The sequence below is a fragment of the Curtobacterium sp. MEB011 genome (assembly GCF_030209655.1).
Classification (GTDB): Bacteria; Actinomycetota; Actinomycetes; order Actinomycetales; family Microbacteriaceae; genus Curtobacterium; species Curtobacterium poinsettiae.
Genome location: NZ_JARVRN010000003.1, coordinates 229395 through 283561 on the forward strand (window position 1 = coordinate 229395; position 54167 = coordinate 283561).

The window sequence follows — 54167 nt, forward strand, 5'->3', positions numbered from 1 at the left end:
CGTGATGCCGTTCGCCGTGTTCGGCGTGTAGACGTCCATCTGCTCGAACTGCCGCACGACGGCGGTGCCGTAGTAGGTGATCGAGTTGCCGATGCGCGGCAGCACGGCGTCGTAGTCGCTCAGCAGCTTGCCGCGGTAGAGCAGGTCCGGGTCGTCACCGGACAGGTCGATCGCGAAGCGCAGCGTGTTGAGCACCTTGACCTCGTGCCCGCGGTCGAGTGCCGCTGCGCGGAGGCGCTGGGTCGAGTACGCCTGGGGCGCACGCGACAGGATGGCGAGTTTCATCGAGGGGTTCTCCGCTGGGTCGGATCGACGGCGACGCTCCATCAAAGCATGCGGACGTGGCCGCGGAGCATGCGACAGGATGGGCACATGGCCCGAGCTCCGAAGTCCTCCGACAGCGGGCTCGTCGTCGCCGGGTGGCGGGAGTGGGCGGGCCTGCCGGACCTCGGCGTGCCGTGGATCAAGGTGAAGCTCGACACCGGCGCCCGGAGCTCCGCGTTGCACGCCTTCGACCTCGAGGAACTGCCCGGCGAGCGGGTCCGGTTCTCGCTGCACCCCTGGCAGGACACCGATGCCGACGCCGCCACGATCGAGTGCGACGTGCACGACCGGCGCGTCGTCCGCAGCTCCACCGGGCACACCCAGGAACGCATCGTGGTGCTGACGCAGATCGCCCTGGCCGGGCGCGTCGTCGAGTCCGAGGTCACGCTGAGCAACCGCGACCAGATGGGCTTCCGGATGCTCGTCGGGCGCGAGGCGCTCCGGCAGGGCTTCCTCGTCGATCCTGCGCGGTCCTTCGTGGCCGGGCGGGCTCCGAAGGAGATCCGGCGCCGCAACCGCGGGCGCGCCTGAGCGGTCCTGGTCACCCGGCACGGGCCGTTGCCGCGACCGGTCGACGGCCTGGAGGCGCGGTGCGGGGCCGCCACGGGCCTCCCGTCCGCCTCGGCGCGCGTCTCGGGCGCTGGTCGGGTCAGTGACCGAGGTGGCGGCCGAGGAAGGCGAGCTGCTGCGGCGCCAGACGGCGCCAGTAGCCGTGCGTGTGGCCGCCGGGTGCGAAGCCCCCGGCCGGCGGCTCGGCGAAGCCGTCGACGTAGGCGTGCACCGCCGGCGCGAACCCGTCGCCGTTGCCGCAGTCGACGCGGACCGCGACGCCGTCGAGCGCACGCTGCCGCCCGAGGACGGTGTTCGCGCGGAAGTCGGCTGCGTCGTCGAAGGCGCCGCGGGCGGTGTCGGCGGCCGACTTCCAGAGCGCGGGGCTGATGGCCGAGACGGCCCGGACGCGCGCGGCGCCGAGGACCCCTGCGAGCCGGAGCGCGCCGAAGCCACCCATCGAGTAGCCGGTCACGGCGAGGCGGTCGGTGTCGTACCCGCGGCGGGCGATCAGGGGCAGGAACTCGTCGACGACCATCGCGGCGGGGTCGTCCCCGTCGGCTCGTGGGTGCCAGTAGCGGTTGCCACCGTCGATCGAGGCGATCGCGAACGGGGCTCCGCCGGCGGCCACGTGCGCCGCGAGGAACCGGTCGTAGCCCAGGCTGCGCCCGAAGAACGAGGTGTGGTCGTCGCCGTACCCGTGCAGCGCGACCGCCACCGGCAAGGGGGTGTCGGACGCCGGTGCCGCGATCGTCCAGCCGACGGTGCGGCCCTTCCGCGCCGCCGACACGAAGGTGCCGGAGGTCGTGGGGACGGGCTCGACGTCGGGGACCGTGCCGTCGGTGCCGTCCAGACCGAGGACCCGGTACATGGTCGAGCGCCCGGGCAGCAGTCCGAGGTTGATCGCCTCGGCCACGGCTCCCGCGGCGACGACGCCCGTCCCGCCGATCAGCAGGGAACGGCGGGTGATCGTGGCAGCACGCGATCGGGTCATGGGGTGGGCGCCGTTCCGTCGGGGGTGGTGTGTTCCCGGATGAGGGACGCGGCGACGGACCGTGCCGTCGTCGTGTCGAGCGCGGGGTCGCGCAACCGCATCGCAAGGGAACCGGAGACGATGAGGAGCAGCTGGTCGGCGAGGGCCTCGGCACGGGGACCGACCACCGGCGCGGCCCGCGACACGAGCCGCTGCCGCAACGTGGTGGTCTCGAGGTCCAGGACCTGCCGGACCTCGGCTGGCGCGTCCGCGTACTCGGCGGCGGTGCCGAGGAAGGCGCACCAGCGGGAGCCCGTGGGCGTCGAGCGGTACTCGTCGAGGGCGTCGAACACGGCCAGCAGCCGGCCCAGGTCGTCCCGTTCGGCGGCGACCGCACGGTCCCAGGTGGCGATCCAGTCGTCGTGGCGACGGGTGAGGGCCGCGGCGACGAGTGCCTCCTTGCTCGCGTAGCCGCGGTAGAGCGTCGCCGTCGAGACCCCGGCCCGTTCGAGGACGGCGTCGATCGGGGTGGCGGCGATCCCCTGCGAGAAGAAGAGCTCCTCGGCGGCGTCGAGCAGCCGTTGCTCGGTTCCTGGGCGCATCACCATGACAGCACCCTAGGGTCTGAAAAGTGAAACGATCGTTTTCGTTGCGACATCGACTGCTCCTCGTGAGCGGACTCGGCCTGATCGCGGCCACCTACGGCCTGGTGCGGCTGGCGTACGGGCTGTTCCTGCCCGACGTGCAACGCGACCTGGGGCTCCGGTCCGACGCCGCCGGATGGGTCTCGTCGGGCGCCTCGGCGCTGTACTGCGTCGGTGCGGTCGCCGGGTTCCTGCTCGCCGCACGGATGCCCCGGGTCCTCGTCGCGGTTGCCACGCTGGTGGCGGGGGTCGGTGCGATCGCCATGGCCACCGCCGACGGTCCGGTGCCGTTCGGTGTCAGCGCAGTGCTCGCGTCGGCGGGCGCCGGGCTCGCGTCCCCCGCACTCGTGCGACTCGTCGCGGAGCAGGTGCCGTCCGCGTTGCTCGGTCGAGCGCAGGCGGTCGTGAACGCCGGCACCGGACCGGGGCTCGTGGGCGCCGGGGTCCTCGCGCTCGTGCTGCTGCCCGACTGGCGGACGGCCTGGGCGGTGTCCGCGGTGTTCGCCCTGGCCGTCGGAACCCTGTTGCTCGTGGTGTCCCGGGGTGGTGCGGCGACATCCCGGCCCCCACTGCCCGGTGCTCCGTGGTTCGCGGCGCACCGAGGGGTCATCGTGCTGGCGCTGCTGTTCGGGGCCGGGTCCGCCGTCGTCTGGACCTACGGTCGTTCGGCCCTGGTGGACGCCGGTGCGTCGGTCGTGGTCTCGGTGTCGGCCTGGATCGCGCTCGGGGTCGGCGGAGCGGCCGTCGTGGTCACTGCGCGGTGGACGAACGGACTGCACGCCCGGACCCTCTGGGCGGTCACGGCGGGCTCGGTCGCCGTCGCCGTCCTCGTGCTGGGGGCCTTGCCGCAGTCGACGGTCGCAGCACTGCTGGCGTGTGCCGTGTTCGGTTGGGGCTACACGGCGGCGACCGGGGCGCTGATCGCGTGGACGACCGAGATCGACTCCGAGCGGTCGTCGGCCGGCACGTCGATGCTGTTCGTCGCACTCGTGCTCGGGCAGGCCGTCGGCGCGGCGGGTGCCGGAGCGCTCGTCGGTGCGATCGGGTTCGTCGCGACGTTCGTGGTCGGGGCCGTCGTGACCGCGGCGAGCGCCGTCCCCGCGGTGGTCCGTCGGCCGGGTGGGGTCCGTGCCGTCAGAGCAGCGGGCGGAGCTCGATCTTCCGGTTGCACGCCTGCGACGCCTGGTGCGCCACCCGGGCCGCCGTCTCGGCGTCCGGGAGCTCCATGACCCAGAAGCCGGCGACGTACTCGTCGGTGGCGGTCGCGGGTCCGGTCGTGGCGCGCCCGGCCGTCGCGGGTCCGGTGGCCGCGTCGCCCGCACCTGCACGGGCGTCGACCAGGGTGGCGTCGGCCGGTGCGGAGACCCCGGCCGCGAACACGATCGCGTCGGCCATCCGGGCGTTGAAGGCGTCGACCGCGGCGGCTTCGGCGTCGGTCGCGGAGTACGTGTTGCCGACGGCGGCGGCCTGGCCGTCGTCGATGACGTTGACGAGGAACTGCATGGCGTCTCCCCTGCTCGTTGGCGGGAGGCTACTCTCGTCGCGCACTGACCGGCCTCTTCGCCCCGAAGCTGCGGTTCCACTGGGACATCCGCAGATGCGGCAGTTTCACGTTTACCCTCTGTGAACATGAATTCGTCCTCTCGAGGAGCTGCAGCCGGGACTCGCCTCAGGCAAGGGCGCGGCTGGCAGACGCCGGTGTTCCTGTGCAGTGCCGCCCTGGTCGCGTCCTTCGTGTTCGTGGCCGAGGGGCTGGGTGCCCCGCGGCTGCCCGTCCTCGCGATTGCCGCTGTCGCCGTCATCGCACTGTGGCTCGTCGCGAGTACCCGGCGGGTCGTCCCCCGCGGAGGCAACCGACTGATGACCGTCGCCTGGGTCGCAACCGGCGTCCTCTACGTCCTCGCCGTTGCTCCGCTCGACGCCGCGGTGCTCCGAGGACTCGACGGGTCGACGTCGCTGATGGCATGGGGAGCGACCTCGCTCGTCGTCGCAGCTCCACTCATCGTGGCGGCAGCGCAGGCTCGGCCGCGGCGCCGATGACGAGCGGCGCCCACCCTCGGCACGAACTCGACGACCGGATCCACTCGCCGGTGCGGTTCTCACTGCTCGCCCTGCTCAGGACGGTGGACGAAGCGGAGTTCGGTGTCGTCCGGGACGCACTCGAGGTCAGCGACTCAACACTGTCCCAAGCAGCGGCGGTTCTGGGCGAGGCGGGGTTCCTCCGCGTCCGCAGGCTTCGCGTGGGGCGGAGCACGAGGAGCTGGCTCGCCCTCACCGACGCAGGACGAGATGCGTTCGAGCGGCACGTCGCCGTCATCCTGGCGATCGCCGAACCCGACGGGTGACCAGAGCACCGTGAAGCGAGCGGACGCCGAGCAGTCCAGCGTGATGGCGACATCGCACCGGGATTCCGCTAGCGTTTCGCGAGTGGGGACGACGGCGGAGTGGTCGCGACTGCCGGTGGGGCGGCACGAGTACCGACAGGACACGGTGCTCGCCGTGGTGCTGGCCGGTGGGCTCGCGCTCACGACGTTCCTGTACGGGTCGGCCGGCACGTACGGCGACGACCAGGCCGTCTGGTGGGTCTCGGCCCTGATGATCGTCGCGAACGCGGCACCGATCGCGTTCCGCCGACGGTTCCCCATGTCGGTGGCGTTGGTGTCGGCGGTGGCGTTCGCCGCGACGCAGCTGCTCCGTGTCCCCGAGGTCTTCCTCGTCAACTTCACGCTCTTCATCGCGCTGTACACGGTCGGAGCGTGGTGCTCGGACCGTGTCCGGTCGGAAGCGGTGCGCTGGGTCGTCATCGGTGGCATGTTCGCGTGGCTGTTCATCGCGATCTCGTTCGGGTGGGCGTCACCGAACTCCCTGCCGAACGACACGGACTCGCCCGTGGCGCCGTACGTGGCGATCTCGCTGCTCAACATCTTCATCAACGTGATCTACTTCGGCGCCGCCTGGTACGCCGGCAACCGCGCCTGGGCCTCCGCCGTCGCGCGGCACCAGCTCGCCGAGCGCACCGCCGAACTCGCCGCGGAGCGGGAACGGTCGGCCGCGCAAGCGGTCACGATCGAGCGGGTGCGGATCGCCCGCGAGCTGCACGACGTCGTCGCCCACCACGTGTCGCTGATGGGTGTGCAGGCGGGTGCGGCACGGCGCGTGCTCGACCGCGACCCGGGGCAGGCGTCCGCATCGCTCGAGGTGGTGGAGGAGAACGCCCGTACCGCGGTGGAGGAGCTGCGGCGGATGCTCGGTACCCTGCGCTCCGACGACGATGCGGCCGGCGGCGGGACGACCGGTGGCGACGGGCCGAGCACCGAGGGCATCACGCGGATTGCCGAACTGGCCGAGTCGGCCCGGGTGGCCGGCCACCCCGCCGAGTACGTCGTCGTGGGTACCGAGCGCCCGGTGCCACCGACGGTGGCCGCCGTGGCGTACCGGATCGTGCAGGAAGCGGTGACGAACATCCTGAAGCACGCCGGACCGACCGCCCGCGCCGACGTCCGGCTGCGGTACCTGGACGACAGCGTCGAGGTCGAGGTCGCGGACGACGGACTCGGTGCCCGTGCAGCCCAGAGCACCTCCGGCAGCGGGCTCGGGCACGTCGGGATGCGGGAACGCGTCGACGCCGTGGACGGACGGATCGAGATCGGGCCACGCGCCCGGGGAGGCTACCTGGTGCGTGCATGGCTGCCGACGACGTGAACGGGACGGCCGACCTGACCATCGTGCTGGCCGACGACCAGGAACTCGTCCGTGCCGGGTTCCGCGTGATCCTGGAGTCCGAGCCGGGCTTCCGGGTGGTCGGAGAGGCGTCGGACGGAGCGCGGGCGGTCGAGGCCGTGCAGGCGCTTCGCCCCGACGTGGTCTGCCTCGACGTGCAGATGCCCGGCGTCGACGGGCTCGAGGCCGCGCGGCGGATCGCGGCGCTGCCGGACCCGCCGGCGGTGCTCATCCTCACGACGTTCGACAGCGACGATGCACTGTTCCAGGCGCTCGAGGCGGGAGCGAGCGGGTTCCTGCTGAAGAACGCCTCCCCCGAGCGGCTGATCGACGCGGTGCGGACCGTCGCCGCCGGGGACGCCCTGCTCGCGCCGGACGTCACGCGGCGGGTGATCAGCCGGGCGACGGCGACGACGCTGCCGGAGACCCGGCCCGAGCCGGCGACCACCGCGACGGCAGCGACGTCCGGCCGGGATGCGCTCACCGCCGCCGGGCTCACCGAGCGGGAGACCGAGGTGCTGCGGCTCCTCGCCCGAGGCCTGAGCAACGCGGAGATCGCCGCCGAGCTCTACGTCGGGGACGCCACCGTGAAGACCCACGTGTCGAACGTGCTGCAGAAGCTCGCACTGCGCGACCGGATCCAGGCGGTCGTCTGGGCGTTCGAGCACGGCGTCGCCGGCTGACCGAGCCCGACCGATCCGGCACCGGCGGGACAAGTCCGCACGGTGCCGAGTTCGCAGACATCTCCGCACCGTGCGCCATCGTTCAACCCGTGCAGCGTTGACCGCACCGTGCCCCGCCAGCACGACGCACCGAGCAACCAAACCCGCACCAGCCCAACAAGCCCGCACCGTGCCCACCACCGCACCCCACGCCCGCACCGTGCGCCATCGTTCAACCCGTGCAGCGTTGACCGCACCGTGCCGCGCCAGCACGACGCACCGAGCAACCGAACCCGCACCAGCCGAACAAGCCCGCACCGTGCCGACTCGACGCACGCGCCCCGTACCCCGCCCGCACCCACCCCGCACGCTCCTCCCCCACGCGGTGGAGCCGGCCCCCGCCCGAATCCCGCCTGGCGGCGGAGGCGGGGCGTGCCTCCCGGCCAATAGCGTCGAGCGCAGCGACGACCAGCGTCGTGACGAAGGGGAACGACATGCTCACCATCGAAGGGGTGACCAAGCACTTCGGTGACCGCCAGGTGCTCGACGACGTGGGGTTCACGGTCGGCAGCGGCCGCCTCACCGGCTTCGTCGGCGGCAACGGCGCCGGCAAGACCACCACCATGCGCATCATGCTCGGCGTGCTCCAGGCCGACGCGGGCACGGTCTCGATCGACGGCACCGCGGTCCGTCCCGCCGACCGCCGCCGCTTCGGCTACATGCCCGAGGAACGCGGCCTGTACCCGAAGATGCCGGTGGCCGAGCAGATCACCTACCTGGCCCGGCTGCACGGCGTCGACAAGCGCACCGCGACGACCCGCACCGGCGAACTGCTCGAACGACTCGAGCTCACGCAGCACGCAGGCGACGCCGTCGAGAAGCTCTCGCTCGGCAACCAGCAGCGCGTGCAGATCGCGGCGGCGCTGGCCCACGACCCCGAGGTGCTCGTGCTCGACGAGCCGTTCTCGGGCCTCGACCCGATGGCCGTCGACACGGTGCTCGGTGTCCTGCGCGAGACCGCCGCCCGTGGCGTCCCGGTGCTGTTCTCGAGCCACCAGCTCGACGTGGTCGAACGGCTGTGCGACGACGTCGTGGTCATCGCCGGTGGCACGATCCGCGCCGCCGGTCCGCAGGAGGAACTCCGCAAGCAGGCCGGCCCCGCCGCGTGGGAGCTGCTGGTCGACGGCGACGTCGCCTGGCTCCGCGACGAGCCGGGTGTGGCCGTGCGGGAGTTCGACGGCGGCTACGCGGTCTTCGAGGCCGACGCCGCCACCGCCCAGCGCGTCCTGCAGCGTGCCGTCCAGCACGGCTCCGTCGGGTCGTTCTCGCCGCGGGTGCCGCGGCTCAGCGAGGTCTTCCGGGAGGTCGTCCGATGAACAGCTCCTTCGTGCAGGCCGTGCGGCTCGTCTCCGCACGCGAGATCCAGGCACGCATCCGCAGCAAGGCCTTCGTGGTCTCGGCACTCATCCTGATCGGCATGGTGGTCGCCTCGATCGTCGTCGGCGGGATCGTGAGCAAGGCCACCGCCGACGACACCACCGCGGTCGCGGTCGTCGACGGTGTCGCGCTGCCGACCACCGGTGGGCTCGACGTCACGAAGTCGGCATCGGTCGACGACGCCGAACGGCTCGTCACGAAGGGCGACGTCGACGCCGCGATCGTGCCGTCGGACGACCCGCTCGGCTACAAGGTCGTCGGGCTCGACGAGGCCCCGTCCGAGGTCGTCTCGGCGTTGAGCGTCACCCCGCGCATCGAGCTGCTCGACCCGGACGCGTTGCCGGGCGGGCTGGTGTACCTCATCGCCATCGCGTTCGGCGTCGTGTACTTCGCGTCGGCGGTGACGTTCGGCCAGTCGATCGCGCAGAGCGTCGTCGAGGAAAAGTCGACGCGGGTGGTCGAGATCCTGATGTCCGCGATCCCGGCCCGGGCGCTGCTCGCCGGCAAGGTGCTCGGCAACAGCATCATGGCCTTCGCGCAGATCGTCGCGGTGGCCGTCGCCGCCATCGTCACGTTGGCGGTGACCGGGCAGGACAACATGTTCGCGATGCTCGGCCCGAGCATCCTGTGGTTCATCGGCTTCTTCGCGATCGGGTTCGTGCTCCTCGCGTCGCTGTTCGCCGCGGCGGCCGTGCTGGTGTCACGTCAAGAGGACGTCGGCAGCGTCACCACCCCGGTGATGATGCTCGTGATGATCCCGTACTTCCTGATCATCGTCGCGTACGACAACCCGACGATCCTCGGCATCATGTCGTACGTGCCGTTCAGCGCCCCGATCGGCATGCCCATGCGGATCTTCCTGGGGACCGCCGAGTGGTGGGAGCCGATCCTGTCGCTCGTCATCGTCGCCGCTTCGGTCGTCGCGGTCGTGGTCATCGGTGCCCGCGTCTACGAGAACGCGCTGCTCCGCACCGGCAGTCGCGTGAAGCTGTCGGAGGCGCTGCGCGGCTGACGCCGCAGGACCGGCAGGCCCAGCGCACCCGGCGCACCCGGCTGCCCCGGACGGGAGGCCCGCCCAGCGTGAGCAGACCTGCTCACGTGGGGCGGGCCTCCCGTCCGTTGCCCGGCGCCGGTCAGGCGGTCAGCGTCGCGAAGGCGGACCGGTGCCAGACCAGCGGATTGTGCGCGAAGTCGGACATGAGTCCGAGCACCCGGAGCACCACGATGTCGTGGTCGCCGGCCGGGTAGGTGTGCTCGACCGAGCACTCCAGCCAGATCGGCGCCCCCTGCAGGAACACCGCGCCCGTCTCGGCGACCGTCGTGTCGACACCGACGAACCGGATCGACTTGTCCCGCGATGCGAGCTGCCGGGTGACCTGCGCGTGCCCCTCACCGAGGATCGAGACCCCGATCGTGCCGGCGTCGCGGAGTACCGGCCACGTAGTCGACGTGTGCTGCACGGCGAACATCACGAGCGGTGGGTCCTGTGAGACGCCGACCGTGAACGAGGACGCGACGAGCACGGTCGGTTCGCCGTCGACGACGGCGGAGAGCGCGGCGACACCGCACGGGAACCCGGAGAACGCCTGCTTGAGCGCGGAGCGGTCCGGGGCCTCGGTGGAGTAGGGGCTGATCATGACGCGGTTCCTTCCTGGTGAGCGGCGGCGGCGAGGACGACGTTCTGCCAGCGGGCGAGCCACACGTCGGTCGATGCGGGGTCCGAGTAGTGCTTGTCGTTCAGGTACAGGGCTGGGGCGACGACGGTCGCGCCAAGTTCGACCAGCACCGGTTTGAGGAAGACCTCCGGAGCGAGGGCGTGCGCCGGACCGGCACCGAGCATGAGCGGCACCGCGACGACGCCGGCGAGTCCGTCGCCGGTGCCGAACTGGTCGAGGAACAGCTTGAGCACGCCGGTGTACGTCGCCTTGAACGTCGGCGACGCGACGACGACGAGGTCGGAGCCGGCGACGGTGCGGACGGCGTCCGAGACGGCGGGGTCGCCCCAGCCGAGCAGTCCGGCTCCGAGGTCGATGACGTCGACGACGTGGTCCGGGGCCCGGCCGGTGAGCCGCTCGAGCACGACCGTCGCGGCGTCGAGTGTCCGTGAGGCCGGCTTGGGGTTGCCGGCGACGACGGTGATGATCATCGGGGTGCTCCTGTCGATGGGCGGGTGGTGGGTGCTTGGTGCAGTCCACCGCTCGTTCGTTTCGCCGCCGTACCGCGTCCGTATCGGCTGGGTTACGCCAGCTGCCCCGGCCCTGCGGCACCCGAATGTCCCGGTCAGCGCGGCTGCGCGTCCGGGCCGCTCCGCCATTCCGCCAGGCGCTGTCCCCACTGACCGCGCCGGATTGTGAGAGCGCCGTTTCCGGAAGTCGCCTCGGATGGGTCCGGCGTGTTTCGCCCCGCCGTCGCCGGCCCGTCACCGCCCGGATCCGCCCCTGCACGCGGGTCGGTGGCGCAGTCGTCCGCCCCGGATCCGTGGGGCGGACGACCCTCCGCGGCGGGCGCCGCAGGTGGCCTAACACCAGCGAAACAAACGCCTAACAGGACCGTTACCGGGCGACCCTCTGTCGGCACGCCCTGGCCGTTACATTCGCATCAGCCCCACTGCAGCGGCCGGCGTCACCGGCGATCCGCCACACCGTCGGCCCTGCCCCGATCCGATGCCCCGCCGCCCGTCCCCGGCTCCCTGCACGCTCCACCCCGCGCCGCGGGGCCTTCGGCGTCCCCGCCGCCCGTCCCCGCCGCCCGTCCCCGCACCGGCTCCCCCGCCCCCGCACCTTCGCTGCTCCACCCGTCCAGGAGGTCCCCGACCGATGTCGTCCCCCGCTCCGTCCCGAACGCGTCCGTCGCGTCCCGTGCTCCTCGCCGCCGCGATCTCCGGCGTGCTCTTCCTGTCCGCGTGCTCCGCCACCTCGACCGCGTCGACGAGCTCCGGTGACGTCACCGCCGGCGTCGAGCACGCCACGAGCCAGATCGAGGCCGCCAGCGTCGACCCGGCGTTCACCTTCGAGGGCGCGCGCTTCGACATGTCGGGGATCGCCGGCAAGACGATCTTCAACATCCCGAACTCGTCAGCCGTCCCGTTCATCACCGCGGTCGACGAGGCCGGCGAGAAGGTCGCCGAGCAGTACGGCGCCAAGTGGATCGAGTACACGAACCAGGGCACACCCACCGAGCACTCCGCCGGCATCGACCAGGCGATCAGCCGCGGAGCCGACATCATCGTGCTGGCGCAGGGTGTCAACGGCGAGCTGATCGTCCCGGCGCTGAAGCGTGCGAAGGCAGCGGGCATCCCCGTGCTGATCAGCCACACCTACCAGACCGGGCAAGCGCTGCCGGACCAGCTGCAGGGGCTCGTGGCCGCACAGGTGACCGCCCCGTTCCACGAAGCCGCGAAGCTCAACGCCGACTGGGCCATCAAGGAGACCAAGGGTCAGGGCGACGTCCTCATCATCACGTCGTCCGAGGTGCCCCCGTCCGACGGCATCGTCACGGCGATGCAGGACGAGTTCGAGGCGCAGTGCGACGGCTGCAAGGTGAAGGTGACCAACGTCCCCGTCGCCGACTGGGCGACGAAGATCTCGTCGACCGTGCAGTCCGCCGTGCAGTCCGACCCGAACCTCGACTACGTCCTGCCGGTCTACGACTCGATGACGCTCTACGTCGAGGCCGGCGTGACCGCTGCCGGCAAGACCGGCCAGGTCTTCACCTCCTCGTACAACGGCACCCCCGCGGTGCTGAAGATCCTGCAGGAGGGCAGCGTCCTCACGATGGACATCGGCGAGAACATGGAGTGGCTCGCCTACGCGACGCTCGACCAGGCCGGCCGTGTCCTGACCGGCACGCCGATCATCGAGGACGGCGACGAGAAGACCCCGCTCAAGGTCTTCACGAAGGACAACGTCGACGCGACCGGCACGCCGCCGGCGCCGAGCAAGGGCTACGGCGACGCGTACAAGACCGGGTACGAAGCGATCTGGGGCGCGGCCGAGTGACCGCCACCCGGGAGGCACGGCTCGGCTCCGCATCGTCGGCTGCGGTCGTCGGCACGGGTGCGGACACCGCGCCGGTCCTGCGGATCAGCGGGCTCACGAAGCGCTTCGGCGGGCTGACCGCACTCGACGACGTCGACCTCGAGGTCCTGCCGGGCCAGGTGCACGCGCTGCTCGGCGAGAACGGCTCCGGCAAGTCGACCCTCATCAAGGTCCTGTCCGGCACCTACGCGCCGGAACCGGGCGCGACGATCGAGGTCCGTGGCGCCCGGCTGCCACTACCGGTGCCTCCCGGGTACTTCCGCCGTGTGGGGATCAGCTTCGTCCACCAGGACCTCGCACTCGTCCCCTCGCTCGGTGTGACCGAGAACCTGCGGCTCGCGACCGTGGTGGCCGGGCGTGGACCCTTCGTCCGCTGGGGCGCCGAGCACCGTGCCGCGGCCGAGCTGTTCGCGCGGTACGGGGTCGACATCGACCCACGGGCCCGGATCGACGAACTCACCGACACCCAGAAGGCGCTCGTCGCGATCCTGCGGGCCGTCGCCGAGCTGGGCGACGACCGGGCGCTCATCGTGCTCGACGAGCCGACGGTCTTCCTGCCGAAGGAGGACGCCGACCTGCTCTTCCGGGTCGTGCAGGACCTGGTCGCGGACGGCCGCACCTCGGCGCTGCTGGTGTCGCACGACATGTCCGAGGTCCTCGAACACGCCGACCGTGTCACCGTCCTGCGGGCCGGCCGGGTCCAGGCGCACCGGGACACCGCCACGACGACGGCGGACGAGCTCGTCTCCCTCATCGTCGGACGCGGACTGGACGGTCCCGCCGCCAGGACTCCGCGCCCGGCGACCACCGGCGACGCCGTCGTGACGGTGCGGGACCTGCGGGTCGGCGTCGTCGACGGTCTGTCGTTCGACGTGGCGGACGGCGAGGTCGTCGGCATCACCGGGCTCGCCGGCTCCGGCGTCGAGGACGTGCTGCCCGGCCTGTACGGGGCACGCCCCGCGACGGGCTCGCTCACCGTGCGGCACGACGGGGCGACACCCGCTCCGGTCGACCTGACGCGGGTGACGCCCGGTTCGTCGATCGCCTGCGGCGTCGTCTACGTTCCTGCAGACCGCAAGCGCGAGGGCGGGGCGCTCACCCTGTCCGTCGAGCAGAACGTCACGCTCCCCGTCCTCGGCAAGCTCCGCGGACTGCTCGGCCTCTCGCCCGCGCGGGAACGCGCCCACGTCGCGGGACTCGTCCGCGACTACGACGTCCGACCAGCCGACCCGGCCGCCCTGTTCGGCACGCTGTCGGGCGGCAACCAGCAGAAGGCCGTCCTGGCCAAGTGGATGCAGGACGCCCCGAGGCTCGTGCTGCTGCAGGAGCCGACCCAGGGCATCGACGTCGGGGCACGCGCCGCGATCTTCTCGATGCTCCGACGGAGCGCCGAGCAGGGCGTGACCATCGTCTGCGCCTCCACCGACTACGACCAGCTCGCGCAGGTCTGCGACCGCGTCGTCGTCCTCGCCCAGGGTCGCGTGCACGACGTGCTGACCGACGACCGCGTCGACCGCGACGTCATCGCGGCCGCGGTCGTGGCGAGCCTCGTCGACCGAGATGCCCAGGCGTCACCCACCGGGTCCCCGTCCCCCGCGGGCTCGCCCTCCCCCGATGCCTCCTCCGCAGTCAAGGAGAACGCCTGATGTCCACCACCGCCGACCCCGTCCTCGAGACCTCGATCGTCCGTCCGACCCGCCCGCGCTTCTCGTGGGGACACACCGAGCGGTACGCGCTGCTCGGCGCCTGGCTCGTCATCGTCATCGCGTTCAGCATCGCGCTGCCCGACACGTACCCGACCCTCGGCAACCTGCAGAACATCCTCGGGTCCCAGTCGGTGCTGCTCATCCTGGCGCTCGGGTTCCTGTTCCCGCTCACCGCCGGTGAGTTCGACCTGTCCGGCGCCTCGACGATGTCGCTCTCCGCGATGACCATCGCCGTGCTCAACGCGAAGATGGACGTCCCGCTCGTGCCCGCGATCGCCGCAGGCCTGGTCATCGGCGTCGTCGTGGGCCTGGTCAACGGGCTGCTGACCGTCGGGTTCCGCATCGACTCGTTCATCGTCACCCTCGGCACGTCGACCTTCATGATCGGGATCATCCAGTGGATGAGCGTGTCGTCCTCGGTGACGGGCATCGACCCGGCACTCGTGCAGGCCACGGTCGGGTGGCGCGGGCTCGCAGGCCTGCCGCTCGCGTTCGTCTACGGCCTGATCGCCACGGTCGTCGTCCTGGTCGTCCTGAGCGCCACCCCGGTCGGCCGACGGCTGCTGTTCGTCGGCACCGGCCGCATCGTCGCGGAACTCTCCGGGCTGAACGTCCGACGGCTCCGGGTCGGTGCGTTCGTGGGCGCCGGCTTCACCGCCGCGGTGGCCGGGGTCGTCTACGCCGGCACCCTCGGCGGCGCCGACCCGTCGAGCGGACAGTCGTTCCTGCTCCCCGCGTTCGCCGCCTGCTACCTCGGTGCGACCGCGATCGTCCCGGGGCGCTTCAACGCGATCGGCACGTTCATCGCCGTGTACTTCCTGTTCTCCGGCGTGGTCGGTCTGCAGATGCTCGGCGCCGACAACTTCGTGCAGCAGCTCTTCTACGGCGGCGCCCTCATCGTCGCCGTCGCCGTCTCGCAGACCATCCGGCGGCACTCCGTCGCGACCGCCGCCAAGGCCGCCGCGAAGCGTCCCTGACCCTGCTCCCCCTTCGACACCCACCACAGAAAGCGAGTTCCCCATGGACATCGGAGTCTTCATCCCGATCGGCAGCAACGGCTGGCTCATCTCCACCACGTCGCCCCAGTACAAGCCGTCGTTCGACCTGAACCTCGAGATCGTGCAGAAGGCCGAGGCGTACGGCTTCGACTTCGCCCTGTCGATGATCAAGCTGCGCGGCTTCGGTGGCCCGAGCGGCTTCTGGGACGAGAACCTCGAGTCCTTCACCCTGATGGCCGGTCTCGCCGCCCGCACCGAACGGATCCGCCTGTTCGCGACGACCGCGGTCCTCACCATCCCGCCGGCGATCGCGGCACGCATGGCGGCGACCGTCGACTCGATCTCGCACGGCCGCTTCGGGCTGAACCTGGTCGCCGGGTGGCAGAAGGCGGAGTACGACCAGATGGGCCTGTGGCCGGGCGACGAGGTGCACTTCAAGCGCCGCTACGCGTACCAGACCGAGTACATGCAGGTGATGAAGGAGCTGTGGGAGACCGGCCGGAGCGACTTCCACGGCGAGTACTTCCAGATGGACGACTGCCGGATGCTGCCGCGGCCGACGTCGCACATCCCGATCGTCTCGGCCGGTCAGTCGTCCCAGGGCATGGCGTTCGCCGCGGAGTACTCGGACTACAACTTCTCGATGGGCGTCGGTGTGAACACCCCGACCGCCTACGCCGAACAGAACCAGGCCCTGCTCGAGGCACGCGAGAAGACCGGCCGTGACGTCGGCTCCTACGTGCTCTTCATGGTGATCGCCGACGAGACCGACGAGGCCGCCCAGGCGAAGTGGGAGCGGTACAGCGACGGGGTCGACGTCGAGGCCATCGCCTGGATGACCGGCCAGGCGCTCACCGACGCCGAGGGCGAGGACGGCAACACGGCCAAGCGGATCTCGCTGCCCGAGGGGGCCGTGAACATGAACATGGGCACGCTCGTCGGCTCCTACGAGCACGTCGCCGCGATGCTCGACGAAGCCGCCGCCGTCGAGGGCACCAAGGGCATCATGCTGGTGTTCGACGACTTCCTGCAGGGGATGGACGACTTCGGCACCCGCATCCAGCCGCTGATGCGCACCCGCGAGGGCGTCGCGTCCGCTGCTCCGAGCGCGGTCACCGCATGAGCGCCGCCGCGAGCCGACCGGTCATCGAGGTCGCGGTCGTCCAGGCCGGCGAGACCCCCGCTGACGGCGACACCGCACTCGACGAACTCATCGCCCTGTTCGAGCAGGCCGCGGAGGGTGCCGACCTGGTCGTGTTCCCCGAGCTCTGCACCACGCCCTACTTCTGCGGCGTGGTCAACGACAGCCGGAAGTCCTGGGCAAAGCCGGTCCCCGGTCCGGCGACCGCCCGCTTCGCGAGCGCGGCGAAGCGGCTGGGCACCGCCGTCGCCTTCGGTCTCTACGAGGACGCGGGCGATGCGCAGTACAACAGCGCGGTGCTCATCGACGCCGACGGCACGCTCGTGCACGGCACCGACGTGCACGGCGACCGCGTGGCGTCGTACCGCAAGACGTCGATCCCGACGAACGCGATCTCCGACGTCGACGAGAAGCACTACTTCGCCGCCGGTTCCGGACCGGTCGTGTTCGACGCGCTCGGCACCCGCTTCGGCATGCTCATCTGCTACGACCGGAGCTTCCCCGAGTACTGGCTCGCGTCACGTGCCGCCGGGGCCGAGGTGATGCTCGTGCTCGTGTCGTCGATGGGCTTCCGCGAGACCCTGTTCACCCAGGAACTGCAGGTCCGCGCGCTCGAGACGCAGACGTGGGTCCTCGCCCCGAACCGCGGCGGCGAAGAAACCGTCGACGGCAAGACCGTCAGCTACTTCGGTCGGTCCTCGGTCGTCTCACCACGGGGTGACCTGGTCGTCTCGGCCCCCGCCCACCAGGCGGGGCCGATCATCCGGGCCACCGTCGACGTCGGCGAGGTCGCGGCAGCCCGCCGGGACTTCCCGCTCGGACGTGACCGGCAGCCCGGGGTGTTCCGGTACCTGGCCGACGCCCACGCAGCGGCGGCGGTCCCGGCGTGACGGACGTCGCTGCCCTGGTCCGCGGCACCATCGCACCGCAGCTCGACCGCGCGCTGGCCGCGAGCCGCGCGAACCCGTTGCCCGCCGCCCCGTCGGCGCTGCCCGCGGAACCGGCCCACAGCGCGCAGCTGTTCGGCCGGCTCCTCGGCGCGGCGATCGACGGGGCCCCGGCGCCGACCGCTGCCGGTCCGGACGACGACCTGGCGGCGTCCCGGGCTGCCACCGACCCCGCTGGCGCCTCGGTCGTCGAACTCCTCGCCGCGTACCGGTCCGGCACCACGACCCCTTCCGAGGTCCTCGCCGCACTCGCCCCGCACTGGACGAGCGACGACGTCTGGTCGGACGCCGTCCTGCGCCTGGTGCAGGGGGCCGAGGAAGCCGCCGCCGAGTCCACCCGCCGCTGGGCGGACGGCGAGGCCCGACCGCTCGAGGGCATCCCGTTCGCGGTGAAGGACATCATCGACGTCGCGGGGACGATCGTCACGAGCGGCTCGCTCCAGACCGGTGACCGTGTGGCCCCGAAGGACGCCACCGTCGTGGCTCGGCTCCGCTCCGCCGGCGCGATCCCGGTGTTCACGGCGGCCACCACCGAGTTCGCCTGCGGCGGGCCGCACAACGCCCGGTACGGCGCCGTGCGGAACCCGTGGGACCCCGAGCGCTGGACCGGTGGCTCCTCGACCGGGTCGGGTTCGGCGCTGGCCGCCCGGATCGTCCCGCTCGCGCTCGGGTCCGACACCGGCGGATCGATCCGCGTCCCGTCCGCCCTCTGCGGGACCACGGGGATCAAGCCGACGTACGGCCTCGTGCCGCGCACCGGGGTCGCGAGCCTGTCGTGGACGCTCGACCACGTCGGCCCGATGGCACGCTCGGCCGAGGACCTCGCCCTCGTCCTGGCGGTCATCGCCGGTTCCGACGGCGAGGACCCGACGACGTTCCCCACCGTGCCGCTCATCGAGGCCGCGCCCGAACGGGTCGAGGGGCTCCGGATCGGGGTCCCGCTCGACTGGTTCACCGAACGCGTCGACCGCGCGGTGCTCGACGCACACGCTGCGGCGGTCGAGCGCTTCCGCGAGCTCGGCGCGACACTCGTGCCGATCGAGTTCGACGACCTGGAGTCGATCGACTCTGAGTGCTGGACGGTGTTCTACGGGGAGCTCGCCGCGAACCAGGAGGCCAACGCCGACACGGCCGACCTGTTCGACGCCGGCACCCGCGCGCGGTTCGACGTCTCGTTCCTGCCGACCGCGGCGGACTACCTCCGGGCACTCCGCCGTCGCCCGCTCGTGCAGGCCGCGATGGTCGCGCGGATGGACGAAGCCGGCGTGGACGTGGTGCTCACCCCCGGGATCGGCGCCACCGCCCCGCGGCTCGACGACCTGACGATGTCGGTCGACGGCGAGCGGTTCAACCTGCACGACGTCATCCCCCGGAACACCCGGCTGTTCGACTACGTGGGGTTCCCCGCGCTGATGATGCCGGCGGGCACCGCGCCGGACGGCCTGCCCGTCGGCGTGCAGCTCGTCGCGCGGCCGTGGGACGACCGCCTGGTGCTGTCCGCGGCCGCCGCCTTCCAGCGGGTCACGACGCACCACCGCCTGGTGCCGCCGTCGTCCGCCGTGCGAGGGCCGACCGATCGGTAGCCGCACCATCGACGAGGGCGCTGCCCGGCGACGCGCCTGGCAGGTGCTCTGCGCGTCGAGCCTGAGCGTCGTCCTCGTCTTCATCTCCTCGAGCGCGCTCCTCATCGCGCTCCCCGACGTCAGCCGTGACCTCGACGCCAGCGCCGTGCAGTCCAGCTGGGTGCTCCTCAGCTACATGCTCACCACGACCACCCTCATCCTGGTCTTCGGGCGCATCGCCGACCTCGTCGGTCGGCGCCGTCTGTACATCGCCGGCATCCTCGTCTTCCTGCTCGCCTCCCTCGCCTGCGGCTTCGCCCCGGACGCCGCGGTGCTGCTCGGTGCCCGACTCGTGCAGGGCGTGGGGGCGGCAGCGATCGTCACCAACACGACCGCGCTGCTCACCGATGTCTTCCCGGAGTCGATCCTGTCGCTCGGCCTCGGCCTGAACGCCACCGTCGCCGCGGTGGGCCAGGTCATCGGGCCCGTCGTGGGCGGGCTGGTCGCCGAGTCGTTCGGGTGGCGGTGGATCTTCCTCGCCGGCGTGCCGATCTCACTGGCCGGACTCATCTGGTCGCTCCGGCTGATCCCGCACAGCACGCGTCCCCCTTCCGGCGAGCGCCTCGACGTGCCGGGGTCAGTCCTGTCCGTCACGGCCGTCGGGCTGCTCGTCGGTGCGGTCTCGACCGGCGGCTCGATCGGCTGGTCGGCCGTGCCCGTCGTCGCGATGACCGCCGGCGCGGTCGTGCTCGGCGGTGTGTTCGTGTGGACGCAACGCCGGGTCGCGCACCCCCTCGTCGACCCGGCGATCTTCCGCGACCGCACCACCATCACCCTGTTCTCCGCCGCCGGGCTGTGCGCCCTGTCCAGCTACGCACTGGTCCTGCTGGCGTCGCTGTCGTTCCAGGCCGTCGACGGCAAGGACGCTGTCGACGCCGCGCTCTGGGTGCTGCCCACGCCCATCGGCACGACGGTCGCAGCGGTGAGCGCGGGCTTCCTCGCCCGTCGGGTCGCCGCGCGGACGCTGTCGACCATCGGCATGCTCCTGATCGCGCTCGGCGCCGCGGTGCTCGCGGTGTCCCTCGCCGACGGCGACGCCTACGCCGTCACCGCCACCGGCCTCGGCGCCGTCGGGGTCGGCACGGGCGTGTTCATGACGCCGAGCACGTCGGCACTGATGACCCGCGTCCCGGAGCACCGCCGCGGCATCGCGAACGCCATCCGGTCGGCCCTGCAGAACGCCGGCTTCCTGTTCTCGACGGCACTCGGCCTCGCGATCGCGACGGGCGGCCTGTCCGCGGCGCAGGCGGCCGCGGCCTACGACGGCAGCCTGCTCAGCCTGCCGTCCGGCGACGTCCAGGTGTTCGTCGACGGCGTCCGCGCCGCGGCGCTGACGTTCGCCGGCTGCGCGGCCCTGGGGGCGCTCATCGTCGCGTTCGGTCCGTTCGGGCCTCCCGACCGGGAGGCGCCACTCCGACCCGACAGGTCGGGTCCCCTCCCCGAGCCGGGGGCGTCCACGTGACCGTCCTCACCCTGGCAACGACCACCCACGACGGAAGCAGGACACCATGACCGACGACCACCAGGACTACGCGGCAGCCGGCTTCACCGGCACGCTGCAGCCAGGACGACGCGCTGCGCTCGTCGTCGTCGACCCGGTCCGCGCGTACGTGGACCCCGGCTGCGGGCTCTACGCGGGGGTCGAGGAACCCGTCGAACGGATGCGGGAGCTCACGACCGCCGCTCGGGCAGCCGGGGTGCACGTGGCGATCACCACGATGGCGCTCTCGGCCGACGGGTCCAACGCCGGCGTGTTCTTCCGCAAGGTGCCGGCACTCGCCGCGTACCTGCCGGGTGCGTCCACGGGGGCGTTCGTCGACGGGCTCGAACCCCTCGACGGCGACACCGTGGTGCCCAAGCAGTACCCGAGCGCGTTCTTCGGCACGTCCCTGGCCGCCGACCTCGTCGCCCGCGGCGTCGACACGCTCTTCATCGCGGGGCTGTCGACGAGCGGGTGCATCCGCGCGACCGCCACGGACGCCATGCAGCACGGCTTCGTCCCGATCGTCGTGCGCGAAGCCGTCGGCGACCGGTTGCCGAGCGTGCACGAGGCGAACCTGTTCGACATCGCCGCCAAGATCGGCGAGGTCTGGGCCATGGACCGGGTCCTCGAGCACTGGGACGCGGCATGAGCACCACGACGCGCATCGAGGCGCCGGTCCGGGGCCGGCCGCGCAGCGCTGCCGTCGGCGAGTCCGTGTACACCGCGTGCGTCGAGATCCTGGCCGAGGGCGACCCCCGGGCGTTCACGATCCGGGCCGTCGCCGACGCGGCCGGCGTGGGTGCGGCGACGATCTACCGGCGGTGGTCGAGCAAGGAGGTCCTGCTCACCGAGACCGTGATCCGGCTGATGGAGGAGCACATCCCGACGGTGCAGGATGCCCCCATCGCCGCGGGTGTCCTGGGCCTCACCCGGGGATGGGTGCACGCCCTCGTCGCGACGCCGGTCGGTCGGGCGCTCCCGCTCATCGTGGAGACCGCGTCGCACGAGCCGCGGGTCGCCGAGGCCGTGGCCGAGTGGCACCTGGACCGGCGGCTCCGGGTGAACGCGATGCTGCAGCGGGCGATGGACGCCGGCGACCTGCGACCGGACGTCGACCTCGGCATCGCCGTGGACCTGCTCGGCGGGCCGACGTTCTACCGACGCGTGTTCGTCTCGCTCGACATCCAGGCGCCCGACTACCCGGTGCGGCTGGCCCGGGAGTTCCTGCGGTGGGCCGGTTGGACCGGCGACCTGTCGACGGTGGGGGTGGCCTCGTGACCGGGACCGTGCCGGAGGGGTTCGCCCCGTCCGCTGCCTGGACCGACATGGGGGTCGGGACGACTCCGTCGGCACCGGGTCACTGGATCGGGTTCAACCGACGCTCCGACGCGGCCCGCCAGGTGTCCGACCTGATCCGGGCCGACATCGTCGCGGGGCGGTTCACCGGTCCGCTGCCGTACGAGTGGGAGCTGCTCGACCTGTACGGCACGACGCGGAACGTCCTGCGGGCTGCCCTCGCGTTGCTCAAGGAACAACGGCTGCTCACCCGTGCGCCGCGATCGGGCACGTTCGGTGTGCGGCCCGTCGCCTCGGTGAGCCTGGCCCGCACGTCCGACGAGGTCACGATCTACGGCGAGACGGCCGGGGGCAGCGTGTTCGAGTCGCCCCGGCTCAGCATCGTGCACCTGTGCGTGCAGCAGGTGACCGCGCCGGAGACCGTCCGGCGGAACCTGGAGATGACCGGCAGCAGCGCCTTCTTCGTCGAGAGCCTCATCTCGTTCGACGGCGAACCGAGCCGGGTCCGGACGAGCTGGGTCCCGCACGAGCGCTTCCCCGACCTGGTCGCCGAACCGCTCACCGAGTACGTGCCGGACGTGCTCGTCAGGAAGGCCGGCGCGCGGCCGGAGGCACGACGGCTGCTCCTGAGCACCGTGAACGCCGACCAGTGGACGGCCGACCTGCTCGACATCGATCCCGGCCAGGCGATCTTCCACATCGAACGGTTGATGTGCCTGGCCGACGGGACACCCGTCGAGTACGGGTTCTCGCGGTACCGCGGCGACCGGGCGGTGATCGACTCCCGGATCACGTGAGGCACGGGCGGGGATCGTCAGTCCGTGCGCACCGAGAAGACGTCGCCCGGCTGGCAGCCGAGCACCTCGCACAGTCGGGTGAGGGTGGAGAACCGGATCGCGCGGGCCCGGTTGTTCTTGAGCACCGAGAGGTTGACGACGGTCACACCGACGCGGTCGGCGAGCTCGGTCAGGGTCATCCCCCGCGCGGCCAGCAGATCGTCGAGGTGACAGACGACCGCGTGGCCGTCCTCCTGTTCCGGGGGCATCAGACCAGCCCGGCCTGGTCCCGCACCATCCGCTGCGAGGCGGTGAGCGCGAACCGGAAGCAGACGACGACGAGCAGGCCGAGGTACACGGGCAGGAACTGGTGATCGACCACCGGCGTGGGCAGGTACCCGTCCCAGCCGAGCCCGGACACGACCCAGTTCCACCCCATCCGGCGGACGAACGACGGCAGGAACCCGGCGGCCAGCACCGCGCCGGCGAGCCAGTCGAGGATCCGGGGGGTCGAGCGGTCGAAGAGCCCGCCGCGCGAGATCTTCCAGGCCACCGCCGCCACCAGGGCGATCAGGACGCTGACGAGCAGGACCTCGAGGGCGTCGCCGACGCGGATGCACCCGATCGCACCACCCGGCAGGTCGGCGACCGGCGCCCGGAGCACGAGCTGGTCGGACGTCACCGTCGCGCCACCCGGGGGCTGCGGGATGGCCCTCGTCTCACGCATCCGGATCGGCACCGCCACCGTGCCCGAGGTGATCGACTGGACGAGCTGTTCGACGTACCGCCAGACGACGAACACGATGCCGATGGCGCACGAGACGACGTAGGCCAAGTAGGAGTTCCGCCCGCGGGGCGGTTCGTAGACGGGTGTGGTCATGGCTGCTTCCCCTGTCGATCATCGATACCATCGAATTTCGATGCAACGATAAACGATGGGTCCGGCTCGGGCAAGCCCCTACAGCAGCCCGAACGCCGCCTGCACGCCGAGGCTCGTCCCAGCCACCAGGACCCAGAGCGCGATGCCGAGCAGCATCGGACGGAACCCGGCACGTCGCAGCGCCGCGAAGTCCGTCGAGCAGCCGATCGCGGCGAGCGCCACCGTGATGAGGAACGAGGCGGCGGTCGCGAACCCCGGTGCCACGGACGCGGGCAGGACCCCGACCGTCCGGAGCAGCACCACCACGAGGAACCCGATCAGGAACCACGGCACCAAGCGGAACACGCGGAATCCGCGGCCCGACCCCGAGGCGGGGGCGAGTTGCTCGCGGGAGGCGCGGCGGGCCTCCAGTCCGGCCAGCCCGATGACGATCGGGATGATCATCAGGGTGCGCACCAGCTTCACGACGACCGCGGTGTCGGTCGCCTGGCGACCGTAGACGGTCGCGGTGGCGACGACGGACGACGTGTCGTTCACGGCGGTGCCCGCGAAGACGCCGAAGGCGTGCTGGCTGAGGCCGAGGGCGTGCCCGAGCAGCGGGAAGGCGAAGACGGCGGCGATGTTGCAGAGGAAGATCGTGGACATCGCGTAGGCGACGTCGGCGCTCACCGCGCCGATCACGGGTGTCACGGCGGCGATCGCCGAGGCACCGCAGATGCCGGTCCCGACACCGATCAGGGTGCGGAGCGCGCCCGACACCCGGAGCAGTCGACCGATCCCCCACGCGGCCACCAGGCAGACGACGAGCGTCGCGAGCATCACCGGCAGGGTCTCACCGCCGATGCGCAGCACCTCGCCGATGGACAGCTGCGCGCCGAGCAGGACCACCGCGAACTGCAGCACCCGGCTGGACGAGAACTTCACCCCGGGGGCGAGCACCGCGAGTGTGCCACCGGTGCGACGCCGGACGAGCCACCCCACCACGGCACCGATCAGGACGGCGGGGACGGGGCCGCCGACCACCGGGACGACCCGGCCGACCAGGGTGGCGACGATGCCGATCGCGACGGCGAGGGCGACACCGGGGGCGGCTGCACGGACGGACTGCATGAGGACAGCATGTCGTGCCGGCAGATGCCGCGCTCGCGGAACGGGCGTCACCGCGACGGGCAGCGCCCGATCGTCACTGAGCGGGCGGGGTGTCACCCGTCATGTCGACGCGGCCGGTCTCGTCGTTCCAGGTGAAGGTGGCCGTGGTCCGGCCGGAGGGTGCTGCGTTCGGTTCGCCCGCCTTCGCGAACTTGTAGGTCACCGTCACGGCCGACTCGCTCCGTCGTTCGATCGTCGGCTCGAAGGCGTACTGCTCGGCAGTGGCGGTGCCGAGGTACCGGCCTTCGTGGAACAGCAGGATCGCGTACGGGGAGCCGGCTGTGGCGAACTCGGGTTCGACCACGGACCAGGACAGCGGCGCGCAGGCGTCGTAGCCGGAGTAGTCGGCGTTCGCGGCGTCCCACTTCGCGTCCTCGAGTCCGGCGGGCAGCGGCAGGGCCGCGATGCCCGCGGCAGCAGCCTCGGCGCCGCTCGTCGGCCCGCAGGTCGGGGTCGGGGTCGGCGTCGGCGTGCTCGCGGCGTCGGAGGGCGGGGCGGTGACGGTCTCGGTCACGGTCGGGGTCGCCGCGCTGCCGTCCGCCCCGTCCGCGCCGGAGCACCCCGTCAGCAGTGCGGCCAGGGTCGCAGTGGTCAGGATCAGGGCGGTTCTCGTCAGGCGCATCCCTCCACGCTGCCTGCGCCGCCGAACGGTCGCCCGCATCGTTACCGGGATGTGTCCCTCCGGACGCTGCAGCGGTGTGCCTGTGGCGTCCGCCGGCGTGCTGCCACACTGCTCCCATGCGGGGGATGCACCAGGGGACCGTCCGGGTCGAGGTCCGGGACGACCAGATCGACGGACCACACGGGCCGGTCCCCGTCCGTCGGTACCGACCGGCCGATCCGAGCGCCAGCACGGGAGCCCCGACCCTGGTCTGGGTCCACGGCGGCGGGTTCTTCCGGGGCGACCTCGAACTGCCCGAGTCCGACGCCGTCGCACGGGCACTCGCCGAGCGCGGGCTGCCGGTCGTGACCGTCGGCTACCGCCTCGGACCGCTGCCCGGGCTGCCCTGGCTCGGCCGGGGTGGACCACGTGGGCGACGACGGGCACCGCACGCGCGGGACGAGATCGTCGCCGTCCTCCACCACCTGCAGGACGAGGCACCCTCGGGTCTGCTGCTCGGCGGGGCGAGCGCCGGTGCGTGCTTGGCGGCCTCCGCGGTCGCGACCGCCCCGGCACTGGTCGGCCTCGTGCTGACCTACGGGTTCTTCCACGCCCGACTCCCCCGCGACCGGGCGGTGCGGCGACTCGTCCGCGGACACCGGTGGTTCACGCACGCCCCGGTGCTGTTGGACCTGAGCAACCGGGCGTACGCGGGCGGCCACCCCGCTGCGGTCTACCCGGCGTCCGACGACCTCACCCGGTTCCCTCGCACCCTGATGGTCGACGCCGAGCGGGACGTGATGCGCGGGTCGGGGGAACGCTTCGCGGGCGAGCTCGAGCACGCGGGCGTCCCCGTCGAACGTCACGTCCTGCCGGACAGCCGTCACGCGTTCCTCAACCGACCCGGCACGCGGGACTTCGACGACGCGATCGACCGCATCGCCGCGTGGGCGGATCGGACACCCGACCACCGGACGCCCGACCACCACACGCCCATCCGCTGAGCGCTCTTCCACGGGCGAACGGCGGACATCGGGGAACGCCGCGCCCGAGGCGGACGTACTCTGGGAACGGAAGCAACGGCGGTTCCGAATCCCCTTCGCCACGCTTCCCCCGTGGCGTCTCACCACCGTGACGAAGAGTTCCATCGTGACCGAACACCTCATCGAGTACGTCGCCCGCGACCGCACGGGCATCACCGCCGTCGTGACACCGACCGGTGTCATCGACGTGGACACCGTGATCCAGCACATCCGCGCCGGCCACGCGGGGTACTACGTGGCTGCCGACTCGTGGAAGCGCGCGCCGGTCCGGAGCATGTCGTTCATCGGCGGGACCTACCTGTTCGCGAACTGGGACGGCTCGAAGCGGAACATGCTGCACGACCTGGCGTTCCGGTCGCCGACCCGCTCGATCGAGACGATCCACGAGCCGGAGTCCCGGTTCTCGCGGTTCCTCGACGCACTGTTCGGCAAGCGGACGCCGCAGCGCTGACCCTCGGCAACCGGCCCGTGGGAGCATTGCCGGACAGACAGAAGGGGGAGCACATGCTCGCACGAGAGGTGTCCGAGAAGCGGTTCCGGCCGACCAAGTTCCGCGACGGGTACGACCAGCGCCAGGTCGATGCGTTCCTCGACCGGATCCAGGCCACCCTGACCGGGTACGAGCAGCGGCGGCCCGTCGACCCGCTCACGCCGGAACAGGTCATGGATGTGCGGTTCCAGCCGACGAAGTTCCGCGAGGGGTACGACCAGGGGCAGGTCGACGACTTCCTCGACGAGGTCGTCGTCGCACTGCGCCAGCACGGCGCCCGCTGAAGCGGTCACCGGCGGTGCAGGTGACCGCCTGGAGGCGCGGCGTGCGTCACGGACGCAGGTCGCGCCTCCAGGCGGTCGCGGCGGTCAGCGGACCGACTTGATGGGCAGGATCACCAGGGCACCGAGGATGACGGCGACGCCGGCACCCCAGAGCATGAGCGTGTAGTTCTGGCCACCACCGATACCGAGCAGGAACAGGCCGACGGCGGGGGCGAGTGACTGCGGCAACGCGTTCGCGATGTTGATGACGCCGAGGTCCTTGCCAGGGCGCTCCGGGTCGGGCAGCACGTCGACGACCAGGGCCGTGTCGATGGCGGCGTAGATGCCGAAGGCGAAGCCCAGGACGATCTCGGCGAAGTAGAACCCGCCGACCGTGTCGACGTGGGCCAGGATCACCAGACCGACGGCGGTCATGGCCGTCGAGCCCCAGACGAAGACCTTGCGACGTTGGATCCGGTCGGACACCCAGCCGGAGACCGCGGCGCTGACGAGCAGGGCGATCGTGTACAGGAGCACGCCGAACGCGACGACCCCGACCGCCTCGCCCTGCGGGAGCCCGATGCGGTCCTGCATGTACAGGAGTCGGTACGTCGTGAACATGAACGTGCCGAAGGTGATGAGGAAGCGGCCCCACCAGGCGAGCCCGAAGTCGCGGTGCTTGATGGGGTTCGTCCAGAACGAGCTGATCAGGTTGACCCAGCTGAAGGGCTTGACCGGAGTCGTCGGCAGGTCGTCACGGGCGACGAACGAGTAGACGAGGACCGCGACGATCGCCAGGACACCCGGTGCGATGAACAGGACCGGCAGGTTGCCGACCAGGTACACGGCCAGGTAGAGCCCGGCGAGGATCGCGATGTTCTGCGCCAGCGCGATGACGCTCGAGGCCTTGCCGCGCTGGAACTCCGGCACGTTGTCGGCGAAGCTCGCCGTCAGGGTCGAGAGCACCGCGTTGGCGGAGACCTGCGCGAGCACCCAGGCCAGGGTGAGCTGCAGCACGTCGGGCGAGAACGCGAGCCAGGCGAGGGATCCGACGAAGACCACGACGCCGCCGACCATCCACGGGCGACGACGACCCCACCGCGTTCGGGTGCGGTCGGAGAGCGCACCGAACAGCGGGTTGGCGAACAGGGCACCGAGCGCTCCGAACGGCAGGACCGAGCCGACGACGGTCTCGGGGCTCGTCGGGTTCAGCTCCGTGGCCTTGATCGACATGCTCACGAAGACGGGGGTGAGCAGGGCGACGAACAGGCCGAACTGGGCGAAGCTCAGGCCCCAGAGGTACCCGCGACCCACCCGGACGGTGCTGACGGACTGTGTGATGCCCTCGACCGAGAACGCTCGGGACGCAGCAGCGTCCGTGGCGGTGGCTCCGGCGGCTGCGGTGACCGCGGGGGACGCGGTCCCGGCGATGCCGCGGGTGGGTTCTTCCTTCGACGACGGTGTCGACATGACTCCTCCTCGAGTCATAGGGGGCTTCGGGGCCCTCGAATACCTAGCGCTGCTAGGTGATCGGGACTGTAGCACCGGAAACCGCAGGCCGGAAGGTTTTGCTCTGATTGTTTCGTCGGTGCGGATGCGTGCCGACGAAGAACGACACCGCCGTTGTCGGAGGACAACGACGGTGTCGTTCTGCATCGACCCGCAGGCCGGAAAGGAGCCGCTACTGCTCGCCGTCCTCTTCCGGGTTGAAGTGCGAGTCGTCGCCCGAGTGGCCCGCGGCCAGGCCGTCGGGGTTGTTCGGGATGGTGTTGTCGTCGCCGAGGCCGCCCGGCTTCTCGGTGCCCTCCGGGTCGTTCTTCGGGGCGTCGTGCGTGTTGCTGCTGTCGGTCATGAGCTGCTCCAGTGCAGGGATCGACCCGGCGGCACCGCCACCGGGGTACTGAGGACTCGGACAGTACGTGCCCCGCCTCGGAATCCACCGTCCGAGCGGGGGAAGCGGATGACACGGGCCGGGGCGCTCGGTAGATTGTTCAACAACCCGCGACGACAGGGAGCACCCGTGACGACGATCGACCTGAACAGCGACCTCGGCGAGGGCTTCGGCGCCTGGGCCATGGGCGACGACACCGCGATGCTCGACGTCGTCTCGAGCGCCAACGTCGCGTGCGGGTTCCACGCCGGCGACCCGACGATCATGCTCACCACCGCCCGCGCCGCCGCGGAACGCGGTGTGGCGATCGGCGCCCACGTGGCCTACCGCGACCTGATCGGCTTCGGCCGCCGCCCCGTGCACGTCACACCGGACGAGCTGTACGCCGACGTCGTCCACCAGCTCGGGGCGATGGCGGCCACCGCGCACGTCGCCGGCGCGGCCGTCACCTACGTCAAGCCGCACGGCGCCCTGTACAACACCGCCTGCGCCGACCCGGTGCAGGCCGAGGCGGTCGTCCGCGCCGTCGCCGACGTCGACCCGTCGCTCGCCGTGCTGGCGTTGCCCGGGTCGGAACTGCTGCTGGCGGCCGAACGACACGGGCTCCGCGCCGTGAGCGAGTCCTTCGCCGACCGTGCCTACGAACCCGACGGCTCGCTGGTGTCCCGGAAGCAGCCGGGGTCGGTGCTGCACGACCCGGACGAGGTCGCGGCGAGGGTGCTCCGCATGGTCACCGACGGCGTCGCGATCGCCGTCGACGGGTCCGAGATCGCGGTGCGTGCCGACTCGGTGTGCGTGCACGGCGACTCCCCCGACGCCGTCGCGATGGCCCGTGCGATCCGAGCACTCCTGACCGAGCACGGCGTGACGATCGCGCCGTTCGTGTTGCCCGCACCGCTCGCGCCGTGACGGGTCCCGACGTCCGCTCCGCTGGCGGCACCGCACTCCTCGCCACGTTCGAGTCGCTCGCCGAGGTCGTCGCCTTCCGCGCCGGGCTCGACGAGGCCTCCCTGCCCGGCCTGACCGAAATCGTCTCCGGCGCCCGGACGCTGCTGTTCCGGTTCGACCCCGCGACGACGGACACCGGTCGGCTCCGCTCGGAGCTGGCGCACGTCATCCCGGTCAGCGCCACGCTCGAAGCGCACGACACCGAACCGCTCGTCATCCCCGTCACCTACGACGGCGATGACCTCGACACCGTCACCGAACTGACCGGCATGCGGCGCGACGAACTCGTGGCGTGGCACACCGGGCAGCTCTGGACGAGCGCCTTCTGCGGCTTCGCCCCGGGCTTCAGCTACCTGACCGGCAGCGATCGACCGCTCGACCTGCCCCGCCGCAGCACCGCCCGCACGGCCGTCCCGAGCGGTGCCGTCGCGGTGGCCGGAGAGTTCAGCGCCGTCTACCCGCGGACATCGCCCGGCGGCTGGCAGCTCATCGGCCGCACCGACGTGCCGATGTGGTCGCTCGAGCGCACGCCCCCGGCGCTCGCGCCAGCCGGCACCCTCGTCCGCTTCGTCGTGGCGGGTGCGGCATGAGCGCGCTCACCGTCGTGCAGGTCGGCTACGGCGTGACCACGCAGGACCTCGGTCGCCCGGGCTTCAGCGACATGGGCCTCGGGGCGGCCGGCGCGGCCGACCGCGGGTCCGCAGCACTCGCCAACCGACTGGTCGGCAACCGTGCCGACGCGGCCGTCCTGGAGGCCGTGCTCGGCTCCGTCACGCTCCGCACCGACGCGTACGTGGTGGCGGCCGCCACCGGCGCGGCCTGCCCGGTCGAGGTCGAGCGGGCGGACGGATCGGTCCGCGGGGCGGCCTCGCACGAGGTGCTGCTGCTGGCCCCGGGCGACACGCTCCGCATCGGCACCGCGACCGTGGGCCTGCGCGCCTACATCGCGGTCCTCGGGGGCTTCGCGGTGGAACCGGTGCTCGGCAGCCGCTCGTGGGACTCCCTGGCGCGCCTCGGTCCGCCGCCGCTGTCGGCCGGCGACCTCCTGCCGGTCGGCGGAGCCCGGGTCTCGTGGCCGGTCGTCGACGCGGTGCCGCAGCCCGAACCGCGGTGGCCGGACGAGCCGGTCGTGCTCGACGTGGTGCCCGGGCCGCGCGACGACTGGTTCACCCCGGAGTGGCGATCGACCCTGACCGGTCAGGACTTCACCGTCAGTGCGGACAGCGACCGCGTGGGGGTACGCACCACGGCTGCGACGCCGCTCGCCCGCTCCGTGACACGCGAGCTGCCGAGCGAGGGTGTCGAGACGGGATCGCTGCAGGTGCCGCCCGAGGGGTTCCCCGTGCTGTTCCTCGCCGACCACCCGGTCACCGGCGGCTACCCGGTCGTCGCGGTCCTGACGCCCCGGTCGGTCGACCGTGCCGCGCAGCTCCGGCCTGGTGATCCGCTCCGGTTCCGCATCCTCGACTGACCGACCCGGAACAAGCGCAGGGGGTCCGGAGTTGGCTTGGACACCGCTGACGAAAGGTTCCCCATGTCGATCACCGTCCTGCTCGAGGTCCAGTTCCAGAGCGACGCCCCCGAAGACGCGCTCCAGGGTGCGATCCGCGAGACGCTCGAACAGACCGCGTCGTTCCACGGCCTGGAGTCGCTCGAGGTCCTGGTCGACGACGAGGACCCGGCGCGCATGGTCGTCGTCGAGTCGTGGACGACCGCCGCGGACCACGACACGTACGTGGCCTGGCGTGCGACGCCCGAGGGTGCTCCGGCGATGGCACCGTTCCTCGAAGCGACACCGGTCACCCGCACCTTCGCGCGGACCATCCCGCTCCACTGAGCCGACACCGGCGCCGCCCCACGGCGCATGGGTCGGCGTCGGCCGCGGTCGGTCAGACCACGTCGTCGTCGGTGTCGAGCGGCACCGGCCGTTCGTCGCCGGGGAGCACTTCGTCGTCCGCGTCGTCGACCACCGGGAGGTCGTCGGGGTCGAGCACGGTCGGCTCCGGTTCGTAGTCGGTCTCCTGCGCCTCGCGGAAGTCGTCGAGGGTCTCGTCGTCCTTCGGATCGCTCATGGCCCCGAAGGTACCTCCGGATCCTCAGTGTGTCCGCAGACGATCACCACCCCGAAGCCGCTCATCGAGCGGCGTGCTCCCGGGCCTCCATGGCGTCCCAGGCGAAGCTCGCCAGCCAGTGGGTGGAGTAGTACTCCTCGCCCACGCTCGCCGCGAGCCCGGAGGTCAGCAGCCGGTCGGCCGCGTCGTCGAGCAGGTCCGCGATGCCGGTGTCGTCCGAGCTGCCGGCACGGAGTGCGTCCGCGATGCGCCGGGCCGATCCCGCCCGCGACAGGTCGAGCCCGAACAGGTGCACCTGCTGGGGGTCGTTCTCGTCGCGCACCACCGTCGACCGCAGGATCGCGTCGCCCGGCTGCACCGCGGCGAAGAAGCCACGGGCCCACGTCGCGAACTCCGCAGCGGGCAGCACCGCACGCATCAGGTCGGCTTCGGCGAGACCGGCGGACAGGAAGTCGTGCCCACTCCGCTCCCAGGCGAACGGCCACCCGGCGTCCGCGCCGAACCAGTCCCGTGCTGCCCCCTCGACCGCTGCCGCCAGGGCCGGACGGTCGAGTGACCGGGCGGCCTCGAGCACGAGCAGCAGCCCGAACGCCGAGTTCGAGTGCACGCCGTGCCGGACCGGGTGCGCGGCGCCGTCGATCCACCGGACGACCAGGTCTTCGAGGACGTCGACGACGGGCGCGAACCCCGGTGCCAGTGCCCGGACGGCGGGCGCCTCGGATGCCGACACCTCGGCGGCCAGCCGTGCGAGCCAGGCCCAGCCGTAGGGGCGCTCGTAGTGCGGTGTCTCGCGCAGGTAAGCGGCCTCGGTCGCCAGGTGATCCGTCGTGAGGTGCGCCTGCAGGATCGAGGTGAGCCGGGCCTCCAGGTCGGTGGGCAGGCCGTGCGCGACCAGGCGCGCCGCGAGCCAGTGCATGTGCACCGACGAGTGCCAGTCGTACGACGTGGCGAAGGCGGGGTGGAGCTCGACGGGCAGTGCCCGGTCGTCCGGCCCGGACGTCGCGTGGTGCGCGGCGTACGGGTACTCACGGGTCGTGTTGTCCGCGGCGACGGCCGCGAAGCGGTCGGCCCAGGCCGCCCGGGTCAGGTCGATCGGGGCGGCATCAGAATGGGACAAGGTACATGACTCCCATGTTGACGACGAGCAGGATGGCGGCGGTGGGGATCTGCGCCTTGATCGGGCCGTACTTGTCCCGCATCTCGAGCAGGGCAGCCGGCACCAGGTTGAAGTTCGCGGCCATCGGGGTGACGAGCGTGCCGCAGAAGCCGGCGAGCATGCCGATCGCAAAGATCGCGGCCGGGTTGCCGTCGAAGCCCTGCACCAGGACGGGCCAGCCGATCGCGGCCGTCATGATCGGGAACGCGGCGAACGCGTTGCCCATGATGATCGTGAACAGGGCCATGCCCAGGCAGTAGATGACCACTGCGGCGAGCAATGAGCCGTCGGGGAGGACCGACTTGATGATCGTGCCGACCGCGTCGCCGACCCCCGCCTGGGTGAAGACGATGCCGAGGGTCGAGAGCATCTGCGGCAGCAGCGCCGCCCAGCCGATCGCCTGCAGGAGCCGACCGCCCTCGCGGATCGGGGTGGCGATCTTCGGCGGGCGCAGGACGAACACGGCCACGACCACGGCGAGGACCGAGCCGATGCCCAAGCCGGTCAGGGTCGCGCTCCCCTCGGCCAGCAGCGGTTCGCCGCCGAACGAGACGAGCGGGCCGAGCGTCGCGACCAGCACGGCGACCACGGGCACCACCAGGGCCGGGATGAAGAGCCGGTTGCCGTACTTCGTCGCGAACGCGGCACGCTCGTCCGGGCTGGTGGTGGCGAGCACACTCGTGCTGCCGCTGCCGCTGCCCGCGCTCGTGATCTTCTGCGTCACGCCGGTGGGTTCGGCGGGGCCGGTCTCCGCACCGGTACCGGCGCCGGGGATGCTCGCGACCCGGGTGCGGCTGGTCGTGCCGGTGAAGCCGAGTCCGGCGAGCGCGACCATCACGAGGACGGCGATGCCGAGCGTCCACGCCGGGATGCTGCCAGCGGCGACGAACGTGCCGGCGAAGAACGACAGGCCGAGGATGCCCCAGAACGCGGCGTTGCCGACGCGCTTCGCGTGCGCGGTGTCGGTGACGATCAGGACGGCGACGGCGATGAAGAACGCGCCGATGAGCCAGTAGAGCCATTCGCTGGTGATCACGCTGCGGCCCCCAGGGTCGGAGCGTCGGCACGGGCGTCCGCCGCCATCTTGTCGAGTCGGCGGTCGAACAGCAGCAGGCGTCCGCCATGGACGATCAGCGCCGCGATGCCCGTCGGGATCGCCCACAGGGCCAGGTCGATCGGTTCCAGCGACAGCCCGTAGGTCGCGTCGACGAACGTCGTGATGAGCAGGATGGAGCCGACCGCGACGAAGACGTCCTCGCCGAAGAACACCCCGACGGTGTCGGACGAGGCCGAGTAGCCCTTGATCTTCTCGCGCATGCGGTCGTCGATCCGCCCGTACTTCTTCGTCGCCGCACCCTCGGCCATCGGGTAGACCAGCGGGCGGACGGTCTGCGCCGGGCCACCGATGCTGGTCAGGCCGACCGCCGCGGTGACCTGCCGGATCACCAGGTAGCCGGCGAGCAGACGACCCGTCGTGAGCTTGTCGAGCTTCGCGATCAGACGCTTCGCCTGGTCCTGCAGGCCGTAGCGCTCGATCAGGCCGATGACGGGCAGGACGAGCGCGAAGGTCGTGACGGACCGGCTCGAGGCGAACCCGTTGCCGAACGCGTCGAGGATGCCGACGGGACCGATCCCGCCGATGGCCGCGGTCACGATGCCCGCGACCGTGACGACGAGGAGCGCGTTGACGCGCAACGCGAAGCCGACGATGACGACGGCGACGCCGATGAGGACGAACATGCGGGACAGTCTGGACCGCATTGTTCAACAATCGCAAGAGCCGGTTCTGCTCTGTAACACGCCCTTCACAAACGCCGCCCGTGCCAGGATCGGTGCCATGACCCGAACCGTCGGCGGCGCTGACTCCACGGCCACGCGGTTGCGCACCATGATCGCGTCGGGCGACTTCTCCCCCGGGGCGCAGCTGTCCGAGGAGCGGTTGAGCGATCAGCTCGGGGTGTCGCGGAACACCCTGCGCGAGGCCTTCCGGCTGCTCGCCCGCGACCGACTGGTCGAGCACGTGTTCAACCGCGGGGTGTTCGTCCGACGCCTCTCCGCCGCCGACGTCACCGATCTCTACGCGGCCCGGCGGGTTCTCGAGGAAGCCGCCGTGCGTGCCTGCTCCCCCGACTCGCCAGCCCTCGCCGCGGCCGCCGCAGCGGTCGCGGACGCCCGGGCCGCAGCAGCCGCGGGCGACTGGGGCGCCGTCGGCACCGCCGACATCCGGTTCCACACCGAACTCGTGCGCGCGGTGCCGAGCGAGCGGATCCACGCCCTGATGGACGGCCTGCTCGCCGAGATGCGACTCGCGTTCCTGACCACCGCGGACCCGGCGTCGTTCCACGCCGACTTCGTCGAACGCAACGACGCGATCGTGTCCGCGTTGCGCGGTGGCGACCAGGACGCCGCCTCGGCACTGCTCGCGGACTACCTCGACGACGCGGAGCGGACGCTGCGGGTCGCCGCCGGCGCAACCGGCTGAGGGACGGACAGGAGGCCCGGTGCGGCTCCGCCCCGCACCTTCCGCCCGGCGGCGCTAGCGCTGGTACCGGCCGAGTCCGAGCTTCTTGTCACGCAGCGAGACCGCGAGCGTGACGCTGCCGAGAACGATCCAGACGGCGGCCAGGACCGCGCGCCAGACGGCGGGATCGAGGATCGCGAGGACCACCCAGACGATCCCGAGCGCGAGCCACGCCACACCGACCGAGATGCTCGGCCGTCCGAAGACGGCACGGTAAGCCCGGTTCTCGTTGCTCATGCGCCGAGCGTACGCCCGGCTCGTCGGCGGGCAACCCTCGAGGACCGATGGATCAGGACTTCCCGCCGAGCAGCGCCGTGACCGCGTCCACCACGACCTGGCGACGTCGCGGTGGCGTCACGGCCTGCACGAGCGGCTCGTACTCCGGAGCGGTCGCGCTCCAGAACGCCGCGGTGTGCAGGACGAGCCCGAGGAGCACCGCCGGACGGAACGCCCGCGGCAGGACCCCGGCGCGCTGGGCGTGCTCGACCTCGGCCACCGCGTCGGCGTAGCTCGTCGCGACGGACTCGAGCGGGATGTCGGCACGCTCGAGCCGGTGCCACGTCGCGAGCCGCTGGGCCCAGGGGCGACGGACGTACGAGTCGTGCACCCCGCCGGCCCAGGCGGCCAGGTCGGCGGTGTCGAGCGGGGCGTCGGCGAACGTCTCGGTCATGGTCTCCGCGACGAGGGCGTCGAACAGGCCCTCCTTGCTGCCGAAGTAGTGGAAGACCTGCGCCTTGTTGCTCGACGCCGCCGCGCCGATCCGTTCGACCCTGCCGGCGGCCAGTCCGACCGCGGCGAACTCGTCCCGCGCGGCGAGCAGGAGTCGTGCGCGCATCGCGTCGGCAGCAGGGGGCGTGAATCGGGCCATGGCGACCACCGTACCGATCACGCGGCCCGCGACGCGGGTGCGACCGTCGCTCAGGGCACCTGATCCCCCGAACCTAGGATGAGCGAGTGACCCTCCGACTCCACGACCTGGACCTGCGGGGCTTCGCCTCGGACAACTACGCCGGCGTGCACCCCGAGATCCTCGCGGCCATCGCCGAGGCCAACGACGGCCACCAGACCGCGTACGGCGAGGACGTCTACACGGCGCGTCTCCACGAGGTGGTCCGGCAGCACTTCGGGTCGCAGGCCGAAGCGTTCCCGGTGTTCAACGGGACCGGCGCGAACGTCGTCGGCCTGCAGTCGATGCTGCCGCGTTGGGGTGCGGTGGTGTGCACCTCGACCGCGCACATCCACACCGACGAGGCCGGAGCACCCGAGCGCATCGGGGGCATCAAGCTGCTGACGGTCGATGCACCGGACGGCAAGCTCACCCCCGAGCGCATCGACCGGCAGGCCTGGGGCTGGGGCAACGAGCACCGTGCGCAGCCGCTCGTCGTGTCGATCACCCAGACCACCGAGCTCGGCACCGCCTACACGGTGGACGAGATCCGGACGATCGCCGACCACGTGCACTCGCTCGGCATGACGCTGCACATGGACGGCGCTCGCATCTCGAACGCCGCGGCATCGCTCGGGGTGCCCCTGCGCGACTTCACCACCGACGCCGGCGTCGACGTGCTGAGCTTCGGCGGGACGAAGAACGGCATGCTCTACGGCGAGGCGATCGTCGTGCTGAACCCCTCGGCCTCCGAGGGGTTGCACTACCTGCGCAAGATGAACATGCAGCTCTCGTCGAAGATGCGGTTCGTCTCCGCCCAGCTCGTCGCCCTGCTCAGCGATGACCTGTACCTGCGCTCCGCCGGGCACGCCAACGCGATGGCCGCCCGCCTGCGCGGTGCACTCGAGGCCGGCATCGCCGACGGCAGCATCCGAGGTGTCGGCTTCAGCCAGCAGACCCAGTCGAACGGGGTCTTCGCGACCCTGCCCGCCGGCGTGGCCGACCGGCTGCGGGAGCACTTCCGGTTCTACGACTGGGACGCCAGCCGCAACGAGGTGCGGTGGATGTGCGCGTACGACACCTCGGAGCAGGACGTCGACGACTTCGTCGCAGCCCTGACGCGCGAGCTCGACGCCGCCTGAGCCGGCCCGGCGCACTCCGGCGCGGCGGTCAGATCACCCGAACGGGATGACCCGCACCACGATCGCCACCACGAGCATCGCCATCGCGACCACGGCGGCCCGCCACAGCACCTTCTTGTGGTGGTCGCCGAGGTTCACGTTGGCGAGCGACACCAGCAGCAGGATCGCGGGGACGAGCGGGCTCTGCATGTGCACGGGTTGCCCGACGACCGAGGCGCGGGCCATCTCCGCCGGTGTGATCCCGTACGCCGAAGCGCTCTCGGACAGCACCGGCAGGATCCCGAAGTAGAACGCGTCGTTGCTCATGAAGAACGTCAGCGGCATGCTCAGGATGCCGGTGATGCCCGCCAGGTACGGGCCCATCGAGTCCGGGATGACCGCAACGAGCCAGTCGGCCATCGCAGCGACCATCCCGGTGCCGTCGAGCACCCCGATCAGCACCCCGGCGGCGAACACCATCGACACCACGCCGACGATGCTCGGGGCGTGCGCGACGATCTGCGCGGTCTGCTGCTTGAGCTGCGGGAAGTTCACGAGCAGGGCGATCGCCGTGCCGATCATGAACACGAAGTGCAGCGGCAGCAGGCCCATCACGAGCGCCACCATCACGGCGACGGTCAGTGCCAGGTTGAACCAGATGCGCTTCGGGCGCAGGGTCGGACGGTTCGGGTCGAGCATCGTCTCGGCCATCGTGCCGGTGCCCGCGCCCTCGTCCGTCGCACCGGTTCCGTCCACGCCGTCGCCGTCCGCACGTCGGCCGTCGGCCTTCCCGCCGCGCAGCCCGAGCGCGACCGTGGGGCTCGTGAACATCCCGCCGCCGGTCCCGCCGACCGCCGCGAGCACGCGCGACCCGGCCCGGGCGTTCGCGCGCTCCGGCACCCCTGCACCCCGCGAGGCCTCGGTGAACTCGATCAGCCCGAGGCGCTTCCGCTCCCGCAGCCCCATCGTCCAGGCGAACGTGAAGCACAGCAGCAGCCCCACCACGAGCGACGGCACGAGCGGGACGAAGATGTCCGTCGGGTCGATCTTCAGTGCAGCGGCGGCCCGGGCGGTGGGACCACCCCACGGCACGATGTTGAGCGTGCCGTTCGTCAGACCGGCGACGCACGTCATCACGACCGGGCTCATGCCGAGCTTCAGGTAGATGGGCAACATCGCCGCGGTCACCACGATGAACGTCGTCGAGCCGTCCCCGTCGAGCGAGACCGCGCCCGCCAGCAGGGCCGTCCCGAGCACGATCTTCGCCGGGTCGTTGCCGGTCACCCGCAGGATGAACCGGACGAGGGGGTCGAACAGGCCGACGTCGATCATCAGCCCGAAGTACATGATCGCGAACATCAGGAGCGCAGCCGTCGGCGCCAGGGTGCCGATCGCCTCGGTCACCATGTCGCCGAGTCCCAGGCCCGCCCCCGCGAACAGGCCGAACACGGTCGGCACGATGATCAGCGCGAGCATGGGCGACATGCGCTTGGTCATGATCAGGACCATGAAGGTCAGGACCATCGCGTACCCGAGGATGACGAGCATCAGGACTCCTTCGTCCGTGTCTGGCGGTCCGGGCACGCTACGACCCGGCCTGGAGGCGCGGCGCGCTTCTGCACATTGGCGCACCATCGCGCGTTGACCGCATTCTGCGCATTGTGCGCAAGCAGGTCGGCGCACCCTCCGTACGCTGGGGTCGTGACCGACGACCGTTCACGGCGCCCCAGGCTCCGCTTCGCCACCCAGGTGCTCGTCCTGCAGCTCGCCGTGGTCGTCGCCGTCGTCGCCCTGACCAGTGCCGTGTTCGTCCGGATCGAGGTCACCCGGCTCGAGCGCGCTGCCGAGGGGACCGCACTGGCGATCGCGCAGAGCGTCGCCGCCCAGTCCGACGTCCGGGCCGCGGTCGCCCGGCTCAGCGTCGACGGCACCGACCTCGACCGAGCGACCCTCGCCGACGGGCCCGTCCAGCGTGCTGCCCTTGCCGCCCAGCGCCGGACCGGGGCGCTCTTCGTCGTGGTCACCGACGACCGGGGTGTCCGGCTGGCCCACCCCGACGTCGACCGCATCGGCGAGATGGTGAGCACCTCCCCCGACGCCGCACTCGCCGGACGCGAGACCGTGTCCTGGGCCCGCGGCACGCTCGGCGAGTCGGCGCGGGCGAAGGTGCCCGTCTCCGCACCCGCAGCCGGCGGGGCGGGGACGACCCGCGCCTCCCGGCAGTCCACCGTCGTCGGCGAGGTGAGCGTCGGGTTCACCCGGGCACGCGTCTACGACACCCTGGTCGAGGACAGCATGCCGGTGATCGGTGCCGGGCTGGCGGCGGTCCTGCTCGCGCTGATCGCGTCGGTGCTGATCCGACGCAGGTTGGTGCGGCTGACGCTCGGGCTGCAGCCGGAGGAGCTCGTGACGCTCGTGCAGAACCAGCAGGCCGTGCTCGGCGGGGTCGGTGAAGGCGTCATCGCGATCGGCCCGTCGGGGGACGTCACCGTCTGCAACCCCGAAGCCGTGCAGTTGCTCGGGCTGGCGGACCCGGTCGGGCAGCCGGTGGGTTCCCTCGACCTGCCCGCGCCGCTCGGGTCGATGCTCGACGGGGGTTCCACGGCTCCGGCGAGCGCCACGATCGTCGCCGGGCACCGGGTGCTGCTCGTCGACGTCCGCACCGTGTCCCGCGACGGACGCGACCTGGGCCGGGTCGCTGTCCTGCGCGACCGCACCGACGTCGAGGCCCTGACCCGGCGGCTCGACGCCGTCGGAGCGATGAGCACAGCGCTCCGGGCGCAACGCCACGAGTTCGCGAACCGACTGCACGCGATCTCGGGGCTGCTCGACATCGGCGAGACCGCACGGGCGCGGGCGTACCTGGCGGACGTGCAGGAGCGCGGACCGCTGCGCTACCCGGTGCAGCACGCCGACCGGTTGACCGAGCCGTACCTGCAGGCGTTCCTCGGGGCGAAGGGCGTCGAGGCCGCCGAGCGCGGGGTGCTGCTGCGGGTCGGGGCGGAGACGCTCGTGCAGGGGACGATCACCGAGCCGGGCGACGTCACGACCGTGCTCGGCAACCTGGTGGACAACGCGGTGACGGCGGCCCTCCGCGGGGACGAGCGCACGCGTGACGGGGGCTCCCCGTGGGTGGAGGTCGAGGTGCTCGACGACGGCACGACCCTGCACCTGTCGGTGATGGACTCCGGGCCGGGGGTGCCGGACGGTGCCGCGGACTCGCTGTTCGTCCGAAGTGCGGCGACCGCCGCGTCCGGGGACGTCGCGCAGGTGCACGGGCTCGGGATCGGACTGCCGTTGTCGCGGGAGATCGCCCGGCGGCACGGTGGCGACGTGTGGCTCGCCTCCCCCGGCGGCGACGACCACGGCGCGGTGTTCTGCGCCCGACTGGAAGGAGTGGTGTCGTGAGTTCCGTGTTCACCGTGCTGGTGGTCGACGACGACTTCCACGTCGCAGACCTGCACCGGCGGCAGGTCGACCAGGTACCGGGCTTCCGGGCGCTCGAACCCGTCGGGACCCTCGCGGGTGCTCGCTCCGCGCTGTCGGGCGGAGCCGTGGACCTGGTGCTCGTCGACGTGTACCTGCCCGACGGCAGCGGCCTCGACCTGCTGCGGTCGATCGACACCGGCGCCGACGCCTTCGTGCTGAGCGCGGCCTCGGACTCCGGCACCGTGCGCCGGGCGATGCGGAGCGGAGCGCTCGCCTACCTGATCAAGCCCTTCGCAGCCGGGGTGCTGGCCGAGCGGCTGCAGGCGTACGCGCGGTCGCGGAACGTGCTCGACGAGCGGTCGACGCTCGACCAGGAAGCCGTCGAGCGGGCGTTCCGGATCCTGCACGCCGGGGACAGCGGTGGGGCGTCGCCGTCCCGGGCGGCCACTGCTGCGCTGGTGCTCGAGCAGCTCGTCGCCGGTGAAGAACGATCGGCCGCCGAGGTCGCTGCGGCGATCGGGGTCTCGCGGGCGACGGCGCAGCGGTACCTGGCGCAGCTCACGGCCGACGGGACGGTGGCGATGCAGTTGCGGTACGGGGCTGCGGGGCGGCCGGAGCACCGGTACGTGCGGCGGTGAGTCAGCCGTTCCGAAGACTGCGCCGTGGCACCATCGGTGGATGACCGACGCTGCGCGATCCGACACCAGGACTGATCCGTTCCCCTCGGGGACTCCCGTTGCGCTCCGGAGCCTCAACGACTTCGGCGAGCGCGGCGAAGCGGTCGGCTTCGCGGTCGCCGGCCGGGTCCTGGTGGACGACGACGAGCTCGCGGTGGTCGCCACGACGGTCGGCTCGGCCGTCCGACGACGAGCGGGCGTCGGGAGCGGCCCCAACGGACGCCTCGTGCTTCCCGAGGACTGGGACGGCTCCTACGTCGACGACCGGTGGGTCGGCTCCAGCGTCGTCCGCGTCCATCAGAAGGGAACGCGCTGGTCCGTCTGGCGTTGGCACGACGGGTCGGACTGGCTTCCCGACTGGTACGTCAACCTCGAGCTGCCGTGGGTGCGGACGCCGATCGGGTTCGACAGTCAGGACTGGACACTCGACGTGGTGGCGACCACCGAACCCGACGGTTCGTGGTCCGTCCGGTACAAGGACGAAGACGAGCTCGAGTTCTACGCGGCCGGCGGGTACTGGCCGGCGGCGATGCGGGCGATCATCGAGCGCGCTGGCGAAGAAGCCACCGAACTCGCGGTCGCGCAGCGCTTCCCGTTCGACACCGATTGGTCCGGCTGGGTGCCCGACCCGGCGTGGGGCACGACTGCGCTCCCCCAGGAGTGGAGCGCCGTGCAGTGATCCGCGGAGTCGGTGCAGCGTTGCACAGCCTCCTACGCTCGCTGTCGTGAGCGAGTTCGTCCGGTACCAGAGCGCCGTTCCCAACCGTCGCGGGCGGTTCCCGGGGGTCCTCGCCCTCGCCAACGGTCTGCAGCGGGACGGCAGGCTCAGCGACGCCGAGACCAGGTGGCTCCGAGAAGCGAACCTGCACGCGACCGCGATGTACACGGACCCGACGACGGTGCAGACCCACTGCTACGACGAGACCCGCAACCCCGGGGCCCGGGCCTGGTTCGCCGCCGACGCCGTCGAGCTGCTCGAGATGGTCGGCCCGTACCTGGAACTCCTCGACCGTCACGGGATCCCGTGGATGCAGCTCGTGACCCGCTCGCCGGGTCGGATCGTCTACCGGGACGCGGTCCAGGTCGTCGCGGTGCCACACACGCACGCTGACGCCTGGCCCTTCCGGCCGACACGGGAGGGGCGGACGCCCTAGCCCTGTCCCTGGTCCGTGAGCCGCCATCCGGACGCCGTCTTCGTGAAGCAGAAGCTCCACGTGCGCGTCCCGTTCATCGGCTCCGATTCCTCCGACGCTCGACTCGTCACCGTCGTGTCGACGCAGGACTCCGTCGTGTGGCCGGGGTTGAACGGCACCGATTCCGCCTTGTCCGCGACGGTGTACTTCCGCAGCGTCGGGTTCCGGCACCACGCCCACGTGCTGTCGAGCGTCAACGCCTTCGTCACGTCACACCGTTGCGCCTCGGCCGCAGCGAGGTACGCCTTCGTCACCTCGACCGGAGACGCTGACGACGGCGGCAGGTCGGGCGAGCTGCACCCGGTCATCAGCGCCAGCCCAGCTGTCACCATGATGGTCGTAGCGAGGGTGCGCGTCAGGAGCGGCGAACGCCCCGGCAGCCTGCTCGTCCGCACCTGCACCCCTCACACTGCCGCCGACGGTCCGACGGTCCGGCGGTCTCGGCAAGCGAAGCGCACGACCTCGCACCAGCGCAATGAGTACCCCCACAGCCGCGCTGCCCACTTCTCGCCGACTCAACCCCTTGCGTATTTCACCGTATACCGGCAGGTTGGACTCGTGCGACGCAGCGGGTGCACTGCAAGTCCGCTTGAGCGCGCAACGACCCCGGAAGGAGACCGCACATGATCGCCATCGAGATCGTCGCCGCCGCGCTAACCGTCGTCCTAGTCGCCTTGCCGGCGCGCGGCGTCATCGGCAGGAACGGGATCGCCGGCATCCGCACCAGGGCAACCATGCGCAGCGACGAGAACTGGCTCCTCGGCCACCGCGCAGCGGTCGTCCCGACGAGCATCGCCGGTGGCGCGACGGTGGTCGTGGGCCTGGTCTCCGTCGGACTCGGACGCGCCGACGACGTTCCCGCGTTCGTCGCCTGCGCCGTCACCCTCGTCGGCGGGGCGCTCTGGAGCGTGGTCGCCGCAGGCCGCGCGACCAGATGACGGACAGGAGGCGCGGGGCGGCGCCGCAAGCGGCCTCCAGACCGTCAGGTGGTCCCGTGACGATCTGCACCCGCGCGGGCATCTCGGGGCGCAGCACCGTCGGGCCGGACACCCCGGTGTGTTGATTCGACTCCATGGCGACCTGGGGGAAGTCGGGGACACAGCGCTTCGCAGCAGTGGCATCGGGGAGTTCGAGCCGCGGAAGACGTCGTCGGCTGCGGCGTGTGGTGTGGGTGCCGCTTGCGATCGGCTGCGCAGTCCTCACGCTCGCAGGATGCGCCGAAGACGAGCCCCCGGCCGTCTACCCAGACGTCCGGTGGGTTGGCGCAGCACCATCGGGGCCGCTCGAGAAGGACCCCTGGGTACGAGCAGTCCGCGCAGAGCTCGAAGCGGAGGCTGTGGCGCGCAACCGGAACGACTTCAGCATCCCCGAACTCGCTCACAGCGCGACGCCTTCCTACATCGATCGCCTCGCCAGCGTGGCGATGGAGACGCTCCGCCAGAACCACGACACCGACCTCTTCGCCGGCCCCTGGCCGTTCGCACCCACAGAGGTCGAACTGGGCAACGGGAACAACGGTGAGGACGTGGCAGCTGTCCGCGGCTGCAAGGCGCGCAACTGGACCATGACCCCGGGGCGATCGCTCGGCAGCCTCGATGCCGGGTACGGAGTCGAGTACCGGCTCGAACGTGATGGCAACGGAGTGGTGCGAGTCGATTCGATCGCCGGGCTCCCGAACTGCGATGGTCGTGTTCCGCTCCGCGTGGCGATGTTCGATCCGGTGCCCGAGCCGTCGTCAGTGACCGATGTGAATGAACTCGTCAGGCCTGACGGAACGACCGTCGGGCGACCTCGACGATAGCCGCGGAACGCATGCCCGCACGGGCGGCCTCTGGGCGGGAGGCGAACACGTCGATCGCCTCGACGACGCGGTCGAACCGCCTCGACCGGCCGGTACGAGCACCCGACAGCCGCGTGCTCGACGTCACGTGCGGTCAGACAGACCGAGGCCCGGGTCGGCGATCGGCTGGAGGTGAGAGGATTCGCTCGCGTCCGCACTGCCGCGGCGTCCACGACTTGCGTGTCGTGCGCGGATATCGATTTCAAACAAGACCGAGTCGGCCTTGCTGTGAGGTGGTCCCAGTGGTCTTGTTGGAAGCGGAACGTGCAGGCGCCCTGCGGCGCGAGCTGGAAGCCGCCCGTGCGGACGGCCACGCGCGCACACGGCTGGAACCGTTCCCGAGCCGCGCGGGCGCACGGTGGCTGCTCCGGCTCGCGTTCGCCGTCCCGTTCCTGATCCTCGCCGTCGTCAGCGCCGACCCCACCGTGGCCGACGTCACCGTCAACCGCTCCGTCGTGGACCACGTCGCGACACTGAGTTGGGACCGGGCGGACGTCTCGTGGCTCAGTGAGCTCTACCCGCCGCTGGGCACGGTCCTGGTGCGGCTCATCCCCGGTGGCGCCGCCGGCCTCGCGGCGGCCGGGGCCCTGGTCGCCGGGATCCTGCTGCAGCAGTTGCTCGAGGCCATGGTCCAGCGACGCTTCCCCTGGTGGAAGAGCACGGTCTTCCTCGTCGCGATCGGCGCGAACCCGCTCTTCGCGTACACCGCCACGGGCAACTTCGAAGCGCTCCTCGGCATCGCACTGTTCGGGATCGGCGCGATCAACATGGTCCGCTTCGTCTCCAGCCGGAACACCAAGGCAGGCTTCGAGTCCGGGATCCTCTTCATGCTCGCGGCGTTGGCGGATGCTTCGGGGCTCGTCCTCGTCGTCGCGGCGGCGATCACCGCCCCACTGCTCTCCGTCGCCCGGCGGAGCGAGTCGGGGGCGCGATGGTCGAACGTGCTCATCGTGCTGTTCCCGACGATCGCGGTCTTCGGGGCGGTGATGTTCCTCGAGGCGCTGTTCGGACGGAACCCGTTGCTGGTGTTCCAGAACGCCGTCCACTACGACCCCGCGCTCTGGGCGCTCGTCCCGGAGCTCGTCACGACACTCAACGGGCTGCTCATCCTCGCCCCGGTCGTGAGTGGTTGCGCCCTGGCGCTGCTGAGCCGGCGCCCCGGCTCGGTCCTGATCTCGGTGTTCGTCTTCGGGGCACTGATCATCGGCTACGTGGGCGGCCTCATCCCGGTGAACTCCGCGGGCAACGTGTTCCTCATCATGACGATGATGGGCATCGCCGTGGTCCCCGCCGCCCGGACCACCCGGGTGAGTGGCCTGATCGCTGCCGTGGGCGCAGCGCAGATCGTGATCGCGTGGGCGGCTGCGTTCAACCGGCCGATCACGCTGCAGTGGATGGCCGCCATCGGTGCATCGCTCGGGTGGTGGTGACGCGTGACGACCCCGCACCCTTCCGGGCTCGGCCGGCACACGGCCACGTCCCGACCCGACGAGCTCACCGAACTCGAGGCCTCCGGGATCGACCCGGCGTTGCAGCGCCCCGGATCCGGACAGCGGTACCTCGCCGAGGACTGGATGCCGGTGCGCGTGCTGCAGGACGGCAGCATCCTCGTCCTCACCTCCGGCCGAGCCGACGACGCCACCCTCGGCGATGCGCTGTCCGAGGAGCTCGGGGCTCCGGTCACGTTCGTCTCGGTCGACAGCTGGACGCTCCGCCGTGCCGTGCTGAGCCAGTTCCACGGGGCCGTGGCCGATGCCGCTGCGAACGAACTCCACGACCGGAACCCGACGCTCTCCGCCCGCGTCGTCTTCTCGCGGTCGCAGAAGGCCTCGGGCATCGTCCTCGCCGTGATCGCCGTGGCGTGCGGCATCATCTGGCCGGTCCAGACCGCGATCGCAGCGCTGATCGCAGCCAGCCTCGTGTTCCTCGCCGGGACGGGCTTCAAGTTCGTCGTCGCCACGCAGGGAGCCCGCTACGACGTCGTCGAACGGATCACCGACACCGAGGTCTCTGCCCTGGACGACGCCGACCTCCCCGGCTACACCGTCCTGGTCCCGGTGTTCCGCGAAGCGAACATCGTCGCCCAGCTGATCGACAACCTCGGCGGCCTGGACTACCCCGTGCACAAGCTCGAGGTCATCATCCTGACCGAGGAAGAGGACCAGGAGACACGGGACGCGATCGCCGCGGCGAACCCACCACCGCACTTCCGCGTCATCACCGTGCCGAAGGGGCACCCGCAGACAAAGCCACGTGCGTGCAACGTCGGACTCTACGTCGCGACCGGCGAGTACCTCGTGATCTACGACGCCGAGGACACACCAGACCCCGACCAGCTGAAGAAGGCACTGATCGCGTTCGAGCGCGGTGGCGAGGCCACGGTGTGCGTGCAGGCGGCACTGAACTACTTCAACGCCCGCGAGAACGTCCTCACCCGCATGTTCACGCTGGAGTACTCGTACTGGTTCGACTACATGCTGGCCGGTCTGGACCACGCGTCCCTGCCGATCCCCCTGGGCGGCACGTCGAACCACTTCCGCACGGCGTCGCTCATCGAGCTCGGCGGCTGGGACCCCTACAACGTGACCGAGGACGCCGACCTCGGCATCCGGGCGAGCGCAGTCGGGTACCGGGTGGGTGTCATCAACTCCACCACGATGGAGGAGGCCAACACCTCGGTGCCGAACTTCATCCGGCAGCGGTCCCGGTGGATCAAGGGCTACATGCAGACGAGCCTCGTCCACGCCCGTCGGCCGCTCGCACTCGTCCGTGAGATCGGAATCGTCCGGTTCGCGGCGTTCGTCCTGCTCATCGCAGGTACCCCGGCGACGTTCCTCTGCGTGCTGCCGTTCTACGCGCTCACCGTCGTCACGTTCTTCCTGCCGCGGGAGACCGTCGATGCGCTGTTCCCGGTGTGGGTGCTGTGGCTGTGCCTGTTCAACTTCCTGGTCGGCAACGCGATCATGATCTACCTGTCGATGATGGGCCCGTTCAAGCGCGGGACCTTCCACCTGATCCTCTGGTCGCTCCTCAACCCCGTGTACTGGACGCTGCACTCCATCGCCGCCTACAAGGCGCTCTGGCAGCTCCTGACCCGGCCGCACTACTGGGAGAAGACGGAGCACGGGCTGACGACACAGGGGCCTGCGGCGTGACGTCGTCCGACTCGGCGGGCTGTGCGCGAGGCCGTACAGGGCGGCGGTCACGGTCTGCGGCAGGCCCACGAACGGGAGGATGCAGCCCCTCCCCACTTGCGCCACACTTGCCACGACATGCGCACTCCGTTCCTCCACGCCCGCCACAGCCGTCGACGCAACACACTGGTCATCGCCGCCGCCGTCGTGACCCTCGTGTCACTCACGGCCTGTTCTGATCACCCGACGCCGGAGGAGAGCGACAAGGCGTCCTCCCGCTGGATGCAGGGCGTGCAGGACCGATGGGCCGGACAACCCGGCGGACTCGGCAGCGGTGCCGGCACCAACGATTCATCCAGCCGGCTCTCCCTCGGCACCGACGGAGCCGGGGACCGTGCGCGGATCCGCGTCTCGGTCACCTGCCAGGGTGACGAAACCGTGCAGATGGCCGTGTGGGCCGGACGCATCGGTGCGAACGGGTCGGAGACGGGCAAACGACTCACGTCACGCTCCGTCCACTGCGGACACGACGAGGACCTGTACGTGGTCACGTCGAGCGCTGCGATCACGATCGGCCCGACCGCTGGCGACGGCACCGTCGGCTGGTACGCGGCGGCCTACAGCGACCTCGCTGCGCGCACGCGCTGAGCGAGCACCGCAGCAGCGGAGCAGCTGTTCCTGCCAAGGGCGCAGGTTGATCCTGCGACCGGGCCCGGTTTCCGGCCCACCACACGGCGGCCTGGAGGCGCGGGGCGGCGCCGCCACGCGCCTCCAGGCCGTCATCCGGTCGCGTCGGGGGCGCGCCGGCGCGTCCCTAGGGTGGTGGGATGCGATCGCTCACCAAGCTCGATGACTGGAGCAGGTCCGACGTCGACGCCGTCTTCACCCTGGCCGACGACTACCGCGACCGCCGAGGACCAACGATGGCGGGCACCGCGGTGATGTTCTTCCCGTCCACGAGCCTGCGGACCCGGGTCACGTTCGAACGGGGCGCGTCCCTGATGGGCCTGCAGCCGATCGTGTTCCCCGACACCACGCTGGACAAGCCGGAAGCGTTGTCGGACGTCGCGCAGTACCTGGCGGCGTGGGCGGACATCCTCGTCGTGCGCCATCACGACCTCGCCGTCGTCGAAGGTCTGGCCGCAGCAGCGGCACTGCCCGTGGTGAACGCGATGACCGACGAGAACCACCCCTGCGAGGTGCTGTCTGACCTGTACGCGCTGCGGCAGCGAGGCGACATCTCGTCGCTCCGGTACCTGTTCGTGGGTGCTGACGGCAACATCGCTCGGGCGTGGCAGGAAGCGGCTCGGGTCCTGCAGCTCGATCTGGTCCAGTGCTGCCCCGCCGAGCTCGCTTCCCCGGGTGCGGTGTGGACGGACGACCTGGAGACCGCCGTCCGGTCAGCGGACGTGGTCCTCACCGACGGCCCCGGTCAGCACGCCCGAGCCCTCGAACCGTTCCGGATCACCGCGGCCCTGCTCGACCTCGCGCCGACAGGGGTGCTGCTCGACCCGTGTCCACCCTTCGTGCGCGGTCGGGAGGTCAGCACCGATGCGCTCGAACACCCTGCCTTCGTCGGGCACGCTTTCAAGGCCGCGCTGCTGCCGGTCCAGCAAGCCGTCATGGCGCACTGCCTCGAACTGCCGTCCGCGAAGCCGTAGGTTGGCCCGTCTAGCTCCCGCTCGGTTGTCTGCCGCGACGACCCGGATCAGCCTGTTGAGCCGCTCCCGGTCATCTCTCCGTAGTCGCCATCAGCGCATTGCGACTCGGCGTCGATGCTGTATCCGCCCACCGTGGATGCGAGGAAATCGATCGTCTCGACCGGGCCGCCGCGGCCCCGGACCCCGAGGTCAGGATCGTCGCCACCGCTCCGATACCGCTCGGTCGTGATGCCGCGGCTCTTCCACAACGCCTCGACCTTCCGGAGATCGTTCCTCGGATCGGCTGCGCCCTCGCGCTGCTTGACGTAGACCCAAGTGACTCCGCCGCTGTCGTCCGCTTCTCCCGAGCCGTCAGATCCCGGGCACAGACCGAGTCGCGGACCGCTGATGACCTTCCAGGGGCCGTCCACTGCTCGAGCCGTCTCATCAACGAGATCCACCACGGTTTGCTTGGCTGCGTCGGGCTTGACGGTGTGCCGAGCCGAGGGATCTTCCATGGGTTTTCCTCCTGCGCATGCTGTCAGCAGAGACATCGTTACTACCACGGCCATCACCGCAATGAACCATCGCGTCGCGGAGCGTCTCCGGCCCGCCCTACTCGCAATCGCGGAGCCATTCATTCGCTGGTCACCAGGCTTCCTCGTGATGATCCGGTCGGCTCACTTTGTCGCCCTGACCCGTGGATATCAGGCCAACGTTCCGAAGCGACTCAGTCCCCTTGTCCAGGTACCCGCGTTTACCATCCGTGTGCACTCCGTGATCCAGGACCGGGTTGCCTTGACCGCCATCGTCGACCTCGAAGGCGGTACCACCGAAGTCGGGATCCGTCGGGTCTTTGCGGTTACTTCCGAGACGACCGAGCCAGGCCCATTGGTCGCCGCTTGGCTTGTCTTCGTTCAATCGGTTCGCCTGTTGAGCCTGGCCGGAGTAGACGTGGCTTGCGTGCAGGTCGCCAGCATCGCGGATGCTGCGCGGTATCCCCGCTGATCCAATTGTAGTCAAAGTGTCCACGTGAACGCCCTCCTCGCTGAGCCCGAACGCGGCGGTGGTTGATCCGTAGGAGTGAGCGACCACATTCGTCCGCGGCTGGCCGTCGGTGCCCCGGACTGCGTCAAGGCCTCGTATGCTCGACGCCAATTGTGGCGCCCCTTCTCGGGCAGATCTATCGCCGAGCACGCCCAGATCCCGGTTCTCGCCGTCCGGAACGGGCGGCGGCGCATGACCGATCCACGCCAGTACTGCGTTGTCATGACGGCCGTTTGCTTCGGCCTGTTGCTCGACGAGGTTCTGGCCTGAGTTTGCCCACCCAACCATGTCAGCGGTCGTCGTGCCCATGCCGGGGACAGCCCACGTCACGTTCGCCGCTGTATCAAGGTCACCGATCGAGACCGCAGCGAGCGGAGGCACGTCTGCAGTGAGTGCGGTGAGCGATCTGGGGTATTCATCGGTCGCACCGCGCAGTGCTTTGTTGATACTCGTGAGCGCGTCCAGCTCCACATCGTTCCCACCACGCCGCACTGTCAGCGGCAGCGCTCGCAAATCGGCGCGCTGTTCTGGTGTGTACCCGAATGTCATCCACAACTCGTGCACCTCGCTCGGTGCAAGCCCATCCCCGAAGAGGCGCTGCACAGCGGCGGGGACCTCAGTCGAAGCTGCAACGTCTATCGTCGCGTTGGACAGCGTGCCGGAGCGGCCGGCTCGGTCGAACGCGTCCGCTACGCGTCCGCTACGCGATCAATCCACAACGCGTCTTCGTTGTTCTCCCGCAAGTACCCTTCCATCCCGGCTAGGAAAGTCGTATTGCCTACCCGAGCCCATCCGCATGAGGCAATGAACGCCGCCCAAGCCCGTCGGAGGCGAGCGATGGACGTGCCCGCTGACCGGTCCTCAGACCGGCAAGCCCGGGCGAACGTTCTCAAGCTCTCGGGCACCGCGGAGCTCCGCCCACCGCTCGTTCCGGTTCCTGTCCGTTCTCGGTGGCGCGCAGCGAATGACACCGAGATTTCCGTCGGCGTGATCGCTACCGTCGATGGCTTCGGATCTTAAAAAGTGCTCGGCGGGACTTCGAGCATCCGCAGCGGATCAGCAGCTGCGGTTTGCTGGCGACGGTTTTCCCGTGTCGTCCATTCGGCTAGGTCGGCGATGCGTCGGCGCTCCCTAGCAGCATCAGAGACGACCGCGGTGACCTGGTCGGCCATTGTTGCCAGGTGTCTCGCCAAGAGCGTCCGATCAGACGCCTCAGTCTGGACGGCTGCAACGAATCGCAGGGAGTATGCACCGTCAAAATTGAACAACGCGTCCTGCGCCGCCGCTGATCTTGAGGCACCTTGCCCACGCAGGCAATCATCCGCCGCGCGGGCAGCCGCCACGAGCGCTGCCGCCGCACGTTCATCAAACTCGATATCAGCCATAACGCCCCCCGTTCCACCCCGCAGCCACCATACCGATACTCGCCCGGTTGCGAGCGGCAGGAGCAAGGGCGCCGGATGTGACTGCATCGACACTGTCCCGTAACGCCGTGAGGTTGGGCAGAGAACGGGCGGCGGGCACGAGCAGGCACCCAAGGCAATCAGACAGCTGTACCGCCAGACGGTTCGGAACCAAAGACGGATTTCCTGACGGTCAGATCCGCAGCGTTCCGAGGGCGACGGTGCATTCGGGACTGTCCCGATGCGTGCTGCCCGTCGTTTCGGGGACATGGCGACGAAGGCGAGCACCGATGGACGGCGCCTTCGTCGTGGTTCGGGCACGAATCCGAGCCACGTGATCCGGCTGGGGTAGAAAGGTGTCGCCGTCGCGCGGGTGTGAAGGACGCGCATTGCCGAGGGAGCGCGTCGTGGCACGTCAGAACAGGACCTCGTCCCGATCGTCCACAGCGCCTGCGCCACACCACGTCAGACGAACCGTCGCAGCCGGTCTGGCGATCGCGGTGTCTGCGGCAGCCCTGATCGGCATCGATGTGATCGCCGGGTCAGCTGCCGGGTCGACCACCTCGACGGTGACGGTCACCCAGGTCACCGCGACGACCACCGTCACCTCGACCGGCAGTGCCGTGCGCACCACCCTCAAGATCAAGAACACTGCCGCCGTGCGGAAGCCGGCTTCCTCCGCTTGGCTGTACCTGTCCGCCGGCACGAAGAAGTACACGCTCGGCCGGGTCGCGCTGAAGGCACTCGCCGCTGGTTCGAGCACCTCGGTCACCGCAGTCCGCGTGACACCTTCCCGTGCCGCGGCCGGCAAGTACTCCGTCCTCGCCTGCGCCGGCGCGTACTCGGCGAAGCAGTGCCGCACGTCGACCGCGACCGTCACCACCAAGCCGACGACCCGCGCGCGTCCGGAGACGGGCGTGATGCTCGACGTCGCTCGCGCCTACTACCCCGTGGCGCTGATCAAGCGGTACATCGACCTGCTCGCCGACGACGGTGGGCGCTTCCTGCACCTGCACCTCACCGATGACCAGAACGTCGGGATCGAGAGCACGGTGCTCGGCCAGACCCTCGCCAACGCTGATCTCGACGAAGGCGTGTACACGAGCCGTGTGACCCGTCGTCCGTTCCTGAGCGCCGCGCAGGCACGCACCATCTCCGACTACGCAGCGAGGCGGGGTGTCGCGATCGTGCCCGAGATCGACACTCCGGGCCACATGACTGCGGCATTCGACCTGCTCGAGGCGCAGCACGGCACGAAGTGGGTCGACCGCATCCGTTCGGGCGAGAACGAACTCGACACGTCGACGCCCGGGAGCCTCGCGCTGGCGAAGAAGCTGTACGCAGAGGTGCAGCGGACCTTCCCCGCCAGCCGAACCGTGCACATCGGCGGTGATGAGTGGGGCGACGACGTCTCGGCCGCCGAACGGGTCGCGTGGATGAACGCGATGGCGGCCGCTCTCGGCAACCGCGAGGTCTGGGCCTGGAACGACGGGATCGATCGGGTCGCGGTCGGGCGACTGGACCCGCGCATCCACGTCACGTACTGGAGCTTCGACGGCGACACCGAGGACGCAGCCGAGCGGCGCGAACGGCGAGCGCGGCGGGCGAGTGCGGTCGACCTGCAGCAGGCCGGGATCGACATGCTCAACTACAACTCGTACTACCTGTACGAGGTACCGACCGACCTCGACCCGGCCGACAGCGAGTACACCGTGGCCGACCTCCGCGAGAACTGGTCACTCCGGACGTGGGACGGCGACTCCGGTTCGCTGCTCGCGGCTCCGATGTCGGGCGCCGCCGTCGCGATCTGGGGTGAGGACCTCGAGGACCCGCCATCTGACGCGCTCCTGCGGTGGAGCGCACCGCACGTGACGGCGATGATCGAGACCGCAGCCTCCTGACGGACGCGTGTCGTGCCTCCAGGCCGATCGCCGGACCCGCCGGACCCGCCGGACCCGCCGGACGCGCCGCCTGCCTACCCGAGCGGCTCGACGCCGTAGCTGGTGACCACCGCACGCAACTCGTCCAGGTACGCCTGCGCCTGCACGGTCAGGGGAACCGAGGCGTGCGCGATCCAGCCGATCTCGATGCGTTCGTCGACGTCGAGGGGGATGGCGACGATCTCGGGGTCGAGATCGTCGCTGATGAGCCCGGTGGAGATCGTGTACCCGCCCAGGCCGATCATGAGGTTGAAGATCGTCGCCCGGTCCGACACGCGGATCTCCCGCTTGCTCGACATCGTCGACAGGATCTCCTCGGCCAGGTAGAAGGAGTTGTTCGCGCCCTGGTCGAAGGTGAGCCGAGGCAGGTCGGCGAGGTCCTCGAGGGTCGCACGCTCCCGTGACGCGAGCGGGTTCCGCCGGGCCACGAAGATGTGCGGCTGCGCGACGAACAGCGGTGTGAACACGACGCCGGCGTCCCGCAGCAGCTTGCCGAGCACCTGCTTGTTGAAGTCGTTGCGGTAGAGG

Annotated in this window: 61 protein-coding genes and 2 pseudogenes (2 of these 63 cut by a window edge); 39 read left to right on the forward strand and 24 right to left on the reverse strand. The window is 71.0% G+C overall.

Annotated elements, in window-relative coordinates:
* A protein-coding gene (locus QRN30_RS05080; RefSeq protein WP_042537686.1) for a RimK family alpha-L-glutamate ligase crosses the window boundary here: on the reverse strand, positions 1 to 285 show its 5' end (the start). The gene continues 894 nt to the left of window position 1, outside the view; only the first 285 of its 1179 coding nucleotides appear in the window; it begins with the start codon at positions 283 to 285; its stop codon lies off the left edge, out of view.
* 87 nt (positions 286 to 372) lie between these two features.
* On the opposite strand from QRN30_RS05080, the gene QRN30_RS05085 reads away from it, so the two are divergent.
* On the forward strand, positions 373 to 855 hold the full coding sequence (locus tag QRN30_RS05085) for an ATP-dependent zinc protease family protein (RefSeq protein WP_017886827.1): 483 nt from the start codon (positions 373 to 375) through the stop codon (positions 853 to 855).
* 118 nt (positions 856 to 973) lie between these two features.
* Here QRN30_RS05085 and QRN30_RS05090 read toward each other — a convergent pair whose 3' ends face one another.
* Positions 974 to 1867: an alpha/beta hydrolase gene (locus QRN30_RS05090; protein WP_017886828.1), complete on the reverse strand. Its 894-nt coding sequence runs from the start codon at positions 1865 to 1867 to the stop codon at positions 974 to 976.
* Positions 1864 to 2454 (reverse strand): TetR/AcrR family transcriptional regulator, encoded by a 591-nt coding sequence (locus tag QRN30_RS05095; RefSeq protein WP_056070042.1) that lies wholly within the window; start codon positions 2452 to 2454, stop codon positions 1864 to 1866. The genes QRN30_RS05090 and QRN30_RS05095 overlap by 4 nt, the downstream gene beginning before the upstream one ends.
* Before the next feature lie 62 nt (positions 2455 to 2516).
* On the opposite strand from QRN30_RS05095, the gene QRN30_RS05100 reads away from it, so the two are divergent.
* Positions 2517 to 3719: an MFS transporter gene (locus tag QRN30_RS05100; RefSeq protein ID WP_284760577.1), complete on the forward strand. Its 1203-nt coding sequence runs from the start codon at positions 2517 to 2519 to the stop codon at positions 3717 to 3719.
* On the opposite strand, the gene QRN30_RS05105 is transcribed toward QRN30_RS05100, so the two are convergent.
* Positions 3625 to 3993: a YciI family protein gene (locus tag QRN30_RS05105; protein WP_083389291.1), complete on the reverse strand. Its 369-nt coding sequence runs from the start codon at positions 3991 to 3993 to the stop codon at positions 3625 to 3627. The two genes, QRN30_RS05100 and QRN30_RS05105, sit on opposite strands and share 95 nt — an antisense overlap.
* A gap of 195 nt (positions 3994 to 4188) precedes the next feature.
* On the opposite strand from QRN30_RS05105, the gene QRN30_RS05110 reads away from it, so the two are divergent.
* The 6 genes from QRN30_RS05110 (at position 4189) to QRN30_RS05135 (ending at position 9321) form a co-directional block, all read left to right on the forward strand.
* A complete protein-coding gene (locus QRN30_RS05110) occupies positions 4189 to 4530 on the forward strand; it encodes a hypothetical protein (RefSeq protein ID WP_017886831.1) in 342 nt (113 codons plus the stop codon).
* On the forward strand, positions 4527 to 4835 hold the full coding sequence (locus QRN30_RS05115; RefSeq protein WP_017886832.1) for a transcriptional regulator: 309 nt from the start codon (positions 4527 to 4529) through the stop codon (positions 4833 to 4835). Before QRN30_RS05110 ends, QRN30_RS05115 begins: the two co-directional genes overlap by 4 nt.
* 82 nt (positions 4836 to 4917) lie before the next feature.
* Positions 4918 to 6192 carry a sensor histidine kinase gene (locus QRN30_RS05120; protein WP_175470737.1) on the forward strand — a complete coding sequence of 425 codons (1275 nt, stop codon included), beginning with the start codon at positions 4918 to 4920 and terminating at the stop codon, positions 6190 to 6192.
* Positions 6174 to 6893 (forward strand): response regulator, encoded by a 720-nt coding sequence (locus QRN30_RS05125; RefSeq protein ID WP_017886834.1) that lies wholly within the window; start codon positions 6174 to 6176, stop codon positions 6891 to 6893. Before QRN30_RS05120 ends, QRN30_RS05125 begins: the two co-directional genes overlap by 19 nt.
* A gap of 473 nt (positions 6894 to 7366) precedes the next feature.
* Positions 7367 to 8248 carry an ABC transporter ATP-binding protein gene (locus QRN30_RS05130; protein ID WP_031259546.1) on the forward strand — a complete coding sequence of 294 codons (882 nt, stop codon included), beginning with the start codon at positions 7367 to 7369 and terminating at the stop codon, positions 8246 to 8248.
* On the forward strand, positions 8245 to 9321 hold the full coding sequence (locus QRN30_RS05135; protein WP_284760578.1) for an ABC transporter permease: 1077 nt from the start codon (positions 8245 to 8247) through the stop codon (positions 9319 to 9321). Before QRN30_RS05130 ends, QRN30_RS05135 begins: the two co-directional genes overlap by 4 nt.
* Before the next feature lie 121 nt (positions 9322 to 9442).
* Here the strand turns inward: QRN30_RS05135 and QRN30_RS05140 are convergent, their stop codons facing one another.
* Positions 9443 to 9946: a flavin reductase family protein gene (locus QRN30_RS05140; RefSeq protein ID WP_017886837.1), complete on the reverse strand. Its 504-nt coding sequence runs from the start codon at positions 9944 to 9946 to the stop codon at positions 9443 to 9445.
* Positions 9943 to 10455: an NADPH-dependent FMN reductase gene (locus QRN30_RS05145; protein ID WP_284760579.1), complete on the reverse strand. Its 513-nt coding sequence runs from the start codon at positions 10453 to 10455 to the stop codon at positions 9943 to 9945. The genes QRN30_RS05140 and QRN30_RS05145 overlap by 4 nt, the downstream gene beginning before the upstream one ends.
* A gap of 670 nt (positions 10456 to 11125) precedes the next feature.
* On the opposite strand from QRN30_RS05145, the gene QRN30_RS05150 reads away from it, so the two are divergent.
* Genes QRN30_RS05150 through QRN30_RS05195 form a run of 10 tightly spaced genes read left to right on the forward strand, consistent with a single transcriptional unit; the run spans position 11126 to position 22336 of the window.
* Entirely contained in the window at positions 11126 to 12307 is a 1182-nt protein-coding gene (locus QRN30_RS05150) for a sugar ABC transporter substrate-binding protein (protein WP_284760580.1), read from the forward strand.
* Entirely contained in the window at positions 12304 to 13992 is a 1689-nt protein-coding gene (locus QRN30_RS05155; RefSeq protein ID WP_140448784.1) for a sugar ABC transporter ATP-binding protein, read from the forward strand. The genes QRN30_RS05150 and QRN30_RS05155 overlap by 4 nt, the downstream gene beginning before the upstream one ends.
* Complete coding sequence (locus QRN30_RS05160; protein ID WP_284760581.1) at positions 13992 to 15029, forward strand: ABC transporter permease; 1038 nt, start codon at positions 13992 to 13994, stop codon at positions 15027 to 15029. The genes QRN30_RS05155 and QRN30_RS05160 overlap by 1 nt, the downstream gene beginning before the upstream one ends.
* A gap of 43 nt (positions 15030 to 15072) precedes the next feature.
* Positions 15073 to 16173: a pyrimidine utilization protein A gene (gene rutA / locus QRN30_RS05165; protein WP_042540642.1), complete on the forward strand. Its 1101-nt coding sequence runs from the start codon at positions 15073 to 15075 to the stop codon at positions 16171 to 16173.
* Entirely contained in the window at positions 16170 to 17081 is a 912-nt protein-coding gene (locus QRN30_RS05170) for a carbon-nitrogen hydrolase family protein (protein ID WP_284760582.1), read from the forward strand. The genes rutA and QRN30_RS05170 overlap by 4 nt, the downstream gene beginning before the upstream one ends.
* Complete coding sequence (locus tag QRN30_RS05175) at positions 17078 to 18721, forward strand: amidase (RefSeq protein ID WP_284760583.1); 1644 nt, start codon at positions 17078 to 17080, stop codon at positions 18719 to 18721. The genes QRN30_RS05170 and QRN30_RS05175 overlap by 4 nt, the downstream gene beginning before the upstream one ends.
* 43 nt (positions 18722 to 18764) lie before the next feature.
* Positions 18765 to 20222: an MFS transporter gene (locus QRN30_RS05180; protein ID WP_194590791.1), complete on the forward strand. Its 1458-nt coding sequence runs from the start codon at positions 18765 to 18767 to the stop codon at positions 20220 to 20222.
* Between the two features lie 46 nt (positions 20223 to 20268).
* A complete protein-coding gene (locus tag QRN30_RS05185; protein ID WP_017886846.1) occupies positions 20269 to 20892 on the forward strand; it encodes an isochorismatase family protein in 624 nt (207 codons plus the stop codon).
* Entirely contained in the window at positions 20889 to 21521 is a 633-nt protein-coding gene (locus QRN30_RS05190) for a TetR/AcrR family transcriptional regulator (protein ID WP_111040109.1), read from the forward strand. The genes QRN30_RS05185 and QRN30_RS05190 overlap by 4 nt, the downstream gene beginning before the upstream one ends.
* A complete protein-coding gene (locus tag QRN30_RS05195) occupies positions 21518 to 22336 on the forward strand; it encodes a GntR family transcriptional regulator (protein ID WP_017886848.1) in 819 nt (272 codons plus the stop codon). Before QRN30_RS05190 ends, QRN30_RS05195 begins: the two co-directional genes overlap by 4 nt.
* Positions 22337 to 22353: 17 nt before the next feature.
* On the opposite strand, the gene QRN30_RS05200 is transcribed toward QRN30_RS05195, so the two are convergent.
* From QRN30_RS05200 to QRN30_RS05215, 4 genes are all read right to left on the reverse strand, one after another.
* Positions 22354 to 22584: a helix-turn-helix domain-containing protein gene (locus tag QRN30_RS05200; protein WP_017886849.1), complete on the reverse strand. Its 231-nt coding sequence runs from the start codon at positions 22582 to 22584 to the stop codon at positions 22354 to 22356.
* The gene (locus QRN30_RS05205) at positions 22584 to 23195 is read right to left on the reverse strand and encodes a hypothetical protein (RefSeq protein ID WP_017886850.1); all 612 of its coding nucleotides are present in this window, start codon (positions 23193 to 23195) and stop codon (positions 22584 to 22586) included. The genes QRN30_RS05200 and QRN30_RS05205 overlap by 1 nt, the downstream gene beginning before the upstream one ends.
* A gap of 78 nt (positions 23196 to 23273) precedes the next feature.
* Positions 23274 to 24305, reverse strand: coding sequence for a YeiH family protein (locus QRN30_RS05210; RefSeq protein ID WP_017886851.1), 1032 nt, complete (start codon positions 24303 to 24305; stop codon positions 23274 to 23276).
* A 73-nt stretch (positions 24306 to 24378) separates the two neighbouring features.
* Positions 24379 to 24966 (reverse strand): LppP/LprE family lipoprotein, encoded by a 588-nt coding sequence (locus tag QRN30_RS05215; protein ID WP_140448778.1) that lies wholly within the window; start codon positions 24964 to 24966, stop codon positions 24379 to 24381.
* 125 nt (positions 24967 to 25091) lie between these two features.
* Here QRN30_RS05215 and QRN30_RS05220 point away from each other — a divergent pair, with 125 nt between their 5' ends.
* From QRN30_RS05220 to QRN30_RS05235, 4 genes and pseudogenes are all read left to right on the forward strand, one after another.
* Positions 25092 to 25949 carry an alpha/beta hydrolase gene (locus tag QRN30_RS05220; protein ID WP_194590794.1) on the forward strand — a complete coding sequence of 286 codons (858 nt, stop codon included), beginning with the start codon at positions 25092 to 25094 and terminating at the stop codon, positions 25947 to 25949.
* Positions 25950 to 26094: 145 nt separating this feature from the next.
* Positions 26095 to 26439 (forward strand): hypothetical protein, encoded by a 345-nt coding sequence (locus QRN30_RS05225; RefSeq protein WP_056069993.1) that lies wholly within the window; start codon positions 26095 to 26097, stop codon positions 26437 to 26439.
* A gap of 53 nt (positions 26440 to 26492) precedes the next feature.
* Positions 26493 to 26588, forward strand: a pseudogene (locus QRN30_RS05230) (DivIVA domain-containing protein); the annotation flags it as partial.
* Between the two features lie 9 nt (positions 26589 to 26597).
* Positions 26598 to 26747: pseudogene (locus tag QRN30_RS05235) on the forward strand (DivIVA domain-containing protein); the annotation flags it as partial.
* A 99-nt stretch (positions 26748 to 26846) separates the two neighbouring features.
* On the opposite strand, the gene QRN30_RS05240 reads toward QRN30_RS05235, so the two are convergent.
* Both QRN30_RS05240 and QRN30_RS05245 read right to left on the reverse strand, forming a co-directional pair.
* Positions 26847 to 28211, reverse strand: a complete 1365-nt coding sequence (locus QRN30_RS05240; RefSeq protein ID WP_052481922.1) for an MFS transporter — start codon at positions 28209 to 28211, stop codon at positions 26847 to 26849.
* Between the two features lie 211 nt (positions 28212 to 28422).
* Positions 28423 to 28593, reverse strand: a complete 171-nt coding sequence (locus QRN30_RS05245) for a hypothetical protein (protein WP_017886857.1) — start codon at positions 28591 to 28593, stop codon at positions 28423 to 28425.
* Positions 28594 to 28761: 168 nt separating this feature from the next.
* On the opposite strand from QRN30_RS05245, the gene QRN30_RS05250 reads away from it, so the two are divergent.
* From QRN30_RS05250 to QRN30_RS05265, 4 genes are all read left to right on the forward strand, one after another.
* Positions 28762 to 29541, forward strand: coding sequence for a LamB/YcsF family protein (locus QRN30_RS05250; protein WP_056069985.1), 780 nt, complete (start codon positions 28762 to 28764; stop codon positions 29539 to 29541).
* Positions 29538 to 30170: a 5-oxoprolinase subunit B family protein gene (locus tag QRN30_RS05255; protein ID WP_259552995.1), complete on the forward strand. Its 633-nt coding sequence runs from the start codon at positions 29538 to 29540 to the stop codon at positions 30168 to 30170. The genes QRN30_RS05250 and QRN30_RS05255 overlap by 4 nt, the downstream gene beginning before the upstream one ends.
* A complete protein-coding gene (locus QRN30_RS05260; protein ID WP_056069979.1) occupies positions 30167 to 31051 on the forward strand; it encodes a 5-oxoprolinase subunit C family protein in 885 nt (294 codons plus the stop codon). Before QRN30_RS05255 ends, QRN30_RS05260 begins: the two co-directional genes overlap by 4 nt.
* A 63-nt stretch (positions 31052 to 31114) precedes the next feature.
* Entirely contained in the window at positions 31115 to 31417 is a 303-nt protein-coding gene (locus tag QRN30_RS05265) for a putative quinol monooxygenase (RefSeq protein WP_017886861.1), read from the forward strand.
* 52 nt (positions 31418 to 31469) lie between these two features.
* Here the strand turns inward: QRN30_RS05265 and QRN30_RS05270 are convergent, their stop codons facing one another.
* The 4 genes from QRN30_RS05270 to QRN30_RS05285 form a co-directional block, all read right to left on the reverse strand.
* The gene (locus QRN30_RS05270) at positions 31470 to 31652 is read right to left on the reverse strand and encodes a hypothetical protein (protein WP_284760584.1); all 183 of its coding nucleotides are present in this window, start codon (positions 31650 to 31652) and stop codon (positions 31470 to 31472) included.
* A 61-nt stretch (positions 31653 to 31713) separates the two neighbouring features.
* Positions 31714 to 32769, reverse strand: a complete 1056-nt coding sequence (locus QRN30_RS05275; protein ID WP_259552996.1) for a DUF2891 family protein — start codon at positions 32767 to 32769, stop codon at positions 31714 to 31716.
* Entirely contained in the window at positions 32756 to 33844 is a 1089-nt protein-coding gene (locus QRN30_RS05280) for a DUF979 domain-containing protein (RefSeq protein WP_284760585.1), read from the reverse strand. Before QRN30_RS05280 ends, QRN30_RS05275 begins: the two co-directional genes overlap by 14 nt.
* A complete protein-coding gene (locus tag QRN30_RS05285; protein WP_017886865.1) occupies positions 33841 to 34548 on the reverse strand; it encodes a DUF969 domain-containing protein in 708 nt (235 codons plus the stop codon). Before QRN30_RS05285 ends, QRN30_RS05280 begins: the two co-directional genes overlap by 4 nt.
* A gap of 97 nt (positions 34549 to 34645) precedes the next feature.
* Here QRN30_RS05285 and QRN30_RS05290 point away from each other — a divergent pair, with 97 nt between their 5' ends.
* Positions 34646 to 35290 (forward strand): GntR family transcriptional regulator, encoded by a 645-nt coding sequence (locus QRN30_RS05290; RefSeq protein ID WP_214563396.1) that lies wholly within the window; start codon positions 34646 to 34648, stop codon positions 35288 to 35290.
* Positions 35291 to 35344: 54 nt separating this feature from the next.
* On the opposite strand, the gene QRN30_RS05295 is transcribed toward QRN30_RS05290, so the two are convergent.
* The gene (locus tag QRN30_RS05295) at positions 35345 to 35566 is read right to left on the reverse strand and encodes a hypothetical protein (protein ID WP_042540672.1); all 222 of its coding nucleotides are present in this window, start codon (positions 35564 to 35566) and stop codon (positions 35345 to 35347) included.
* A gap of 52 nt (positions 35567 to 35618) precedes the next feature.
* Positions 35619 to 36197 carry a TetR/AcrR family transcriptional regulator gene (locus QRN30_RS05300; RefSeq protein ID WP_156463819.1) on the reverse strand — a complete coding sequence of 193 codons (579 nt, stop codon included), beginning with the start codon at positions 36195 to 36197 and terminating at the stop codon, positions 35619 to 35621.
* A gap of 86 nt (positions 36198 to 36283) precedes the next feature.
* On the opposite strand from QRN30_RS05300, the gene QRN30_RS05305 reads away from it, so the two are divergent.
* On the forward strand, positions 36284 to 37357 hold the full coding sequence (locus tag QRN30_RS05305) for a threonine aldolase family protein (protein ID WP_284760586.1): 1074 nt from the start codon (positions 36284 to 36286) through the stop codon (positions 37355 to 37357).
* A 33-nt stretch (positions 37358 to 37390) separates the two neighbouring features.
* Here the strand turns inward: QRN30_RS05305 and QRN30_RS05310 are convergent, their stop codons facing one another.
* A complete protein-coding gene (locus QRN30_RS05310) occupies positions 37391 to 38884 on the reverse strand; it encodes a CitMHS family transporter (protein WP_056069962.1) in 1494 nt (497 codons plus the stop codon).
* A 153-nt stretch (positions 38885 to 39037) separates the two neighbouring features.
* Between QRN30_RS05310 and QRN30_RS05315 the strand changes: the two genes are divergently transcribed.
* From QRN30_RS05315 to QRN30_RS05330, 4 genes are read left to right on the forward strand one after another with little or no spacing between them, the layout of a single operon-like run.
* Entirely contained in the window at positions 39038 to 40744 is a 1707-nt protein-coding gene (locus QRN30_RS05315) for a sensor histidine kinase (RefSeq protein WP_017886870.1), read from the forward strand.
* Positions 40741 to 41403: a response regulator gene (locus QRN30_RS05320; protein ID WP_056069957.1), complete on the forward strand. Its 663-nt coding sequence runs from the start codon at positions 40741 to 40743 to the stop codon at positions 41401 to 41403. Before QRN30_RS05315 ends, QRN30_RS05320 begins: the two co-directional genes overlap by 4 nt.
* Positions 41404 to 41443: 40 nt before the next feature.
* Positions 41444 to 42121, forward strand: a complete 678-nt coding sequence (locus QRN30_RS05325; RefSeq protein WP_017886872.1) for a ribonuclease FAU-1 family protein — start codon at positions 41444 to 41446, stop codon at positions 42119 to 42121.
* A gap of 46 nt (positions 42122 to 42167) precedes the next feature.
* Positions 42168 to 42596 carry a hypothetical protein gene (locus tag QRN30_RS05330; protein ID WP_284760587.1) on the forward strand — a complete coding sequence of 143 codons (429 nt, stop codon included), beginning with the start codon at positions 42168 to 42170 and terminating at the stop codon, positions 42594 to 42596.
* Here QRN30_RS05330 and QRN30_RS05335 read toward each other — a convergent pair.
* Positions 42593 to 42967 carry a hypothetical protein gene (locus QRN30_RS05335; RefSeq protein ID WP_284760588.1) on the reverse strand — a complete coding sequence of 125 codons (375 nt, stop codon included), beginning with the start codon at positions 42965 to 42967 and terminating at the stop codon, positions 42593 to 42595. The genes QRN30_RS05330 and QRN30_RS05335 overlap by 4 nt on opposite strands.
* A gap of 291 nt (positions 42968 to 43258) precedes the next feature.
* On the opposite strand from QRN30_RS05335, the gene QRN30_RS05340 reads away from it, so the two are divergent.
* From QRN30_RS05340 to QRN30_RS05365, 6 genes are all read left to right on the forward strand, one after another.
* A complete protein-coding gene (locus QRN30_RS05340; RefSeq protein WP_017886875.1) occupies positions 43259 to 43573 on the forward strand; it encodes an SdpI family protein in 315 nt (104 codons plus the stop codon).
* 224 nt (positions 43574 to 43797) lie between these two features.
* Complete coding sequence (locus QRN30_RS05345; protein ID WP_284760589.1) at positions 43798 to 44436, forward strand: hypothetical protein; 639 nt, start codon at positions 43798 to 43800, stop codon at positions 44434 to 44436.
* Between the two features lie 281 nt (positions 44437 to 44717).
* Positions 44718 to 45905, forward strand: a complete 1188-nt coding sequence (locus QRN30_RS05350; RefSeq protein ID WP_284760590.1) for a hypothetical protein — start codon at positions 44718 to 44720, stop codon at positions 45903 to 45905.
* 3 nt (positions 45906 to 45908) lie between these two features.
* Entirely contained in the window at positions 45909 to 47630 is a 1722-nt protein-coding gene (locus QRN30_RS05355) for a glycosyltransferase (protein ID WP_284760591.1), read from the forward strand.
* A 117-nt stretch (positions 47631 to 47747) separates the two neighbouring features.
* A complete protein-coding gene (locus QRN30_RS05360; RefSeq protein WP_042540690.1) occupies positions 47748 to 48257 on the forward strand; it encodes a hypothetical protein in 510 nt (169 codons plus the stop codon).
* Between the two features lie 179 nt (positions 48258 to 48436).
* Positions 48437 to 49270, forward strand: a complete 834-nt coding sequence (locus QRN30_RS05365; RefSeq protein ID WP_284760592.1) for an ornithine carbamoyltransferase — start codon at positions 48437 to 48439, stop codon at positions 49268 to 49270.
* Between the two features lie 47 nt (positions 49271 to 49317).
* On the opposite strand, the gene QRN30_RS05370 is transcribed toward QRN30_RS05365, so the two are convergent.
* The 3 genes from QRN30_RS05370 to QRN30_RS05380 all read right to left on the reverse strand — a co-directional run bounded on the left by QRN30_RS05370 (position 49318) and on the right by QRN30_RS05380 (position 51681).
* Positions 49318 to 49767 (reverse strand): hypothetical protein, encoded by a 450-nt coding sequence (locus QRN30_RS05370; protein WP_194590804.1) that lies wholly within the window; start codon positions 49765 to 49767, stop codon positions 49318 to 49320.
* A 130-nt stretch (positions 49768 to 49897) separates the two neighbouring features.
* On the reverse strand, positions 49898 to 50845 hold the full coding sequence (locus QRN30_RS05375) for an alpha/beta hydrolase (RefSeq protein ID WP_284760593.1): 948 nt from the start codon (positions 50843 to 50845) through the stop codon (positions 49898 to 49900).
* A 467-nt stretch (positions 50846 to 51312) separates the two neighbouring features.
* Positions 51313 to 51681, reverse strand: a complete 369-nt coding sequence (locus tag QRN30_RS05380) for a hypothetical protein (protein ID WP_262159302.1) — start codon at positions 51679 to 51681, stop codon at positions 51313 to 51315.
* A 518-nt stretch (positions 51682 to 52199) separates the two neighbouring features.
* On the opposite strand from QRN30_RS05380, the gene QRN30_RS05385 reads away from it, so the two are divergent.
* Positions 52200 to 53600: a family 20 glycosylhydrolase gene (locus QRN30_RS05385; RefSeq protein WP_284760594.1), complete on the forward strand. Its 1401-nt coding sequence runs from the start codon at positions 52200 to 52202 to the stop codon at positions 53598 to 53600.
* Between the two features lie 74 nt (positions 53601 to 53674).
* Here the strand turns inward: QRN30_RS05385 and QRN30_RS05390 are convergent, their stop codons facing one another.
* Positions 53675 to 54167, reverse strand: the 3' portion of a protein-coding gene (locus QRN30_RS05390; protein ID WP_056069929.1) for a LysR family transcriptional regulator. Its footprint extends 449 nt past the window's final position; only the last 493 of its 942 coding nucleotides appear in the window; its start codon lies off the right edge, out of view — the gene reads right to left on this strand; the stop codon is at positions 53675 to 53677.

Coding starts and splice junctions, on each gene's coding strand:
- QRN30_RS05085 (WP_017886827.1), top strand. CDS start 373: ATGGCCCGAGCTCCGAAGTCCTCCGACAGCGGGCTCGTCGTCGCCGGG.
- QRN30_RS05090 (WP_017886828.1), bottom strand. CDS start 1,867: ATGACCCGATCGCGTGCTGCCACGATCACCCGCCGTTCCCTGCTGATC.
- QRN30_RS05095 (WP_056070042.1), bottom strand. CDS start 2,454: ATGGTGATGCGCCCAGGAACCGAGCAACGGCTGCTCGACGCCGCCGAG.
- QRN30_RS05105 (WP_083389291.1), bottom strand. CDS start 3,993: ATGCAGTTCCTCGTCAACGTCATCGACGACGGCCAGGCCGCCGCCGTC.
- QRN30_RS05115 (WP_017886832.1), top strand. CDS start 4,527: ATGACGAGCGGCGCCCACCCTCGGCACGAACTCGACGACCGGATCCAC.
- QRN30_RS05125 (WP_017886834.1), top strand. CDS start 6,174: ATGGCTGCCGACGACGTGAACGGGACGGCCGACCTGACCATCGTGCTG.
- QRN30_RS05130 (WP_031259546.1), top strand. CDS start 7,367: ATGCTCACCATCGAAGGGGTGACCAAGCACTTCGGTGACCGCCAGGTG.
- QRN30_RS05135 (WP_284760578.1), top strand. CDS start 8,245: ATGAACAGCTCCTTCGTGCAGGCCGTGCGGCTCGTCTCCGCACGCGAG.
- QRN30_RS05140 (WP_017886837.1), bottom strand. CDS start 9,946: ATGATCAGCCCCTACTCCACCGAGGCCCCGGACCGCTCCGCGCTCAAG.
- QRN30_RS05145 (WP_284760579.1), bottom strand. CDS start 10,455: ATGATCATCACCGTCGTCGCCGGCAACCCCAAGCCGGCCTCACGGACA.
- QRN30_RS05150 (WP_284760580.1), top strand. CDS start 11,126: ATGTCGTCCCCCGCTCCGTCCCGAACGCGTCCGTCGCGTCCCGTGCTC.
- QRN30_RS05160 (WP_284760581.1), top strand. CDS start 13,992: ATGTCCACCACCGCCGACCCCGTCCTCGAGACCTCGATCGTCCGTCCG.
- rutA (WP_042540642.1), top strand. CDS start 15,073: ATGGACATCGGAGTCTTCATCCCGATCGGCAGCAACGGCTGGCTCATC.
- QRN30_RS05170 (WP_284760582.1), top strand. CDS start 16,170: ATGAGCGCCGCCGCGAGCCGACCGGTCATCGAGGTCGCGGTCGTCCAG.
- QRN30_RS05185 (WP_017886846.1), top strand. CDS start 20,269: ATGACCGACGACCACCAGGACTACGCGGCAGCCGGCTTCACCGGCACG.
- QRN30_RS05190 (WP_111040109.1), top strand. CDS start 20,889: ATGAGCACCACGACGCGCATCGAGGCGCCGGTCCGGGGCCGGCCGCGC.
- QRN30_RS05200 (WP_017886849.1), bottom strand. CDS start 22,584: ATGCCCCCGGAACAGGAGGACGGCCACGCGGTCGTCTGTCACCTCGAC.
- QRN30_RS05205 (WP_017886850.1), bottom strand. CDS start 23,195: ATGACCACACCCGTCTACGAACCGCCCCGCGGGCGGAACTCCTACTTG.
- QRN30_RS05210 (WP_017886851.1), bottom strand. CDS start 24,305: ATGCAGTCCGTCCGTGCAGCCGCCCCCGGTGTCGCCCTCGCCGTCGCG.
- QRN30_RS05215 (WP_140448778.1), bottom strand. CDS start 24,966: ATGCGCCTGACGAGAACCGCCCTGATCCTGACCACTGCGACCCTGGCC.
- QRN30_RS05220 (WP_194590794.1), top strand. CDS start 25,092: ATGCACCAGGGGACCGTCCGGGTCGAGGTCCGGGACGACCAGATCGAC.
- QRN30_RS05240 (WP_052481922.1), bottom strand. CDS start 28,211: ATGTCGACACCGTCGTCGAAGGAAGAACCCACCCGCGGCATCGCCGGG.
- QRN30_RS05245 (WP_017886857.1), bottom strand. CDS start 28,593: ATGACCGACAGCAGCAACACGCACGACGCCCCGAAGAACGACCCGGAG.
- QRN30_RS05260 (WP_056069979.1), top strand. CDS start 30,167: ATGAGCGCGCTCACCGTCGTGCAGGTCGGCTACGGCGTGACCACGCAG.
- QRN30_RS05265 (WP_017886861.1), top strand. CDS start 31,115: ATGTCGATCACCGTCCTGCTCGAGGTCCAGTTCCAGAGCGACGCCCCC.
- QRN30_RS05270 (WP_284760584.1), bottom strand. CDS start 31,652: ATGAGCGATCCGAAGGACGACGAGACCCTCGACGACTTCCGCGAGGCG.
- QRN30_RS05285 (WP_017886865.1), bottom strand. CDS start 34,548: ATGTTCGTCCTCATCGGCGTCGCCGTCGTCATCGTCGGCTTCGCGTTG.
- QRN30_RS05290 (WP_214563396.1), top strand. CDS start 34,646: ATGACCCGAACCGTCGGCGGCGCTGACTCCACGGCCACGCGGTTGCGC.
- QRN30_RS05295 (WP_042540672.1), bottom strand. CDS start 35,566: ATGAGCAACGAGAACCGGGCTTACCGTGCCGTCTTCGGACGGCCGAGC.
- QRN30_RS05300 (WP_156463819.1), bottom strand. CDS start 36,197: ATGGCCCGATTCACGCCCCCTGCTGCCGACGCGATGCGCGCACGACTC.
- QRN30_RS05310 (WP_056069962.1), bottom strand. CDS start 38,884: ATGCTCGTCATCCTCGGGTACGCGATGGTCCTGACCTTCATGGTCCTG.
- QRN30_RS05325 (WP_017886872.1), top strand. CDS start 41,444: ATGACCGACGCTGCGCGATCCGACACCAGGACTGATCCGTTCCCCTCG.
- QRN30_RS05335 (WP_284760588.1), bottom strand. CDS start 42,967: ATGGTGACAGCTGGGCTGGCGCTGATGACCGGGTGCAGCTCGCCCGAC.
- QRN30_RS05340 (WP_017886875.1), top strand. CDS start 43,259: ATGATCGCCATCGAGATCGTCGCCGCCGCGCTAACCGTCGTCCTAGTC.
- QRN30_RS05360 (WP_042540690.1), top strand. CDS start 47,748: ATGCGCACTCCGTTCCTCCACGCCCGCCACAGCCGTCGACGCAACACA.
- QRN30_RS05365 (WP_284760592.1), top strand. CDS start 48,437: ATGCGATCGCTCACCAAGCTCGATGACTGGAGCAGGTCCGACGTCGAC.
- QRN30_RS05370 (WP_194590804.1), bottom strand. CDS start 49,767: ATGGAAGATCCCTCGGCTCGGCACACCGTCAAGCCCGACGCAGCCAAG.
- QRN30_RS05375 (WP_284760593.1), bottom strand. CDS start 50,845: ATGACATTCGGGTACACACCAGAACAGCGCGCCGATTTGCGAGCGCTG.
- QRN30_RS05380 (WP_262159302.1), bottom strand. CDS start 51,681: ATGGCTGATATCGAGTTTGATGAACGTGCGGCGGCAGCGCTCGTGGCG.